Origin of the sequence: Paraburkholderia antibiotica (genome assembly GCF_012927125.1) — a bacterium.
GTDB classification, from domain to species: domain Bacteria; phylum Pseudomonadota; class Gammaproteobacteria; order Burkholderiales; family Burkholderiaceae; genus Paraburkholderia; species Paraburkholderia antibiotica.
Window position 1 is genome coordinate 1 of sequence record NZ_JABBFZ010000029.1, and the last position, 57,086, is coordinate 57,086.

A 57,086-nucleotide genomic window follows, 5' to 3' on the forward strand; every position below is an offset into this window, starting at 1 on the left:
TTCGGCAAACGCACCTTCCTACGGTTCGAACAGAACGGTGATCGAGGTCCCGGCGTCTTCGCCGCCACTACAACGCGGGCAGCAAACTGCGCGATGCGCAGGAAGCGGGTTGTGCAGACCTTCCTTAATGGTTTTTCAGGCGACGAGTTGAAAATTAGCCATCGGAGCAGTCACGGTCAAACACTTTAAATCGGGATAGTCTGGCTTTGACAACTATTTACATAGGCATCCGATTATTCGAAGTGCGTAGTGATTTTTCGCCTTGCTACTCACTCGTAACCCGTTGTCAGCGCATGCGGCAGTGCTGACAGATCTTCAGGTTTAGTGAGTCGCGAGCGACGCGTACTGGATCTGTACGGCATCGAAACCGTGGTTCGAATCGTTGAACAGGATTGACTCCTGCGTGGTGAGGCTCGTGTCGCGATGGCCGTATTGAAGGCGATTACGACTGCAAACGCGGCACGTGACCTCTCCCCACTCGCGCGAGTGGCCGATGAACAGGCCTTGAGCCGGACCCCGCATTGCACGGGATATGTCACTGGACGCAGCACGCCGCGAGTCATTTCCCGCCCGGCTCCTTGCGCTGCGATTCGCGCCCGCCGCCGCCCGGCGGCTCCGCGTGCTGGCCGGTGCCGAGCGGCACCTCGGCGGTCTGCCGCGGCCGCTCGTCCGAGCGCGGCGGATTGGTCTGCCGGTCGACGCCGGTCTGCTCGACCGGCTCGATACCGAGCGGACTCGGCTCGACATAGTGCGTACCGCTCGGCCTGTTGCGGGCTTTGACTGCGTCGGACGGCTCGGATGTAGCGCCTCGCTCGTGACGCGTCGGTTCGGTTTGATCCTGCATGACGTGCTCCTCGTGGTTGGGCGGGAGTTGCGGGAGTGCGGAAGTTGCCGTTCCCCTGCTGCATTCGAGTGGGGCAGCAACAATCGCGCCTTGTCGCTCACGCGTCCATGCAATGGCGATGAGCGTGACTGTTGAAAAATGAGGTTGCAGGTTCGACGACGGCAACACCGCGCGATCACTTTGTAAAAAGGAAACCCTGCGGGGCGCAATCCGAAGCGGAAAACAGCAGAAATTCCGGGGGATAAAGTCATGGGCATGACGACCGTCTCACGCCGCGACACAAACAGCCGCTTAACAGAGGCGCTTAACAGCCGCTCAACTCTCGGGCGCCGCGCGATCCGCCGCGACGATCTCGCGGCCATACGCGATCGCCGCGCGCCGTGCTTCGTCGGCGGTCGCGAACGGGCCGATCTCCGGCGCGCCGTCGAACGGAAACAGAATCTTCCGATCAGCTTTCCTGACCACTTTCAGGCCGCCGATATAGCGACCGTCGCCTGTCCCGTGATAGCTCGCGAAAATTTCGAAGTCGTCGTCAGCCAGATCGGCCTTGTGTCGCGCCATGTGCATTCCTCGTCCGGTGCTCTCGCGGTGGCAGGTTCAATCGATGCGCGCGTAGCAGGTATCAGACAAGGCATCGCGCAAAGGGCACCGAGCAATCGACGTTCCACGCATTGCGCGCGTGCGTCGTCACGGCATGCGGGTTGCGCACGACGATAGCGATGACTAGAGATGACAACCGCAGGAATAGCAACGGCGGCACAGACCTTCAGGAGAGCACGATGCTTTTACCGCACCCGATGATCCGGGAGATTCGCCGCGCTGCCGGCTTCGCGGCGCATGGATGGGCGCCGCTGGATGGTGCGGCGCTCGACCTGCATGTGCCAACGCCCCCCGAGGCCGATCCGGACGTCGACCCGCGCATCGATCCGGATGCGCCGCCACCGGACATCGATCCCGATCCGTTTCCCGACGATCCCGCCAATCTTCCCGGTGATCCCACCGAGCCGCCCGCAGGCGATCCGCCCTCCAATCCACCGCCGATGCGGACCGAGTGCGGTCATTGAACTCCGCCGCTCATCCGGCGCGCCGAGTCCGCTCGCGCATTGCGCGCCAGCGCGAGTCGTGGGTCCAGCGAAATCGATCCCGATGGCGCCCGACAAGCTGCACGCGGCGGATTCTGCCGCCGCGGCAGCCGCGCACACTTAGAACTGATGCATCATCCCGACGTACGCGCCGGTCTGCGATTCGCCGACGAGCGGGCTCGTGCCGCTGCTCGAATCACGCGGCGCGGCCTGCAGCGAGAAGTTCGAGTTGCTGCCGTTGCGCACGTAGCCGACGGTCCCGTACACGAAGGTGCGCTTCGACAGGTTGTAGGTCGTGCCGAGCACGTACATCATCGCGTGACCGGACGGGTCGTGCGCGACGTCGCCCGTGCCGTCGCCGACGTGGATGTAGTAGCCGCCCGCCGTCACCGCCCAGCGCGATTCCGGGGTGTAGGTGGCGCCGAGCCAGTAGTGGTCGGCTTTATCCGCGACGCCGACCGGCGAGTCCGGCGCCGAGTAATGCGTATATGCGCCCTGGATCTTCACGTCGTGCAGATGCACCTTCGCGCCGACGAAGTACTCGCGCGACGCCTGGAAAATGTTGCTGAAGCGGCCGTTCGAATCGCGCAGTTCGTCATAGATGCCGCGCATGTCGAAAAGCGGCGAATGGTAGCTCAGCATGATGCCGTTCGAGCGGCCGAATTCGCCCGGCGCGCCGCTGTTGAACGCGCCCGGCTGATTGCCGAATGCGTATTGCCCCTGCACGTCGAAGCCCCAGAACACCGGGCTCTTGTATTCGATATTGTTGCTGGTCTGCTGCCAGTTGCGCCCGCGCACCAGCGACGCCGACGAAAACGCCTGCTGCACGAACGGATCGAATTCCCACACGCCGTCGCTATCGATAAACAGATTACGACCGGCTTGCACGGTGCCCCACTGCTCGCTCTTCACGCCCACGAACGCGCGCCGCGACCACAGGCGTCCGCCGCTCGTCGTGCCGTCCATGATCTGCAGACCGGTTTCAAGGTTGAAGATCGCGCTGAGGCCGCCGCCGAGATCCTCGCTGCCCTTCAGGCCGAGCATGCTGGTACCCCAGTCGCCGCCTTCCGCGCGCCAGCGGCTCGAGCTGCCGCCCGCGCCGTTGTCGATGTGGTTCATATATTCGATGCCGCCGTCGAGGCGGCCATACAGCGTCACACTGGTTTGCGCATAGGCCGGGGAAACGGCCGCCAGCGCGCTCGCGGCGACGAGCAGTGCGTTGATTCTGATCGGTGATTTCATTGTTTTTCGTGAGTCGGTGCGTAGCAATGCATAGGAGAGAGAAAGCTACCCACGCTAAGATACCAGGCAATCAGGCTGTCTCCAAATATGAAACGCATTGTTTGATCAATCTTTGGATGTTCTTCCATGAGTGCGCCCGATCCGATCGAAGCCGAAGACGCAAGCCACGACGCCGACCTCGGCGTCTATCGACGCGCGACAGCAGGCGACCCGGAGTGGTGGCGCGTGAGCATCGGCGAGCGTCCCGAAACGTATCGGCTCGAACATGGCGTCGATGCCGATCCCGCCAGCCATGGCGCGGCCACGGTCGATATCGATCTGGTCGTCGATGCGGAAAACCTGCGCGCGAAGCTGAAAAAATGGCGCCGTGAAGGCTTCGTGCTGGAGCGCGACGTGGCGGCGAGCGAGGCCGGCGCGCCGGCGCGCATCGCCTTCATGCCGGAATTGCAGCGCGCGCACATGCGGATGCTGGCGGCGAAGCTGCGCGATGCGCAGGCGGAAGACGCAGCTATCCAGCAGGCCCTCGATCAGACCGCAGGAAAAGCAGCGAACCGCCCGGCCATCGAGACCGTGCGCATCGGCAACCTCGACGTCCGCTGTGGCGCCGCGCATCCGCTCGTGCCGCGCGTGAACCCCGCTTATCTGTTTTCGCCGCGCTTTAACGACATCGTCGCGGACATTGTTGAAAATCGTCGCGTGATGCTGATCGGTCACACCGGCGCCGGCAAGACAAGTCTGATCGAACAGGTCGCCGCGCGTTCGCGCCACGGCGTGCTGCGCTCGAACATGAACGGCCAGACGACGGTCGGCGATTTCGTCGGCTTCTGGACCGTCAAGGGCGGCGAGACGCTGTGGGTCGACGGCGTGCTGCCCACGGCGATGCGCGAAGGCTTGTGGCTGATCGTCGATGAAATCGACTTCGCCGAACCGTCGATCCTCGCCGCGCTCACGGCCGTGCTCGAACCGCAGGGCCGTCTGGTGCTGAAGGAAAAAGGCAATGAGATCGTCGCGCCGCATCCGGCGTTTCGCCTGTTCGCAACCGCCAACGCGGTCGGCGCGATGAGCCAGTTCCGCCATCTGTATCAGGGCGCGAATCTGATGAACGAGGCGTTTCTCGATCGCTGGCGCGTGTATCTGCTCGACTATCTGACGCCCGCCGAGGAAACCGACGTGCTGCTGCGCACGCTCGCGCCCTATCTGACGCAGCCGCTCGCCAGCACGCTCGCCGCGATCGCCGCCGACTGCCGTGCGGCGTTCGCGCGCGAGGATCTGTCGAGCGCGTTCTCGACGCGGCGGCTACTCGACTGGGCCGAGCTGATGCTGCGCACTGGCGACCCCGAACGCGCGGCGGGCCCGGCGATTTACGCGAAGGTCAGCCCCGAGGACGCGGCGACGATTCGCGGCATCGTCCGTCATCACATCGCGCCCGTGGGCTGAACGACCGCGACGGGCGCCAGTCTCTGACCTCGACCTCTCGACGACCGCAACGATGACCGCACGGCAGCCGCCCCATCTGCAACGCGACACGCAAGGCTTCGCGTTCGAGTCGACGCTCGGCAAGATCGCGCGCGTGCTGACCGGGCAATACGGGGTGACGGTCGTGTTCAGCCCGGACGGGCCGCGCGTCGAACCGGGCCGGATCGTGATTCCCGATGACGACGCGCATGGCGAGCTCGGGCGCGACGTGCTGATCGGCTATCTGGACCTGCTGGTCGCGCGCGCGAAACATGCGTCGCTGGCGCAACTCGATGCGCTGCCGGCGGGCATTGCCGCGAAGCTCGCGCAGGTGATCGACGATCGCCGCGTGTGCGCGCAACTGCTCGACGAATATCCGGGCGCGCGCTGGTTCATCGGCGCGTTGCGCGCGCATGCGGCCGAACGCGTGCGGCAACGCTGGCCGACGCTGCATTGGCGCGACCGGCTCGCATGGCTTGTCGAGCGCGCGCTGTGGGACGAGCCGCCCGGCCGCGACGAGGCGAGCCCGTCGCTGCTGGCCGCGCTGCATGCAGCGCAGGACCTGCTGCAGGAGGCACGCGCGAGCGGCTCGACCGCGCGCAGTATCGCGCTCGCGCACGAGCTGGTGGCACGTGTCAGGTCGCTGTCGGCGGGCGACGCGAACAACATGATGTTCACTGCCGCGGCTGCCGAGGACATCGATACGCAAACCGCTACGGCGTCCGAATCGTTCGGCGACGACGCGGCCGCCCCGCCCTCGTCGTCCGAACGCGGCGACTCTGGCACACAAGCCGACGACGCCGTCGGCATGGGGCAAACGCCCGGCGACGCGCACTCACCGTCCACGCGTAACGGAACCGACACCGCCGACGCTGCCGTCCCGAGACACGCAGACGCGCAACCCACACGTCAGCGGCTATCGATCCCCCTCGCCACCGAATTCGACGTGATCGCCGACCTCACCGGCCAGGGCGACAGCGCCGCATGGCGTGCGTTGCGTGCGCGGGCTCGCGCGGACACTGCCCCGCTGAAAGAAAAGCTCGAACGCGCGCTGTGCGCCGACGAGCGCGTGCGCTGGCGCCGCGAGCAGGAGCGCGGCGAGATCGACCGTGGTGCGCTCGCGAAGCTGGCGACCACGCCCGGTTATCGCACGCCATTTCGCACGCGCCGCGCCGCCGCCGGACGCGACGTCGCGGTGACACTGCTGATCGACCGCAGCGGCTCGATGGCAGGCCGCAAGATCGAACTCGCGCGGCTGTGCGCGAGCGCGCTGTGCGATGCGCTCACGCAGCTATCGTTCGATTGCGAAGTGCTCGGCTACTGCTCGCTCGAATCGGCGCGCATGAAACAGCTGTACGAGCGACAGCGCGCGGCCGGCGCGGACCTGCGGCGCTACAACCGCTTCGTCGAGCGGCTCGACCTGAAGGTGTACAAACGTTTCGGCGCGACCGACCTGAGCGGCATCGCCGACATCGATTGCGGGCACGAGAACCCGGATGGCGAGGCGCTCGCGTGGGCCGCGACGCGGCTCGCCGGTCATCCGGCCGCGCGCCGCATCCTGATGGTGTTCTCCGACGGCTATCCGTCGACTGGCGACGGCGACCCGCAGGTGCTGCGCAGCGACCTGCGCGAGCGCATCGCCGCGATCGGCCAGCGCGGCATCGAACTGGTGGGAATCGGCGTGCTGACCGACGCGGTCGAGGATTTTTATCCGCGCAACGTGGTGGTGAGCCGCCTGGCCGAATTACCGTCGACGGTATTTTCGGTGTTGAGCGCGATGCTGCTCACGCGTTGAGCCGGCGGCGCAACGCGCGTCAACGCATTAACGCTTCAAAGCATCAACGCGCCACCGGCGGCATCGTCGCGATCGGGATCAGGAATTCGGACACGCCGGTGAGGATAATCTGCACGCCGATGCACAGCAGCAGGAACGCCGACACCCGCAACGCGACCTTGGTGCCCTCGACGCCGAGATAGCGCGCAAACACCGTTGCGCGGCTATAGACGAGATACACGGTGAACGCCACCGCGAACGTGATCGCCACCGACGCGATGCTCGACATCACGAACGCCGACAGCTTGTGCGTGCGATTCGCGGTCAGCGCGATCGCGGTCGCGATCGAACCGGGGCCGGTGGTCAGCGGCACCGTCAGCGGGAAGAACGCCTTGGAGGTCGCGCTCTCGGCGTCGACGCGCTTCACGCCCTGCGGCTCGGCCGCTGGCGTATCCGGCGCGTTGAGCATCTGCCAGCCGCCCACCGCCAGCGCGAGGCCGCCGCCGATCCGCAGCGCCTCCATCGAGATACCGAAGAAATGCAGCACCGGCGTGCCGATGAAAAACGCCACCAGCAGCACGCAGGATGCGTTGATCGCGATCTTGCGGGCGAGCGCGGTGCGCTCGTCGCTGGTCAGCGACGCGGTCCGGTCGAGGAACACGAACGCGCCGCCGATCGGATTGATGATGCTGATCAGGCCGGTGAAGCCAAACAGAATGTCCGAGATCAGACTTTCGACCATGTACTTGTCCGTGATGCCCGAGTAAGCGCCAGGCCGGTCCGCCGGCCGCGCGATGTTGACGAAGCCGGAACGCGCGACGCGGTCCGGCAAATGCTGCACTGCTGGCAGATGATATCGCGCCGCGCCCGGCGGACTACAAAAAACCGCCACGCACGCAGCGCCCGACGAGCCCCCGACGACCCGCCGCACGCCGCGCCGCGTCTTGCAGCGCAGCAATCCGGCCGGAAAGATGCATGCGCAACTTTCACCCTGCTCACATTTATTTTGATCGACTTTACGCAACCCGAGTATCCGGCATACAGTCGTCAGCGAAGCACGCCTTTCAACGACATTTATTACTAGTTCGAGGAGCTGCCCTCATGTTGCTTCGAGTACTCGCCGCACTGCCGTTCGTCGGCATTCTGGTCGGCATTACGTTTGTCAACCGTGTCGAGCCGCTGGTGCTCGGCATGCCGTTCGTGCTGGCCTGGATCGTCATGTGGGTGGTCCTGAGTTCGATCATCATGGCGATCGTCTATCGCCTCGATCCGGCCAACCGTCAGCTCGCCGCCGATACCGCGGAGGTCCGCCCATGAGCGCACTCGTCATCATCGCGATCGCCACGCTGGGCGCACTCTTTCTCGGCGTGCGCGCAAGGCGCGGCCATGACATGAGCCTCGAACAATGGAGCGTCGGCGGCCGCAGCTTCGGCACCGCGTTCGTGTTCCTGCTGATGGCCGGCGAAATCTATACGACCTTCACGTTCCTTGGCGGCAGCGGCTTCGCGTACGGCAAAGGCGCGCCGGTCTACTACATCCTCGCGTACGGCACCCTCGCCTACATCCTGTCGTACTGGATGCTGCCGCCGATCTGGCGTTACGCGAAAACGCACCGCCTCGTGTCGCAACCGCACTTCTTCTCGCGCAAGTACGAGAGCCCGGCGCTCGGCACGCTGGTCGCGCTGGTCGGCGTGGCCGCGCTGATTCCTTATCTGGTGCTGCAACTGAAGGGGCTCGGCATCATCGTCGCGACCGCGTCGTATGGCGCGATTTCGTCGACGGCGGCGATCTGGATCGGCGCGATCGTCGTGACCGCCTACGTGATCGTGTCGGGCGTGCGCGGCTCGGCGTGGAACTCGGTGGTCAAGGATCTGCTGATTCTGGCGATCGTGCTGTTCCTCGGTATCTATCTGCCGCTGCACTACTACGGCGGCGTCGGCGAGATGTTCCGCGCGATCGACGCGGCCAAGCCCGGCTTCCTGACCTTCCCGGCGCACGGCTCGAGCGTGGTGTGGTTCCAGTCGACGGTGCTCCTGACCGCGCTCGGCTTCTTCATGTGGCCGCATACGTTCGGCTCGATCTTCACCGCGAAGGACGAACGCATCTTCCGCCGCAACGCCGCGGTGCTGCCGCTCTATCAGTTGATCCTGCTGTTCGTGTTCTTCGTCGGCTTCGCGGCGACGCTGCGCGTGCCGGGCCTGAAGGGCGCCGACATCGACCTGTCGCTGTTCCGCCTGTCGCTGCAGACCTTCGACCCGTGGTTCGTCGGCGTGATCGGCGCGGCCGGCATTCTGACCGCGCTGGTGCCGGGCTCGATGATCCTGACCTCGGCGTCGACGCTGCTCGCCAACGACGTCTATCGCGGCATGATCAATCGCAACGCGTCGGATGCGAGCATCGCGACCATCGCGCGCATGCTGGTGCCGCTCGTCGCGCTGGTCGCGGTCGGCTTCACGCTGAACGGCGGCGAGACCATCGTCGCGCTGCTGCTGATGGGCTACAACTTCGTCACGCAACTGTTCCCGGCGGTGATCTGCAGCCTGTTCCCGCGCAACCGCGCGACCAAACAGGGCGCGTTCTGCGGGATTCTGGCGGGCGTCGCGGTGGTTGCGCTGACCACCACGCTGCACTGGAGCGTCGGTCAGCTGATGCCGTTCCTGCCGGAGCCGCTGAAGGACGTCAATATCGGCTTTCTCGCGCTGGCCGTGAACGTGATCGTGTTCGTGATCGTCAGCGCGGTCACGCAACCGCGTCCGGCCGATCAGAAGACGCATGCGTCGGTGCATTGAGTTTTTTTGCGGTGCGGTGGGTGCCCGGTTGAACGTATCGAAGAGCATCGCATCGCTCGACGAAACCCCGCTTCTGACGCACATCGATACCCATCGTCACGCGTTCACGTGATACGTTGCAGGGGCTGTCCGCTTTGGCGGCAGCCCCTTTTTACGTTCTGCCCGCGGAGTTCTCTGCATGTCCTACGTTCTGTACTACTCGCCCGGCGCGGCCAGCATGCCGGTGCACTGGATGCTGCTCGAAATGGGCGTGCCGTTCGACGCGCGCCTCGTCGACATCGACGCGGGCCAGCAGCGCGACCCCGAGTATCTGCGGCTCAATCCGGCCGGCCGGGTGCCGACGCTGGTGGTCGACGGCGTCGCGCGGCACGAGTCGGCCGCGCTGCTGATGCTGCTCGCCGAGCGACATCCGGAGGCCGGCCTCGCGCCCGCGCCGGGCTCGGCGGCGCGCGCCGGCTGGCTCGAATGGATGGTTTATCTGGCGAATACGCTGCTGCCGGCGATGCGCGACTGGTTCTACGCGGCCAGCGACGGCGATCCGGCCGGCGCCGAGGCGGTACGCACACTCGCGCGGCGCCGCATCGAAGAAGCCTGCGCGCGGCTCGACGCGCATTGCGCGGCCGGCCACGACTACCTCGCCGGCGACCGGCTCAGCACCGCCGATCTGCTCGCGCTGGTGCTGCTGCGCTGGACCCGCAACATGCCTCGCCCCGCGACGGACTGGCCGCATCTGACCGGCTATATCCAGCGACTGCGCGCGCTGCCGTCGTTCATCGAGGTGAGCGCGCGCGAGCAGTTGACGGAGTGGCGCAACGACGCTTGACGCCTGACGGGGGCGGGCAGGCCGACGGGCGGGCCGACGTGGCGGCGGATCGATATGCGTGAGAAAGCGGCCGCTGGCAGATGTGTGCGACCTCGCCGGCGAGGTACGGCGTGCCGTCTGCTGCATCGCAGCCGCGCGTTGCAGCCACCTCGCGCCGACGCACGATCTGCCGCATGCGACTGCGCCCAGGCGGCCTTCGGACCACTGCCGCCCGACGCTCTCCCCACGCCCGCCACAACCTCACACCGGCGCCGCCTTCCCGGTCTGCGCCGCGAACGCATAGCCGTTCTTGCCGTCGCGTTTGACCTGGTACATCGCGAGATCGGCGGCGGCGAGCAGACGATGATGATCGTCGACATCGTCGGGAAAGCTCGCGATGCCGATGCTCGCGCGCACGAGACCGAGGCCCAGTTGCGCGTCGGTGTCGGTCACGCAGGCGATCAGCCGGCGCGCGATCTCGGCCAGTTCCGCTTCGTTCGAAAACGCCCGCACCAGCACCGCGAATTCGTCGCCGCCGATGCGGGCGACCAGGTCGGTCCGGCGCACCGACGCGCGAAAGCGCGCCGACACCGCGGCGAGAAATTCGTCGCCGGCGCGATGGCCAAAGCTGTCGTTGACCTGCTTGAAGCCGTCGAGATCGATGTACAGCACGGCAATGCGGCGCGGTTCCCAGCCGGTGCTCGCATGGCCGGCGGCTTCGTCGAGCGCGGTCAGCAGCTTGCGACGATTCGGCAGGCCGGTCAGCGGATCGTGCAGCGACGCATGCTCGAACTCGTGCGACTGCCCGGCCAGTTGCCGGTTGCGTTTCGCGTACATGCCGAGCGCGGTGATCAGCATGCAGAACAGCAGCGCGGCGAGCGCGATCAGCGTGTGCGCGACGTGCGTCACCCGCAGCCGCAGGTCGGCGCTCGCCGCATCGCGTTGCCCGCGCCAGTACTCGGAGACGCTGCCTAGCAGCGCGGCGGAATCGTCATTGATACCGGGGCTGAGGTCGGAGCCTGGGTTGGGACTCGCCCCCGCCTTTGACGTGACACCCGGGGCAACCGCCCCGCCCTGCGCGGCCTGCGCCACTAACGCGGGCGGCAGAGGCGGCGCCGGCATCGGGCTTGCGTCGACGAGCGCAGCAAGCGACGCAACGCGCCTCGCGAACTCGGCGCGCGTCTGCGCGTAGCCCTGCGCGAACGCCGCATCGTGACTCGCCAACGCGCCGGGCACGCGTTGCCACACGGCCAGTTGCTCACGCGCGCCGTCCGCGCGCTCGGCCGCCTCCAGCACGAGGCCCGCGTACTCCTGCTTCAACTGATCGGAAAAGACCGCGCGGACCTGCATCGCCAGATACAGCAGGCCGATCAGCAGACACAGCAGCGCGGCCACCGCGATGCTCGCGGGACCGGGCCCGAAACGCCCCACCAGCCCGCGCGCGTCGCCGACGCGCTCACGGATGCGAGTAGGGGTCCTGTTGCTGGCGTCCACTGTCGTGCTGGCGATAGCTCACGCGTCGGAAGAACTGGCTCACGCGCGCAAACAGATTGCTTCGGTGCTTCGCGTTCGATGCCGTCGCGCGCCGCTCCTGCGCAAGGTGTGCCTCCCGTGCGGGGCGTGCGCTCACAGTTTGTTGCGCCGCGGGCGTGGCCGGATTCGCGGCGGCTTGCTGCGTGGAGCGGAAAGCTGGGGAAGGATCGGTGGGAGCGGCTGAGGAGGAGGAAGGGTCGGCCGGGATGTCGGCCAGCGTGACGGGGGGAGTCGCGACAGACGGACTCTGTCGGACCTGCCCGGCCCAGACGGCCTGCTCGGTACCCTCCTCGCCCGGCGTCGTCTGGGCGACGGCGTCGTGATCGGCTGGCGGGGTTGGGGTTGGTGTCGCTATCGCTGCCGCTGCTGTGGCGACGGGTGGTACGTCCAACGGCACGGCGGCACCGGGACTAGCCAGCGTCGCCAGTTGCGCGGGGGCCGCAGCAGCAGCCGTCGCCGCGGCCGCAGCCGTCTGCGCCCCGCCGCCGCCCGACGACCCCAGCGCCTCGCGCGCACCCGCGATCGCCTCGGCATACGCCTGTTGATCGTGATTGAACCAGACGCTGTAGGCGACCGTGCCCATCACGCCGGAGGCCAGCGCCGCGGCTGCCGCGACGCACAACGCGAGGCGGCCGAAACGCGGCGGCGAGCGGCCCGGGGCCGGAGGTTCGTCGAAGCCGGAACCGAAACCGGCATCGGCATCCGGACTGTCGGCAGGGTAATGGCGCAAATCGGTATCGTCGGTATGGGTAGCCATGGCAATACGCTCCGGAATCCGTGCTACATCTGGCTGACACGCCGCAGGCGCGCCGCGCTCGCGCGCTGACATGCCCACGTGGGCGCTGTTCGACGAATGTAACCCTCTCGCCGACCCGCGACAACGCAAAACCCGACAGCGTTGCGTTTCAAACGCAAGCCCATGACGTGACGCCAGATACGCTAAAAAAACGGGCAAAACAGGTAAAAGCTGCAACGTGGGGCGTCGCGATAAACGCCGCCGTCAAACGCTACGTTCGATGCGACGCGGGTTCCGCGAAATGCGCCAACGGGCTTGCCCTGTGTGAGCAACAATTACGCCTATAGGACGGTTTGCACCAGACTTCAAGCCGGCCCCAATTGAAACGGCTGTTGGCATCGAGAGAGTCGCCGCGCGGATTCCCGAAATCGTCGGCGGCTAGTGGTAAGGTCTCGTCCGCGCGCATCGCGAAGCCGGGCCGCTCCGGCCAGAACGCGCGCTTCGGTGCCCATGTCGGATTTCACGTCATCGTCAGCATAAACATCATGTCCAACGTGTATCAGCACAAACCGCTCACGCCGTTTCGCCGCTCGCTCGCGCGTTTTTCGCTTTCCGAGACCGCCAAGTACGCCAAGCTGACGCTCGGTTTGTGGATCGGTTTCGGCATCCCCTCCCTGCTCGGCTATCCCGACGCGGCCGTGCCGCTGGCCGGTTCGACGATGCTGACGCTCGCGCTCGGCAGCTCGATTTCGGCGGCCCGCAGCTACTTCTACAAGCGGGTGTTTTCCAACGTGGTGGCGATGCCGATCGGCACGCTGCTGATCTGGCTGACCGCGCCGCATCTGTGGCTCGGCGCGGCGCTGCTGCCGGTGGTGATCTTCAGCATCGTCGCGCTGCGGCCGTCGCTGTTCCAGATGACCAGCATCACGGTGCCGATCACGCTGGTGCTCTATACCGGCGAGCACATTCCGCTGCTCGAACAGCGCCTGATCGGCGTCGTGCTCGGCATGTTTCTCGGCTTCATCCTCCAGCAGATCGCGTTTCCGCCCGATCACGGCTACTGGGCCAATACGCTCGTCAACGACGGTAACGATCAGGCCACGGACATCGTCGCGCAACTGGCCGACGGCAAACTGGACAAGGCGCAGATCAAGCCCGCCACCGCGAAGCTGCGCGCGCTCAGCACGAATCTGAAGCAGGCGCACCTGCTGCTGAAAAACGATCTCGATCAGGCATGGGTGTCGCCGCACCTCGCGCGCAATCGCGTACGGCTGCCCGTGTTCGCCGCCTATCAGGAGACCTTCGACTCGCTGGTCAACTTCCTCGAAACGATGGACACCTTTCACGACCAGTTCGCCGCGCTCGATGCCGCGTGGCGCGAAGCGTTTCTCGCACGGCTCAGGACGCTCGTGAACACGCACCGGCAACTCGCCGAAGCGGCCGACCTGCGGGTCGAGCGCGAACCGCTCACCACACCGCCTCTGCAGATGGAAGATCTGCGTCAGCTGACCGGGGACCTGCCGGCGTCGAACGTGTTTACCAGCGTGTACCTCGGGCATCTGACCGGCTATGGGATTCTGCTGTGCCGGCTGAGCGACATGCATACCGCGTGAGCGGCGGGCGTTGCATTGCCCATTGAATCGCTCATTGCACGGTGATGGTCGCCTTCATGTTCGGATGGATGCCGCAGAAAATCCGGTACACGCCAGGCTTGTCGAACTTGAACTGATACGTGTCGTTCTGATCGAGCGCGGCCGAGCGGAACATGCCCGCGTCGTTGACGACCGTGTGCGGCTCGCCGTCGAGATTCTTCCAGGTCACCGTCGAGCCGACCTTGACGGTCAGCGCCATCGGCATGAACATGAAGTTCTTGATGACGATCGCGTTGGGCGTTTGCGCGACGGTCTGTTTTTGCATGGGCATCGGCATGGGCATCGTCGATTGCGCGAAGCCGAGCCCCGCCGACACCGCCAGAATCGCCAGGCTGCCGAGCACAACCAGCAGCGCGCGGCCCATCAGATTGATTTGCATCGCTGATCTCCAGAGCATTGAGAAAGGCACGCGCCATCAGGCGAGCGTCGTGTCGTCGAGCGTCGCCTTCAGCGGATGACGCGCAATGCTGACGCTCGTCACGCCCAGCATCTTCGGCAACTGGTCGCTCGCGACTTTCAGCGGCCCCGGGCCTTCGCCCTGCCCCGCGCCCGGTTGCGGATAGGCAGTCGAGCGCGCGGTATGGAACGTGATGTTGCCCTCCACCTTCGACACGATCTGATGGATGTGGCCGTTCAATACCGTCACCGAGCCGAAGCGCTTCAGATAACTCATGGCCTGGCCGGCGTCGCCAGTGCCCCAACCCCACGGCTCGTAGATCGTCCACATCGGCATGTGCGCGAACACCACGACCGGCGTGCTCGACGAGCGCCCTTTCAGATCGTTTTCGAGCCACGCCAGCTGTTCGTCGCCGAGACCGCCGAGGCCGTTCGGCTTGAAGTGCATCACGTTGACGAGACCGACGAAGTGCACGCCCTGGTGATCGAAGCTGTAGTAGCCGCGGTTATCCGAGGCCTTGCCGAAGCGGTTGAAGTACTCGGTGCCGGGGCCGTCGGTGACGTCGTGCTCGCCGGGCACCGTGTGCAGCTCGGGGATTTTCAGGCCCGACATCAGTTGCGCGGCCAGATCGAACTCCGAGGCCTTCGACAGATGGGTGATGTCACCGGTGTGGATCGCGAGCGGCGGGCGCGCCGGCATCGCGTTGACGAAGTCGATCGTCTGTTTCAGCGTGCCCGCGACGTCGGGATTCGCTTCCTTGTTGAAACCGATATGCGTGTCGCTGATCTGCAGGAACAGCGGCACGCCGGCCGCAGGCGCGGTTTTGGCGTCGGCGGCAAGCGCCAGTTCGACCGGCGTCAGCACGCCGCCCGACAGCATGAACACGGTGCCGAGGCCACCGAATGCCAGGCATTTCAGCGCGCCGCGTCGCGCCGGATCGAAGGAAGAATGGGACGACATGATGACCTCACGATGAAGATTCGCAGAACCGGCCACCGGACCGGGTTCGTGAGGCAAGACTGGTGTCGCGCGGGTTTTATTCCCGCGCGGCGGGTGATTTTTCGGGTGGGGCGGCTCAGTGCTGCACTTCGCTCTCTTCGCCGTAGCGCATGCCGTGCGCCGCGATCAGCCGGTACAGCGTCGCGCGTGAAATGCCGAGCTCGCGCGCGGCGTCGCTCGACCGTCCGCGGTGACGCAGCAGCGCCATTTCGATCGCCTGGCGCTCGGCGGCTTCGCGCGCCTGGGCCAGCGTCGCGGTAGACGTCGTCGCATACGCGGACAGTTCGAGATCCTCGGCGGTGATCGTGCGCCCTTCCGACATCACGATCGCGCGCCGCACGCGGTTGAGCAGCTCGCGCACGTTGCCGGGCCAGTCGTAGCCGTGCATCGCCATGATCGCGTCGGGCGAGAAACCGTACAGCCGCCGGCTCGCGTCCTTGCGATAGCGCTCGAGTACGTACAGCGCGAGCAGTTCGATGTCCTTGCCGCGCGCGCGCAGCGGCGGCTCGTCGATACGCAGCACGCACAGCCGGTGATACAGGTCCGAGCGGAAGCGCCCCGCTTCGATCGCGGCTTCCATATCGACGTGGGTCGCGCAGATGATGCGCACGTCGACATTGATCGACGACTCGCCGCCGAGCCGGTCGATCGTATTTTCCTGCAGGAAGCGCAGCAGACTCGCCTGGCTCTCGTAAGGCAGATCACCGATTTCGTCGAGAAACAGCGTGCCGCCGTTAGCCGCCTCGACGCGGCCGATACGCCGCTGATTCGCGCCGGTAAACGCGCCGCGCTCGTGGCCGAACAGCTCCGACTGCAACAGCGAGGGCGGAATCGCGCCGCAATTGATCGCGACGAACGGCGCGTTGCGGCGCGCCGAGCGCGCGTGAATCGCCGCGGCCGTCAACTCCTTGCCGGTGCCCGATTCGCCGGAGATGAACACCGGCGCATCGGTCACCGCGACCTTGCGGACCGAACGGAACAGCGCGAGCATCGCCTCGCAGGTGCCGATCATTTCGCCTTCGGCGCTCGACGTATCGAGAAACGCGGGCTCGCCGAGCGAGATCATGCCGCACGCGTGGCCGACGGTATCGACGATCCGCGTATTGGCCGCGGGCAACGTCACGTAATCGAAGCAGTAGTCGCGCACGAGGCGGCGCGTGGTGGGGTCATCGAGTTGCGGGGTTTCGGCCATCGCGACCCAGCCGACGTTCGGCAGCGCGAGGCAGGTCTGCAGCGCGCTCGCGTCGTGCAATTCGAGCACGCTGGCGAGATCGACAAGACCGCCCGCTGGCGCGCCGTCCTGCACGGCGCTGCGCACGCTGTGCACGGAGTCGATCACCTCGACTTCCCAATCGCGTTTCTGGATATCCGCCAGCAATTGCGGTGCGGGATCGCGCGTGAAATAGATCACGCGCCTCGGGTAGGCTTTAACTTTCTGCATTGCTCTGGTTCTCCTGCTGCGGCTTTACTGACGCCCGCCTTGACAGGTACTGCGCCGGAGCCTCTTGCCCGCCGGGTATCGCGGGTCCCAATGGCACGCCAGCTCGCCTCGAGGGAGGAGGAATTGGCGGGGAGGGGCTATTTTTTGGGCGGCGCACAGGCTGTCAGCAGCCCGATACGTTATGAATGATGAATCGATCATACGTGTCGATGCCGCGCTTTCCACTCGACCTGACGATATTTAATAATTGGTTCCACGTCTAAGGCGCGAAGTCCTTATCTGGCAGGGTTGTGGTGATTTTCTAGTGCGCGATGAATTGACATTTGCATCGATTTGTAACAATTGCGGCTACAGATTTGAGTGTACTTGTTGTGCGTTTTTTGCACATGCCGCGCTGCTATGTGTCGCTGCTAGCGACCGCTTGTGCGGCCCCCGCACTCGGTCCGCACTCAACCCCCTTTTGCCCGCAACGGCCTGAAGAACTTGCGGATTTCGGCCGCCAGCAACGCGGGCTGTTCCATCGCCGCGAAGTGGCCGCCCTCGGGCATGTCGCTCCATTGCACGACGTTGAAAGTCCGTTCGAGCCAACTGCGCGGCGGATGATTGATCTCCTTCGGAAATCGCGCGAAGCCGAGCGGCGTGTCGACGCGCTGGCCGTCGGCGAAACGCATCGGCTGCAGACGATTCTCCCAATACATCTGCATTGCCGGGCCGATGCACTGCGTGAACCAGTAGAGCGAGATATTGGTGAGCAACTCGTCCTGCGAAAACACCCGCTCGATGTCGCCGCCGCAATCGCTCCACGCGCGAAACTTCTCGCCGATCCACGCGGCGAGCCCGAGCGGCGAATCGTTCAGCGACGCCGCCACGGTCAATGGTTTGGTGCCGTGCAGATGCGCATAGCCGCCTTCGAGCGCGGCCCAGTCGTTCTTTTCACGCAGATAGTCCTGCTCGTCGGGCGTCAGCGGCTGCCGGTCCGCATCGGTCGCGGGCTCGTACGAACTCGGCAGGAAGTTCAGATGGATGCCGTCGACCGCGTGCGGATGACGCACGGCCAGCGCGATCGATACGCCCGCGCCGAGATCGCCGCCCTGCGCGCCGAAGTGCTCGTAACCGAGGCCGCGCATCAGCGTTGCCCACCGGTCCGCGACCTGAAACGCCGACATGCCTGCCTGCGCGGGCGCCGGCGAAAACGCGAAGCCGGGCAGCGACGGCGTGACGACGTCGAACGCATCGGCGGGATCGGCGCCGAACGCGGCCGGGTCGCATAGCTGATCGAGCAGCGCGTGAAACTCGAAGAACGAGCCGGGCCAGCCGTGCGTGATCACGAGCGGATAAGGCTTGAAGCCGGGCGCGTGGCCGGCGCCGCGCCGATGCACGAAGTGCACGGTCTGGCCGTTCACGTCGGCGAGAAATTGCGGCAGGCGGTTCAGCTTGCGTTCGGCCGCGCGCCAGTCGAACTGCCCCGCCCAGTAGCTCGCCAGTTCGCGCAACCACGCGGAGTCGGCGCCCTGCTGCCAGGCGGGCGCGGGCGTGGCCGGCGCCCAGCGGGTCGCGCGCAGACGATGGCGTAGATCGTCGAGTTCGTGATCAGCGATGGCAATCTCAAACGGCTCTATCTGCATGGTGGTCGGTCCGGCTCGGAGGCGCAAAGGTGAAGCGTCCCTGCCATCGTACCCGCGTCGGACGAAAGCCGGATAATGGGCGTCCCTATTCATATTCCACACTAGAGGAAATTGACGCGATGTCCGCCTACGAATCCAAGTTGCCGCGTGTGCTGTTGACCAACGACGACGGCATCGACGCGCCCGGGCTCGCCGTGCTCGAAGCGGTCGCCGCGGAACTCGCGCACGAAGTCTGGGTGGTCGCGCCCGAACACGACCAGAGCGGTACCTCGCATTCGATCAGCCTGCATTCGCCGCTGCGCGTGAGCCGTCAGGGCGAGCGCCGCTTCGGCGTGAGCGGCACGCCCGGCGATTGCGTGGTGATGGGCGTGCGCCATCTGATGCGTGAGACGCCGCCGTCGCTGGTGCTGTCGGGCGTCAATCGCGGTGCCAATCTCGGCATCGAAACGATGTTTTCGGGCACCGTCGGCGCGGCGATGACGGGTCTGCTGCTCGGGCTGCCGTCGTTCGCGCTGAGCCAGACCTTCCGCGATCGCGAACGCGTGCGCTGGGACACCGCGCGCACGCTCGCGCCCGGCGTGATCCGTCAGTTGCTCGCGATCGAGCATGCGGCGCCGACCTGCCTGAACATCAACTTCCCCGACGTCGACGCCGCCGACGCCCGTCCGCTGACGCTCACGCGCCAGGGCGTCGGACTCGTCGAGGGGATCGATGTGCAGGCGGAGATGGACCCGCGCGGGATCCCCTATCACTGGCTGCGTTTTCAGCGCGGCGCACACGCCAACGATCCCGACAGCGAGACGGCGGCCATCGCGGCGGGACGCGTATCGGTCACGCCGCTCGCGTTCGATCGCACCGACGACGCGACCTTCAAGCGGCTCGCCGCGTCGTTGCGCTGAGGTGCTCGGGGGCTTGGGGGGCGCCTGGCTGGTACTCAGGTGGAACCCAAGTCAGGAGGGACTCAGGCGAGACTCAGACGGCACTCGGCTAGCACTTACGCAGCCTCAGGCCACCTACGGGCGTTCCGCGAAACGCTGATTCGGCGCGCCCGCCGGCCCCATCGGATTGGGATTGCCGAACGCCGGCATGCTGCCGTCCTCGCGGGCGCGGGCCAGTTCCGCGCGGACCTGCGCGCGGGTTTTCGGCGCGTTGCCGGCTTCGACGGAGTGCAGCCCGCGACTGTTCAGCAGCCACGCACGGTCCACGCCGAAGATCGATCCCGAGCTGGATCCCGATGTGCCCCCTGACGTTCCCCCTGAAACCGCCCCCACCGTTTGCGCCGATCGCGGCTTCTTCGCGAGGACAGCCGCGCTTCTCACCTGCGCGCGCAGCACCGCGCGGCTCTCGCGCGAATGCGCGCTCTTCGCCGTTTGGGTTCGCTTCGGTTTTGTCGTCGGCGGCGACGGCTGGCTCGTCGTCTGCGGCGCCGGCCGTGCATCGCCCGGCTGTATCTGAGGAAGCCGGGTATCGACGCCTTCACCCGGCTGCAGCGGGCTGATCGCGTTCAGGTCGTTGCGCAGCGCGCTCCTGCGCAGCGCCTGGTCGTCCGGCATCGTTTCATCGAGACTGCCGATCCGTCCTGACGCTGCGTTCGCCCGGATGCTCGCGGCCTCGATGCGGCTGATTTCGTCGGCCGACAACCAACCGCCTTCCGACTGCGACACATACGCCCCAAGCGCCACCGCGCCGACGACAAGACCCGTGCACACCGCCATGATGGGTTCGTTGTACAAGACTGGCTCCCTCTGTTCTTTTGAGCCGACGTACGAAGTCGACGCGCGATTCCACCGCTGCCCAGCCGCCCGGATGCATGAAAGCGCCGCTCGCGCCGCCGCGTCGAATGCCACCGTCACGGCCGCTCGCGAAGTCGACCGACTCATCACGGAGTGTGAGCGAATCCGCAGCCGCGAGTCTTCGCTTTCCGCGTATCACACGACGAATCGGCGGATCTGGCCGTGGGTGTGTCCGAAATGGCCGGTCGTGTTGCCCTCCATCCCGGTCGCGCCCAGCGCGGCTTAACGGTTACACCAGCGGCCCCTCTTCCGGCTTGCCGCGCATCGCCACCACGATAGAACTGCCGACAATCAGCGCGATCCCGAACAATGACAGCCCGCCGATCGTTTCGCCCCACACCAGATAGCCGAATAGCGCCGCCCAGACAATGCTCGTGTAGTTGTAGGGCGCGAGCGCGCCCGCGTCGGCTTGGCGGAAAGCCATCGTCATCAGTAGCTGGCCGGCGGTCGCGAACACGCCGAGCATGGCCATGATCGCGAGCGCCTCGAACGACGGCGTGCGCCACGCAAACAGCAGCGACACGCTCATCACCAGCGTGCCGACCATCGTGAAATACAGTACGGTCACGCCCGAATCGTCGCTGGCCTTGATGCGCTTGATCTGGATGATCGACAGCGCACCGCATAACGCGCTCGCGATCAGCAACGCCGGCCCCAGCCAGCTCGAATGCGAGCCGTCGGGGCGCACTACGAACAGCACACCGGCGAAGCCAATCGCGGCCGCCAGCGCATCGCGCGGCTTCAGCGTTTCCTTCAGCAGCAGCGGCGCCAGCACGATCACCAGCAAGGTCTCCGAATAGACGATCGCGACCGCCTCGCTAAGCGGCATATACGGCAACCCCGCGAAGAACAGTCCCGACGCCCCGAGTAGCGTCAGCGCGCGCAGGGTCTGGCCGCGCACGTCCAGTTGCCGCAGACGCTCGGCGAGCGGCTCGCCGCGCAAACACATCGCCACTGCGGGGAACAGCCCGAACAGCATACGAAAAAACGTGACTTCATTGGCCGGGTAAGCCAGCGCAAGCGACTTCGCCAATGCATCGACGAGCGCGAAGCAGAACATCGACACAAGGATCAGCGCGACGCTGCGCAACGGCACGACGCTTGAGCGGACGGCGGCAACAGGCGGCATGGTGGTGTTCGGGTGGGGGCGGTGAGGAACGTCGATTATGCCCGTACCTTTTCCGTTACCTGCCTGGCTTTCCCAGGTCGCACGTCGATTTATTCATTGGACATGATCCGCCGCCGCATACGCCCCCACCGACCCCGCCGCCGCCTTTCCTGACAATGCCGGGTATTCACCGATACAGCCCGCCGAAACTAATAATATTATTCATATCGATTTCTACCTGATCGCAGAATCCCGCTCTGCGAGTCTGGCCGTAGGTGTTTTTAATAATAATTATGACCATCAACTAAACGGGGACCTCAGGAGATAGAAGGTGCGCAATTACATGGTGCTGGCGACGCTCGCGATGCTGAGCGCATGCGGTGGCAACGACGGTTCGTCGAATCCGGCGACGAGCGCGGACAAGCAGGTCAATGCGATCGACGCGACCGCGGCCTCATCCGCCTCGACCGCTTCTGCCGCCTCCGCGGCGCAGGTCGACGCGTCCGACGTACAGAAAGAGTTCAAGGCCGCGAAGGCGATCCCGGTCGGCATGAAGACGACCACCCCGCCGCTCGTGATCGCCGATCCGACGCTGAACCTGGCGCCCTACACGCCCCCCGCGGCGCCCTCGCCGGTGTCGACTACGACGCTGTCGTTCGGCGACTTCACCAGCTATCTCGCGCCGGGCTCGGCGAGCACGTGGCACCCGGGCAGCAACGCATCGACGATCGTGATCGACGCGCCGCCCGCCAATGGCACCGGCGCCGGCGACAAGGCCGTGGCACTCGCCGGCACCTACGCGACCGCGTCGTACGAAGCGGACCTGACCGTCAGCGCGCCAGTCGGCACGGGCGCCGCCAACGCGGGCTTCATCGTGCGCACGACCAACCCGACCGCCGGCGGCCCGGACAGCCTGACTGGCTACTACGTCGGCCTCGACACCGGCACGCACACGGTCGTGGTGGGCCGCCAGAACAACAACTGGACCAACTTCATCCAGTACCCGGTCGCCTCGGTGGTCGGCGGCAGCACGCATCATCTGAAGGTAACGACGAGCGGCAACGCGATCCTCGTCGACCTCGACGGCCAGCGCGTGATCAGCGTCAACGACGCGACCAACGCGCTGCCCGCGACATTCCAGAAAGGCAGCTTCGGGCTGCGGCGCTTCGGCGTCGGCGCGTCGTTCAGCAACATCACGATCCATACCTATCCGACCGTGACTTCGCCCGCCTACGACTTCTCGAAGGTGGTCGGTGCGGTCTACACGCCGTCCAACGCGGTCAACGCGATCGACTTCTGGGAGAACTACGATCCCGAGATCGTCAACCGCGAGCTCACCTATGCGCAGACCTACGGCATGAACACGATCGCCGTGTATTTGCACTATCTCGTGTGGGCCAACGATCGCGTCGCATTCCTGAGCAAATTCGAGAACCTGCTGAAGATCGCCGCGCGTCACGGCATCAAGGTCTCGCCGATCTTCTACGACGACTGCTGGGACGCGAATCCGCAGTACGGCCCGCAGGCCGCGCCGGTCTGGGGCGTGCATAACAGCCGCTGGGTGCAGTCGCCGGGCACGCCGGTCGAGCAGGCGTATTTCCAGCCGAGCGCCGCGAACTCGTCGATCACCTACAAGCAGAGCCTCGCGAGCTATATCACCGACTTCGTCGCGCCGCATCGCAACGACCCGCGCATCATCTTCTGGGAGACGATGAACGAGCCCGGCTGCAGCGGTAACGGCTCATTGCAGAACACCCGCGCGGTGCTGATGAACGATGCGCGCATCGCGATCCTCAACGCGGGCGCGACGCAGCCGATCAACGCGCCGCAGGTGCAGGAAGACGAAGGCAGCTATTTTTCCGATTTCTACGCGTTCCATCCGTATGGCAATCCGTACACGGGTCCGGTGAACGGCAGCAGCATCAGCGCGCTGAACTCGGAGACGCTGCAACGCGGCTTCGAAGGCACCGCGGGTCAAACGATGCCGGGCATCGTCGCGAACTACGGCGGCAGCACGGGCTTTATCGTGTGGGAGCTGATGATCGGCCGCACCAATACGCGCTTCCACTGGGGCCAGGTGCCGGACGCGCCCGCGACGGTCGAACCGGCGACGCCGTTCCAGGGGACCATCTACCCGGACGGCCATCCGTGGCAAACCTCGGAGACCCAGGCGCTGACGGGCGGCTTCGACGTCAAGCTGCCGGTGCTGCAGGTCGCGTACTACAACGACCCGACCTTCGCCGCGGCGCCGGTGAAAACGTCGATTACACCGCTGATCGATTTCGATCTGAACACCGAACGCGGCACCGACTCGCCTGACGCGTCGGCCGGCATCAACGCGACCAACTACGGCGTGCGCTGGACCGGTGCGATCAAGGCGACGCAGGAAGGCAACTACACGTTCTCGATCGATAGCGACAACGTCGCGCGTCTGTGGATCAACGGCACCAGGGTGATCGACAAGACGAGCACCGCGCAAGGCACGGCGAGCGGCAAGGTGCATCTCGCAGCGAACCAGCGCGCGTCGATCAAGGTCGAGTACGTGCACGGCAGCGGCGCGGCCAGCATGCACCTGCTGTGGTCGAACCCGGCCGCGAAGAGCCCGGACACGCTGAAGATCGTGCCGTCCGATTCGCTGGTGACATCAAGCTGATAGAACCGGCGGCCTAAAAAAAACGCGGCGCACCGCTTAATCGGTGCGCCGCGTTTTTCATTCAACGTACGGTTCGCGAGTGACGCGCATCGATTGCGCGTCGCACGCTTTAGTACCGTTTTAGTACCGCTTAGACGGCATAAATTTCCGGATTTTCCGCGAGCGGCAAAAAGTTACCTGTCTTGCCGTCGAGCGCGAGCATCTCGCCGCTTTCGATGTTGAAGATCCAGCCATGCAGACGCAGCGTCTTGTTCGCAAGCCCGACCGCCACCGACGGATGCGTGCGGATATTGCCGAGCTGCGCGATCACGTTGTCCTTGACCAGCGCGGCGAGACGCTCGGCATCCGAGCAGTAGTGGCGCGATGCGTTGATCGCCTTGGCCGCATCCGCGTGACGCAACCAGCTCGCAACTGCCGGCATGTGTTCGAGATTCGTGCAGCTCGAAATCGCGGTCATCGCGCCACAGTTCGAGTGACCGCAGATCACGATGTCCCGCACGCCGAGCACCGCCACCGCGTATTCGACAGTGGCCGACACGCCGCCCGGCTCGGGTCCGTACGACGGCACGATATTGCCCGCATTGCGGATCACGAACAGCGAGCCCGGCTCGGTCTGCGTGAGCAGTTCCGGCACCACGCGGCTATCCGAACAGGTCACGAACAGCGTGCTAGGGCTCTGTGCGGTCGACAAACGCTTGAACAGCGCACTCTGCTGAGGAAAGACCTCGCGTTGAAAGCGGATCAAACCTTCGATGATTTCCTGCACGATATTCTCCAGAGAAGCGAAGAGACGATTTATTGGTTGCCGCGACTATACCGCAGCCGTCCGATCGTCGCGCGAATCGTCGTGCTAATCGTGGCGCGCAAAGGCACCGCGACATCCATCGACGTACGCGCATGAACGTGCATAAAACGTGCATAAAAAAAACCCCGGCTGCTGCCAGCCGGGGCCAACTCTCTCGCTCACACCGGAGACGATGCGGGCATTGCTACTGTAGCGGTGGGGGTGAAGCGGATATAGACGCTAGCGTGGAAGAGTCCTTTCCAGCGCTGCCCGCAGCACGAATCATCGCCGGCTCACTGCCCATGGATTCGCAACCGACTCGCCGTGCAACGAACGATCTCAGCGCGCGGGTGCCGCAGCCGGTTGACCGCCTTGCGATGCCGCCGGTGCCGCGCCGCCGTACGCGTTCGCAGCGGCGCTTTTTGCAGCGGCGTTCTGCGCGGCCACGCGCGCTTCGGCCTGCTGGATCGCTTCGGGATAATGCGCTTCGTCGCCGTCGCCGACGTGATAGCCGTTGCGCTCGAGCTGGATCAGTTCCGCGCGCACCTGTGCACGCGTGAGGGGGGCATTCGATTGGGGGACATTCGATTGCGCGAAAACCGCGGCCGAAGCAGCGATGGACATACCGATGACGGCGGCCTTGAACAAACACTTCATGATGAAACAAGCTCCAGTAATTGAGGATCCGCGGCACTACGCTTTGTCGTGCTACACGTGCTGCACCGCTGGTGTCACTCAATATAGGCGCTACCTTACGGACGAATAACGGCTGCGCATCGAACGGATTGTTGTCGATTCTGGAGAAGTGGCGAACGCATGCGCACCGTCACGGCACACGTTCGCGCCACCGCGTCGACTAGTCGAAGTCGCGCGTTTCGAGTTCCACGGACTGCCCTCCGTTGCGTTCGAGCACGCGTCGCGTAGCATTTTCAATGCGCGCGCGATTCGCCTCGAAGGTCCCCACCAGATCGTGAGCCGACGGACTGCCATTGCCGAAATGATCGTTGAGCGCGTCGAGCGACACGCTGCACCATACGCCCGCCCCGTCCACATTGGCCTCGAAGGCGACGCGCGCGGCTGCCACCACTTCCCGGCGTCCGGTGAATTCGATCCTCATAATGGTCCTCCATGTATCAAAGGGAATCCTGACTACGCAACCGTCGTGCCAAACCGGCCGCATCCGCGCGACCGATCGGACCTCACTCGCGCAGGCTCCGCTGCGTACCGACTTCATCGCAGCCGCCACGCGCGGCCCTGTCGATGCGGTGCGGCAACGCTTCCTCGGAGCAGCCGTCGAACGCGCTCGACACGTCGATACTACGCCCTTCATGAGTGGTGGCCGCCGATCTTCATCGGCGGATTGTTGATCGTTGCGGTGAGGACGTTGGTGGTTTTGGTAGCTTCGATTGCGAGGATCGCGATTGAAGCGGTGATCGCTATCGTGCTGTGCGTGGTCGGATTGCTCGCGCTGGCGTCGATGCTCAGACCCGGTGGCGAAGATAAGAAAGTGCCGCTCGACGTGCTATCGCCGCTAGCAGATCGAACCACGTAACGCAGAAGGAAAAAGCTGCGAGCGCGTGGTCCGCGCGCCCGCTCATCGCTCGTCAACGACGGCACGCAAACGCGTCGCCGCTACGCACCCGCCGCCAATGTCGTCGCGAAGAAATCGCGGACCTGTACCGCGGTTTGCGCATGCACCGCATCACGATCGACACCCGGACCGTCCCGGCAGATGGTCGCGAGCCGCTCGATGACCGCCGCTTCGCACACGTCCATGAACGTGTAGTGCGAGGCGCCCGGCACCATCGTCACCGAGGCCCGCGGCATGAAGCCCGCGATGCGATGAATGTTCGTATTCACCGGCGCGGTCACGTCGGCCTCGCCCGCGAGCAGCGCGACCGGAATCGTCACCTCCGCGAAGGCGTTCGGATCAAATGCCTCGCCGAGCGCGGGCGCGATCGCGAACACGGCCTTGATGCGCGGGTCGCGATACGAATCGCCCGAACGCGCGCGCGAGGCCTTCGTTGCCGGCGATAGCGCATCGAGCGTGAGCGCGGACGCGCCCGGCGCGTGCGGAAGTTTCGCCGCTTCGGGCGGCGTGCAGATCGCGTCGGCGGCCGGCGACGTGCAGAAGCGCTCGAATGCGGCGACATCGGTGCGCGCGCCCGCAAGTTCGAGCACCGTATAGCCGCCGAGCGAAAAGCCCAGCGCGCCGATCCGCGTCGCGTCGACATGCGGGCCGAGTCGCGGGTCCGCGAGCATGCCGTCGAGCACTTCGCTGACGTCGGTCGCGCGCTCCCACCACAGCATGAAGCCGTCGCGCGTAAGCGGCTCCAGCGCATTGTTGCCCGGATGATTGACGCCCGCGACGATGTACCCCTGCGCGGCCAGCGACGCCGCCAGCCAGTCGAGACTGTCCGCGCTGCCGCCGGTGCCATGCGATAACAGCAGCAACGGGTACTTCGCGTGGGCGGCGGACAGCGGCGCATCGTCGGCGGCCGCATGGCCGAGGAAGATCGGATGGCCGGGCGCGCCGATCTCGTGCGCGGTCTCGGGCTGCGTAGCGTCGGCCGGATACCAGATGCGCGTGACCAGCGCCTCGGTTTGCGCGCCACGCCAATGACGCGACGCGCTCGGATGGAACACGCGGACCGTTTCGCCGACGTGCCAACCGGACGGCGCGGCTTCGGCATTCGCGCGTGCGGACAGCGCCAGCGACGCCGATACCGGCAACAACATCGACATCGACAACCATGCCGCCGACGGCGCAATCGACAACGACAAGGCCAACGCGCACGACAGCGCGCTACGGCTTCGACGCAACATGATTAGTCCTCCCGAATGGGAATCAGCAGATCGGTGATGCAGGTGGGTTGCGCGCCGGGATCGGGCGAACTGCGATACAGCTCGAGCGCCGGCCGCCGATCGCGCCGGTAACCGCTGCGTGGCAGCCAACCGCTGTTGAGCGCGCGGAAGGTCGGCGAGATCAGCGCATAGGGGCCGATCAGCCGATGCACCGCATACAGGCCGCCTTCGAGCCGCAATGGCTCGATGTGTTCCGGTGATTCGACGCGCGCCGTTTCGTCGCCCCATCCCGCGACGACACCCGCGCGATAGCGAAAGCCGCCGGTCGCCGCATCGCGCGCGCAGATGCCGATCCGCTGCGGCGCCAGCGGAGTCTGCTCGCAGCGCAGTGTCGTCATCAGCGTGCGAAAAGTCTGGCCGATCGTCGCGACCGGGCCATCGTGATGCAGGCACAGCACGTCGAGCGGCGGCAATTCGACGACTTCGACGCATGACGCTGCGGTAGCGGCGGTTTCATCGACGTTGGGACGCGAATCGCTCGCGCTACCCTCGCCTGTTCCTTCGTATTGCGTCGCCCCGTTCATCCGCACCGCCTGCCGCCGCGCGGCATCGCAAGCAGCCGAACCTGCCGAGCCCGCCGTCGGAGACCGCACCGACGCCGCCCCGACCAGCGGATGCCCAACCAGCAACCGCTGCCGCGCCCGGAACTCGCTCGGCGACACGCCGGTGAAATCGCGAAACGCACGCGCGAAAGCCTGCGGACTGTCGTAGCCGGCATCGTGCGCGACGGCGGTCACCTGCGCAGCATCGGTCAGACGCTGCGCCGCCTGCGCGAGCCGCAGCCGCTTGACCGTCTCGACGACGCTCTCGCCCATCAGCGCGCGATAAATCCGGTGGAAGTGATACGGCGACAGATGCGCGACGGCGGCGAGGCTGTCGAGCGTATGCGGCGCGCCGGGATCGACCAGAATGGCCTCGATTACGCGAGCGATCCGTCGACGGTAATCACGTTCGGTGCTGGGCTTCATGATGACGCCACGATAGCGGCGTTCGCGCCGCGCTGCAGTGCAGAACTTGCGGAATTTGGGAATTTCGCGCGCTGTATCGCATCGGATTATGCGCGACAGGTCGCCACAATTCCTTTCACTTGAAATAAACAGCCGCCCGAATCAGAATGGCGCCACGCCTACGAGGGCAAGAAAAACACTAGTACAAGAACAACACAAACAACACAACGAGAGAAGGCGATCACATGGATCGTGTCGAACCTGGCTTCGGAGCGTCGGATCGCGCTGCTGGGCTGCCCCCTTACGCCACTAGCGTCTCCGAGGCCGCGGTCGGACACGCGGACCGCGCCCCGGTATTCAGCGTGCGTTATGCGGTCAGGCCACGCCGGCCGGGCCGCACCGCCACGCTTCGCCATGGATTCGGCATCAAAGGCACGCTGTCGATCAACGGCGACTTCGTCACGTTATGCCGATCGAATGGCAGCGAGCCGCGCAGCTTTTATCGCAGCGATATTTTCGACATCGAGTTTCACGGGCGGCGGATCGGCTTCGACCTGCACGTGACGCCGCAGGACGTGCAACGCGTCACGCTGAAAACCCGCCACGTCGACGACGTTCGGCGCATCGTCGAACGATTGCCCGCGCAGATGACGCCCGCGTTCGCCGCCGAGCGCGTCGCGCTCAACACGTTCCCGCAGCGGCTCGTCGAGCTGACGCCGCTGCCGTGAGTCACCTATGCGCTGATCGCGCTGAACTTCGCGATCTTCATCGCGATGTGCGCGACGGGCGCGAATGCGTTGCGGCCGGATCCCGCCGCGCTGGTCGCGTGGGGTTCGAACTTCGCGCCGTATACGCTCGACGGCGAGCCCTGGCGTCTGCTGACCGGCGCGTTCGTGCACATCGGCTTCCCGCATCTGTTGTCGAACATGGTCGTGTTATTGCTGCTCGGACGCACGACCGAGCGGCTCTACGGCAACCTGCGCTTTCTCGCGCTTTACCTGTTCGCCGCCGTCAGCGGCGGCATCGTCAGCATCCTGATGCATCCGGGCGTCAACAGCGCGGGCGCGTCCGGCGCGATCTTCGGCGTGGCCGGCGCGTTGCTCGCCTTCGTGCTGCGTTATCGCAAGGAACTGCCCGCAGAGCTCGCGGCGCGTAACCGTCGCGCGATGCTCGTATTCATTCTGTACAGCCTGTATCGCGGCTTAGTGCAACACGGCGTCGATAATGCCGCGCACTTCGGCGGCCTCGTCGGCGGCGTGCTGATCGGCGCGCTGCTCGCGCGGCCGCTCACCGAAGAGGCGCGCGAACGCAGTTCGCGTCCGAGCGCGATCGCGGCCACGACGGCTGCGGTGCTGTTCCTCGCCGCGCTGAGCTGGCCGCTCACGCATCTGAACCCCGACCGGCTTCAGGAAGCCAGCTTCGACAGACTGCTGATCGAACTGCAGCCCGCGCAGAAGAAGACCCTCGCCGACGTGATCGCGTGGAGCCACTCGCGGATCGCCTCGCAGATCGAACGCGACGCGGCGTCGAACCGGATCATCACGCAACTGCTGCCGGAGTGGGACGCGATGTATGCGAAGGTGGAAAGCGCGCCGTTGCCGCCCGGTTCGCGCTACGTGCCGCTACGCGCGACGATGCTGCGCTACCTCGACGACAACCGGCGGATGTATCGGCTCGCGGCCGTGTTGCTCGCGCATCCGCAGGAGCTGGATGCGGCGGCGTTCGCGCCGATCCGCGCGCTGGCGAAGGACGCGCACGCGCAGATCGACGAGATCAAGCGGCTCGCGCCTCAACTGCGGGGAAATCCGGCGCGGCGTTAGTCAGGAATCAACCCGGCATCAGCCAGAAATCACCCAGGCTCTAACACGCGCGCGGCAATAGGAAAGGATGTGGACCCGGCGCGTCAGAAGCGATGCCGGATCCCGACGCGAAACGCCAACTGGTCGTTCGCGCCCACGCCCGAAGGGCCGAAGAAAACCGGCGTGGAGCCGATCTGCGCCTGCACGTCCTGGGTGCCGTTGCGCCCCGACGCGACCTGATAGACGCCGAGCGCGTACACGTCGGTGCGCCGGCTCAGCGAATAATCGACGCTCAGACTGCCCTGATTCCAATGGCCGCTGTGGGCGTCGCCCAGGTGCATGTACGTGTAGCCCGCGCCCACGGTCAGCGCCGACGTGAACGCGTATTTTGCGCCGGCGTCGTAGGCGGTGAAGGTCGTCGCCACATCCGTGACCGTTTCGAAACGCGTATTCGTGTAGAGCGCCCAGAACGTGGCCGCGCCGAGCGCATAGCGCGCGCCGGCGCCGAAGGTACGCAGGTCGCGCACGTTGCCCATCGATACATTGGCGATGGTCGTCGAAAACGCCGGTACGGCCTGGCTCGGATAGCGAATGTCGGTATAGGCGGTGCCGAGGCTCAACGGTCCGTTCGCATAGTTCGCACCGAAGCTGTACGTGCGCGACGAGCCCGCTTGCGGTGCCGCGCTGTTGCCGCCGGCCGGCGCGCCCGCGAATGCGCCCGCCTGGTTCGAGAAGCCATACAGCGCGCCGAACGTGAAGCCGGAAAAATTCGCGCTGCTGAACTTGATCGCATTGTTCACGCGGCTCGCCGTCAACTGATCGACGTCGTTGATCCGGTACGCGTAGTTGCCGGCCACGGTCTGGCTGCCGTTCGAATAGTTGGCGCCGAGCACGTCGGTCGACAGCGAGTACTGCCGGCCGAACGTCAGCGAACCGACACCTCTCTGCGACAGACCGACGAACGCCTGGCGGCCGAATATGCCGCCGAGCAGCATCGCGCCATTGCCGGTGTTGAAGCCGCTTTCCACCACGAACAGCGCCTTCAGGCCACCACCCAGATCTTCGGTTCCGCGCAGCCCCCAACGGTTGCCCGACGCGACGCCTTCGCCGTACTTGACGACGCTGCCATGGCCGGTGTCGGTGCGGGCATGGTTCACGTAGCTGATGCCGGCATCGATCAGGCCATACAGCGTGACGCTGCTCTGTGCATGGGCATCGAGCGCGAGGCCCCCGAGGATGGCGGCGGCAAGAACCGTTTTTTTCATGTTTCCTTTTTTCTTCTTTGAACTGCCGTGCCACGCGTAGTCGTCGACGCCACGCGAGGCCGGCCCGGCAAGCGACGCGAGCGGCATATCGACGCGCGTCCGACCGCTGCACGCGGTGGCACGGCAATGAGATCGGTGTCTGGAAGGTGCAACTGAACCGGGTCACGGCGACAACCGCGGTGTGCGCGGTAGCCGCCGATCGATGGCGGAAACGTCGGAACGTCGACGAGTCGGTCAGGCGCGTGGCCTGGGTGAGTGAAACGAAGCGTCTATTCCGTCGTGTGGCGCGGAATATAGCGACTCGTCATGAATTCGTAAACAAATGCAAAGGGAGTTGTCGTCTTTATGACACACGACTGTCATCGGGCATGATGTGCGTCAAGGAGCGTCGACATGCGCGCCCGGATCGCCATCCGGGCAAGGTCGTTCATTCTCAATAAAGTGAACGCTCAGCCGCGACGGCTTTTCCCGTGGAACGACCCCGCCGCATACTTCGGCTCGGGCATCTCGATCTGGATACTGCCCCGCTCGCCGCCCGGATCGGACGGCGCTTCGCTTTCTTCGTCGGCCTCCGCGCCGGTCCTGCAGGCGGGCAGCAGGAGCATGGCCATCAGCGAAGCCGCCGCGAGTGTCGAAAAGCGCTTTTCCACGTTCAGTATTTCCGTTGTGATGGGTCCGGGCGTTGGCACCGGACCGGCATCATCGTCGATATGTGGTCGGGCCGCAATAGCCTGCACGGGCGAAAATTGCCTCTCGTTGTTCCTGCTCTACCTCTGCACCAAAATTTGCAGTACGGCTAACGAGGCTGTCACGACGTGCGTCGATGCATCATCGCGCTTTCCACCTCGCTACGCAGATAGCCTTGCGCCCACTCGCAGCCAATGCGCCGCGCAATCTCCAGCCCTCCGCTATCTTCCATCCCTTCGATAATCACGGTGTGCGCGAGCCGACGCGCCAGAGTGGCGAGACTGTGGAGCCGCTCGACGCCGCGCGTGCTGTCCTTCGCTTCCCTCAAAAAGAAAGCGTCCAGCTTGACGATATCCGGCGCGCCGATCCGGATTGCGTTTTGCACGCCATAGTGCGAACCGAAATCGTCGATCGCTACCCGGCAGCCGAGCCCGTGCAGATAGCGCAGGAAATCGCGCGCGCCGGGCGGCACCACAGGCGCGGTTTCGGTGATTTCGATAATCAGCCGATGGGCGACCTCCGGCAGACGCCTCAGTCTGTCGAAGATGATCATCCACCACGGCGAGATCAATGCGCTCCCCGCCGAAATATTGCAACCCAGCACCAGCGTTTCATCGGCCACGAGTCGATCGATCACCGACGTCACGACGATCTGGTCGAACTCGTGCATCAGCTGCGCGTGTTCCACGCTGGGAATGAAACTGGCCGGCATCATCGCGCAATGGGCGTCCGGCAACAGCACGCGCGCGAGGCATTCGTCGTACAGCGAGCGGCCCTGTTCGTCGACGTTGAAAACGGGCTGACGCGCCAGCGCCAGATGCCCCTGAGCCATCGCATCCAGCACCTGCCTCGCATGCGCGATATGCATGCTCGCTTCCGACGCGGGAATTCTGATCACCTTCGTATGGGGGCCGCCGTCTCGACGCTCGACGGTAATCTCCATCGCCGCGAGCGAGAGCACGCCTTTGGACGCGGCAATATGTTTGAGCAGAATTTCGACGCAGGCACTCGTCTTCGACAGGCTCATGCCGTCGCTCAACATATTCGTGACCCGCACGTAGCCGCGGCTCAACTGGAAGACCGCCGACGGATCGTCGACCACCTCGCGGATACGCTCGACGAATGCGCTGGTGATCGCGCGAACCACCTCTCTCGGATATCGCCGCTCGACTTCGTCGATATTCGTTATTTTCGCGACCATATCCAGCCATCTGTCACCACAGTCACGCGTCGGCGACGTATTGGAGTCAGAGTTAATCAAGATCCTCTCCGATCGAAATGTATTGGCCGGCCGCGGGATACTCGTCGCGAGCGCGGACGCGTCGATCGGCAAGCCGGCGAGAGCGATCGCCCAGATCGTCAGGAAGCCAAAGCACGATGGAACAGCGCGCGTAACGGGTCTTTTCTGCTGATGCACGCGCTGGCGCAAGAACGTCCGGGCGCGTGAGTTTCATGCTTATCCTCTTCGATAAATACTGCCGTGCTTAAGATCGTGTACCGGGTTCCGCAATGACGCGGCACGCAATCCGACCGCCTGGGGCTGATTATCGAGATAGAGTCGAAAACAAACCGTTAAGTAATGTTAATGCCAACAGGATTGATTGATAAATTCTGTTAAATGCAGAAAAATCAGAGTGATAGACTTGGAAAAATGCGAATTGGATACGATTGGGAGACGGTTGGGAGACGGTTTTTTTCGCTATTCCGGCCGAATTCCGGTTCGTCCGGGTCGCCGCAGTGGAGTCGGTGGAAGCGCTGAGCGGTGTGAAGCGCCGTGCTCCGTGGGATGAAAAACGGCGCGGGGAAATGGCAAAAGCCGGCGCGGCGCGCCGCGCGCTTCCCGAGGGCGCGCAAACGGGATTTTCCATTGGCCCGGCAGCCGCGCGCGGCGACTCATCCAGCCCGGTTGAATACTCTCAAGGCCCCTTCCCATACAACGTCGAGTCCGCGAAACCCTCGGCCGCCAGCACCCGTCCGACCAGAATCAACGCAGTCCGCTCGATCGCACTGCCCTGCACCTTCGCGACGATATCGTCGAGCGTGCCGGTGATTTTCTCCTCGTCGGGCCAGCTCGCCCGATAAATCACCGCGATCGGACAGTCGCCGCCGTAATGTGGCCGCAATTCGTCGACGATGCGCGCGAGATGCCGCACGCCGAGGTGAATCGCCATCGATGCGCGATGCCGCGCCAGATCGCCCAGTTGCTCGCCCTCCGGCATCGACGTCCTGGTCGCATAGCGCGTCAGAATCAGCGTCTGCGACACGTCGGGCAGCGTCAGCTCGCAGCCGAGCGCCGCCGCGCAGGCCGCGGTCGCGGTCACGCCGGGCACGATCTCGTACGGAATATTCAGCTCGCGCAGCCGGCGGATCTGCTCGCCGATCGCGCCATACAGCGACGGATCGCCCGAATGCACGCGCGCAACGTGCTGGCCCTTCGCATGCGCGGCCGCGAGCAAAGCAACGATCTGGTCGAGATCGAGTTCCGCGGTATTGATCACCTGTTCCGCGCGATGCCCTTCGAGCACAGCGGCCGGCACGAGCGAACCCGCATACAGGATCACCGGGCAACTGCGCACGAGGCGCTGCCCCTTCACCGTGATCAGCTCCGGGTCGCCCGGACCCGCGCCGATAAAAAACACCGTCATTCAGGACTCCAATTATTCAGGTTCCGCGTCGCGCGAATACTCGTGCAACGCGTTCAGCAACTCGGCGACGCTAACGAATTCACGCTCGACTTCCGGCAACGTCGGCCGGCGCAGCATCACGACCGGCAGCCCACGTTCGTGCGCGACCTCGAGCTTCGCCTCGGTCGCGCCGCCGCCGCTGTTCTTGCTGACCACGACGTCGAACGCCTGCAGCGCGAACAGCGCGCGCTCGCCATCGAGCGTGAAAGGCCCACGCGCGGCCAGCGTTCGCGAGCGCGCGGTGTCCGGGTGCGCATCGAGCACCCGCACGGTCCAGAACTGATGCGGCGGAATCTCGTCGAGATGCGCGAGCGGTTCGCGCCCGAGCGTCAACAGCGGCCGACGGAACGGCGCCAGCGCATCGACCAGTTCGTTCCAGGTGTCGACCATGCGCCAGTCGTCGCCGGTTCGCGGCTGCCATGCCGGCCGGCGCAGCGCCCAGCACGGCACGCCGGCCGCGCGGCTCGCGTGCGCGGCGTTGGCGCTGATCCGCGCGGCGTACGGATGCGTCGCGTCGATCACGAGGCCGATCCGTTCGCTGTCGATGTATCGCGCGAGCCCGTCGCTACCGCCGAAACCGCCGACGCGGACCGCGCAGCGCAAATCGTCGGGCACCTTGCCGAGGCCGGCGAGACTGTACACGTGCGTGGGGCCGAGTTGCCGCGCGATCTTCAGTGCGTCGCCGGTGCCGCCGAGCAGCAGGATGCGCGTCATCGCGCGACTCCGACCAGCTTGCCCTGGCGGTCGATCGCGAACATCTCGACGCTCACCTGCGCCGGCACGATGTCGCGCGCGACCGCCAACGCACGCTGACAGACGCTATCGCCGAGCGGCACCTGCTGCGCGTGCGCCAGCGCGAGCGCCTGCTGGCTCGTGTTGGCTGCGCGCATCGCGGCCTGCAATGCGTCGTCGGCGCCCTGCGCGGCGGCCCACGTGGCGAGCTGTTCGAGATCGATGCTGGAATTGCGGCTGTGCAGATCGAGATGACCGCCAGCGAGCTTGCTGAGCTTGCCGAAACCGCCGCAAATACTCAAACGTTCGACCGGCGCGCGTTTCATGTGCTTCAGCACCGCGCCGACGAAGTCGCCCATTTCGATCAGCGCAATATCGGGCAGACCGTAATGCGCGCGCATCGCGTCTTCGCTCGCGTTGCCGGTGCAGGCGGCCAGATGCGTGTAGCCGTTCGCGCGCGCGACGTCGATGCCCTGATGGATCGACGCGATGTACGCCGAGCACGAAAACGGCCGCACGATGCCGGTGGTGCCGAGTATCGACAGCCCGCCGAGAATCCCGAGGCGCGGGTTCATCGTTTTCAGCGCGAGCGCTTCGCCGCCCTCGATGCCGATCGTCACCTCGAAGCCGCCGCGATACGCGTGTTGCGCGGCCAGTTCGTCGAGATGCCGCGTCATCATCTGGCGCGGCACCGGATTGATGGCCGGCTCGCCGACCGGCAGCGTGAGCCCCGCGCGTGTGACCGTGCCGACGCCGGGCCCCGCGCGAAACCGCACGCCCGGCTCGGCCACGAGGCGCACGCGCGCGAACACGAGCGCGCCGTGCGTCACGTCGGGGTCGTCGCCGGCATCCTTGAGCGTGCCCGCTTCGGCGATCCGGCCGGTCTGAGCGTGTGCTTCCCCGGCCTCGGCTTCGGTTTCGGCTTCAACTTCGGTTTCGGCGACAAACCGGCAGAACGTGAGTCGCATCGGCACCCGCTGGCCCTTCGGCAACACGATCTCCGCGACTTCGCTGACCACGCCCGCGAGCAGCAATCGCGCGGCCGCGAGCGAGGTCGCCGTCGCGCAGCTGCCGGTCGTGTAGCCGCTGCGCAGCGGCGCCGGCTGTTCGGGCGTCTCGTCGCGCATCACGTTGCGGCGCGCGCGGTTGCCGGCTTGGTCACGTCGAGCAATGTGATCGGCAACGCCTGACGCCATGTATCGAAACCGCCGAGCGGCTGCGCCTGCGCGAGCGCGATGCGCGTCAGCGTGCCGCCATGCTGCTCGCGCCACGCGTTCAACACCGCTTCGCCTTGCAGCGTGACCGCGTTCGCGACGAGCCGGCCGCCGTCGCGCAAGCGCGCCCAGCACGTGTCGAGCACGCCGGGCGCAGTCACACCACCGCCGATAAACACCGCGTGCGGCGCCGGCAATCCTTCCAGCGCGGCGGGCGCGCGGCCGGCCACCAGTTGCAGGCCGGGCACGCCCAACGCGTCGCGATTCTGTTCGATGAAGCGTTGCCGCGCGTCGTGCGCTTCGATCGCGATCGCGCGACAGGTCGGATGCGCGCGCATCCATTCGATGCCGATCGAACCGCTGCCCGCACCGACGTCCCACAGCAATTCGCCAGGCGCGGGCGCGAGTCGCGCGAGCGTGATCGCGCGTACGTCGCGTTTGGTCAGCTGGCCGTCGTGGATAAAGGCGTCGTCGGGCAAACCGCAGGTCAGCGGTAAACGCGGCGCCTGCGCCGATGCGCGGCAGTCGAGCGCGATCAGATTGAGCGCGGCCGTCTCGCCGGCCGGCCATTGATCCGCGCGACCGTCGATGCGCCGCTCCTGCTCGCCGCCCAGATGTTCGAGCACGCTCATGCGGGTCCCCCCGAAGCCGCGTGCGGAGAGTGACTCGGCCAGCGCCGCGGGCGTGCGGCCGTCCGCGCTCAGGATGAAGAGCCGCGCGCCGTCGTGCAGATGTGCGTTTAGCGTGGCCAGCGGCCGTCCGACCAGCGACACCGTCACGACATCCTGCAACGGCCAGCCGAGTCGCGCGGCCGCGAGCGACAGCGACGACGGCGCGGGCAGCACCCGCAGTTCATCGGCCGGCAGTTGCCGCGCGAGCGTCGCGCCGACGCCGAACAGCATCGGGTCGCCGCTTGCGAGCACGCACACCGCGTGCGGACGCTCGGCCAGCAGCGGCGCGAGATCGAATGGTCGCGGCCAGGCAGCGCGGCGCGCGGCGAGCCGCGCGGGCAGCATCGCCAGATGACGTTCGCCGCCGTACACCACCGACGCGCCCAGCAATGCACGCCGCGCGGACCGCCCCAAACCGGCGAAGCCGTCGTCGCCTATGCCCACCACGGTCAGCCATGCCGGCATGCATTCATCCTCATTCGTGTCGTCGACTCTTTGCAGCGGATGCGCCGCGCCACCGCAAGCCTGTAGCCTTGCGCGCGCGTCCCCGTGCTTTGAAAGCACGCATGATACCGCCGCGACGCGGCTGGCGGGGTGCCGCACAGGCTATCGCGCATTACGACTTGCGCTATCGCAGCGAGTTTGCCGTTATTTACAAACTCTCCATCTAATAATCGTTATCCTCATGAAATCGTCGCCAACGCAAAATTAAATCAATCCCGGTAAAATACCTGATCAACATATGAATCCAATTTAATCAGAAAGAAAAAGCTGGCATGGATTCTTATTAATCAGATATTCGCGTTTCCAGTCGTAAAATATGTAAAAATTAGTAAATATCATTAACTCCGGTACTTATTAATTCGAACATCAATTCATCGGATGATTGCTCTAATATATTTAGGATGGCTTTATCATGCGCTTCTTTATTCACGAACGTGGTTGACACCCCGCTCCATGCCTCGCGCATGGAGCGGCGGAGAGAGCTGCGTCTATGACGCAATGAATGAAAATGCACAGAGCAAGATAATCGGTTCGAGTGAGGTGATGCTCGCGCTATTCCGGATGATCCATAAGGTCGCGACCGTCGACGCGCCGATTCTTATTGTCGGAGAAACCGGAACCGGCAAAGAACTGACGGCGCTGGCCATTCACGAACTCTCGCCGCGTCGCGATGCGCCATTCGTCGCCGTGAATTGCGGCGCCATTCCGGCTCAATTACTTCAATCCGAACTTTTCGGTTACGAACGCGGTGCTTTTACGGGCGCCAGTCATCGCAAGATCGGACGTGTCGAAGCCGCCATCGGGGGCACGCTGTTTCTCGACGAAATCGGCGACATGCCATTGGAAAGCCAGGCCAGTCTGCTGCGCTTTCTCCAGGAAGGCCAGATCGAACGGCTCGGCGGCAACGCCGCGATCGACGTCGACGTACGGGTGATCTCGGCCACTCACGTCGACCTGCCGGCGGCGATCGCCGCCAACCGCTTTCGCGCGGACCTGTATCACCGGCTTTGCGTGCTGCAGATCGAGGAGCCGCCGCTGCGCGCGCGCGGCAAGGACATCGAGCTGCTCGCCGGACATTTCTTCGAGCGCTTCAAACATGACGCCGGCCGCAAGTTGTGCGGTTTTTCGCACGACGCGATCGCCGCGCTCTACGACTACGACTGGCCGGGCAACGTGCGCGAACTGAACAACCGCGTGCGCCGCGCGATCGTGATGTCGGAAGGCCGCATGCTGACCGCGCGCGATCTCGGCCTGCCGGCGCAGATCGAAGTCCCGCCGGCGACGCTCGCCCAGGCGCGCAAGGCGGCCGAACGTCAGGTGATCGAGCACGCGCTGCTGCGCAATCACGGCAAGCTCGGCGATACCGCGCAGCAGTTGGGGGTCTCGCGCGTCACGCTGTATCGGCTGCTGAGCGCACACGGCATGCGCCACGGCAACAACGACGCCGCCGACAACTGGCACGGCGGCATGCCTATCGAAGCGTCCGCGTAAGCGCCGGCACAGCCGCGCTCCAGCCGCGGGCCACGCCGATAAACAGGCGCTGCGGCCGGACCGTAAAGATATAATGGCCGCTTTGATTGCCCACGGTTAGCCCGAAGCGCTTTGCGGCCGCATGGTTCACGCCGGTCCCCATCGGGCGGCATGTAGCGATGCGGCAGCCCTGCCCGTCGCGCGACGCTAAACCCGGTGTCCTCTTGAATCGAGCTTCGCCCTCCAACGTTTTGCCCCACGCGCTCGCCACGTCGCGGTCCTCCGCATGTCCGGGACTCGTGCGCATCGTCGCCGCGCGCGATGGCGGCATCTGCCGCATCAAGCTGCCCGGTGGCGTGCTGAGCGCCGCGCAGGTCCACGCGATCGCCGATGCCGCCACGCGTCACGCGCACGGCGTGATCGAACTGACCAATCGCGCGAATCTGCAATTGCGCGGCGTGCGCGATGGACATGAAGCGGCTTTGAGCGCGGCGCTGCTTCGCGCGGGGCTCGGGCCGGCTTCGGCATTCGCGTCGGTCACGTGCGTCGCGTCTGCGGCCGCTTCTGCCGCTTCCTCTGCTTCCTCTGCTTCCGCCGAAGTCTCCGCTGTCGCATCGCCGTCAGCATCGCCCTACGCCGCGGCGAACGACGCCGACTCGCCCGACACCGCCGCGCTCAGTGCCGCCGACGACGTGCGCAACGTGATGATCAGCCCCGCCGCCGGCCGCGATCCGCATGCGCTGATCGACACGACACCGCTCTGCGCCGAACTGCTCGCGCTGCTGCAAGGCGACCCGCGCTTCGCGGCGTTGTCGCCGAAATTCGCGCTGCTGCTCGACGGCGGCGAACGGCTCGCGCGGCTCGATCATCCGCACGACGTGTGGCTCGCGGCATCGATCGGCGAAGAAGGCGTGCGTTTCGTGTTCGGTTTCGCGGGATGTCCGGGGCCGGCGACTGCCAATACGGCCGCCAACAATGCATCCGCCCACGCGAGCACCGAGGCAAGCACCAACGCCAATCACAACGCCAGCGGAAACGCGAACGAAAACGCGAACGGCACCGGCGCGCTCGGCACCGTGCTGCCGTCGCGCGTACCGGCGCTCGTGCACGCGTTGCTGCACACCTTCCTCGATCTCGCCGCCGCCGACGCGGCCCGCATGCGCGACCTGCTCGCCACGCACAGCGCCGACGCGGTACTGCGGCACGCGCAGCGCTACGTCGATTTCCCGCTCGCGCGCGACGCGTCGCTCAGCCACTGGCAACGCCCACGCGCGGCCGACGCGCTGCTGCGCCTCGGCGCGCACGCGCAGCACCACGCGGGACTCTGGCACGTCGGCGGTCAGCCGCCGCTCGGCCGGCTCGATGCGAGCACGTTGCGCCGTCTCGCGGCGCTCTCGCAGCGGTACGGCAACGGCATGCTGCACGCGACGCCCTGGCAAAGCGTGCTGCTGCCCGATATCGCGACGTCGGCCGTGCCCGCCGTGCTCATCAGGCTGATCGCGCTCGGCCTCGCGTGCGACCCCGCGCAGACCATCGCGCACGTGATCGCGTGCGCCGGTTCGAGCGGCTGCGCGAAAGGCCTCGCCGACACCAAGGCCGACGCGCTGCAACTCGCCGCGCAATTGCCCGCCGGCGTCGACGTGCATCTGAGCGGCTGCCCACGTTCCTGCGCGGCCGCGCATTGCGCGCCGTACACGCTGCTTGCGGCCGCGCCCGGCCGCTACGACATTTATCAACGCGACGGCAGCGCCGGCTTCGGCCGCTGCATCGCCAATCAACAGACGATCGACGAGGCTGCCGCGCTACTCGCGCGCCTCGCCCGGAGTAACCCCCATGCTTGACTACATTCGCGACGGTCAGGAGATCTATCGCCAATCGTTCGCGACGATCCGCGCGGAAGCCGACCTCGCGCGCATCCCCGCCGACCTGGAAAAACTCGCGGTGCGCGTGATCCACGCGTGCGGCATGGTCGACGTGATCGACGACCTCGCCTTCTCCGACGGCGCCGGCCACGCGGGCCGCACCGCGCTCGCGCAAGGCGCGCCGATCCTGTGCGACGCGGGCATGGTCGCGCAGGGCATCACGCGCGCTCGGCTGCCCGCCGACAACGACGTGATCTGCACGCTCACCGATCCGAACGTGCCGGCGCTCGCGCGCGAACTCGGCAATACGCGCTCGGCCGCCGCGCTCGAATTGTGGCGTCCGCGTCTTGCCGGCAGCGTCGTCGTGATCGGCAATGCGCCGACCGCGCTGTTTCATCTGCTCGATCTGCTCGACGCTGGTGCGCCGAAGCCCGCGCTGATTCTCGGCTTTCCGGTCGGCTTCGTCGGCGCGGCGGAATCGAAGGCGGCGCTCGCCGACAACAGCCGCGGCGTGCCCTATGTGGTCGTGCACGGCCGACGCGGCGGCAGCGCGATGGCCGCCGCCGCGGTCAACGCGCTCGCGACGGAGGTTGAATAAATGACGGCTTCCGTGGCGACGATGGAAACCGCGGCGAAGACTCGCGGCACGCTGTTCGGCATCGGCGTCGGTCCCGGCGACCCGGAGCTGCTCACGCTGAAGGCACTGCGTTTGCTGCAGGCCGCGCCGGTGGTCGCGTATTTCGTCGCGAAGGGCAAGAAAGGCAACGCGTTCGGAATCGTCGAGGCGCATCTGCACGACGCGCAACAGCATCTGCCGCTCGTCTATCCGGTGACGACCGAAGCGCTCGAGCCGCCGCTGTCGTACGAGGCGATCATCGCCGACTTCTACGACACCGCCGCTGAGATCGTCGCGGGTCATCTCGACGCGGGCCGCGATGTCGCGGTGATCTGCGAGGGCGATCCGTTTTTCTACGGCTCGTACATGTATCTGCACGACCGGCTCGCGGCGCGCTACGACAGCGAGGTCGTGCCCGGCGTGTGCTCGATGCTCGGCGGCGCGGCGGTGCTCGGCGCACCGCTCGTGTATCGCAACCAGAGTCTGTCGGTGCTGTCCGGCGTGCTGCCGGAAGACGAATTGCGCCGCCGTCTCGCGGATGCGGATGCAGCGGTCGTGATGAAGCTCGGCCGCAATTTCGACAAGGTGCGACGCGTGCTCGACGAACTCGGCCTCGCCGGACGCGCGCTGTACGTCGAACGCGCGACGATGGCCAATCAGCGCATCGTGCCGCTCGCCGACGTCGATCCGATGGCGTCGCCGTATTTTTCGTTGCTGGTCGTGCCGGGGCAGAAATGGCAAGGCTGAGCGCACCCGCCATCGTGATTCTCGGCGCCGGAGCGCTCGCAACCGCGCGGCGGATTCAGGCGCTGTATGCCGGAGGGGGGGCGTCCCGCGCGGCCGATGCCGCTGATGCCGCCGCTCAAGGCATTCACGCCGCGCCGCGCATTGCTACGGATTGCCAGGTACATGCGCTGCAAGGCCGTGTCGATGCCGACGTGTCGTACGTTGAACTCGGCGCGCATCTGCGTGACCTGTACGCGCGCGGCACGCCGATCGTCGCGTTGTGCGCGGCCGGCATCGTGATCCGTTGCCTCGCGCCGCTGCTGTCGAACAAGGGCGCCGAGCCGCCGGTGCTCGCGGTCGCCGAGGATGGCAGCGCGGTCGTGCCGCTGCTCGGCGGTCTCGCGGGCGTCAACGTGATGGCGCGCGAGATCGCCGCCGCTTTCGCCGTGCAACCGGCGATTACGACGACCGGCGAGCTGCGCTTCGGCACCTGCGTGCTCAATCCGCCCGACGGCTACGCGCTCGCCGATCTCGGCCAGGGCAAGCGCTTCGTGTCGGATCTGCTGGCGGGCGAAAGCACCCGCATCGAAGGCGACGCGCCGTGGCTCGACGACGCGCAACTGCCGCGCTCCGCCTCCGCGCGTCTCGCGATTCGCGTGACGCCGCGCGCATGGGATGGGCGGGATGACGAGCTGGTGATTCATCCGCGCAGTGTCGTGGCGGCGGTGGCGCCTGTGGGAGTGACCTTGGGCGGTGACGGGTGGCGTGAGCGGGATGCTAGCGTTAGCGGCGGCACGACTGCGGAGGCGGATGCCCGTCATCTCGCGCGCGCTAAAACTGGAACGGATGCTGATGCCGCTTTCGGCACTGGTGCCAATGCCGCTTTCGACGCCAACGCAGAAGCCGATACCAGCGCCAGTAGCAGCCCCGCCCAGGCAATCGCAACACGCGTACACGCCGCCCTCAGCGCGCACGGCCTCTCACCGCTATCGCTCGCGGCGTTGCTCGCCCCCGCGGCCGACATGGCCGACCCGGCGCTCGCCGAAGCCGCCCAGCTTCTGAACGTGCCACTACGCTTCGCTTCGACCAGCTCCGAAGAGGCCCCCCCCAAGGCAACCGCACTGCTACACGCGGCCCTACGCGTCCCTCACGACACGCTGCACGACCCCGCACAGCCCGGCGTCGCGCTCGCCGTCTCCGCCCTCGCAATCGATCCCGCGACGCTCGGCCGTCCGCGCGGCCGCCTGACCGTGATCGGCCTCGGCCCCGGCCGCGCCGACCTGATGGTCCCGGCCGCGCGCACCGCGTTGAACGAGGCGACCGACATCCTCGGCTACGACACCTACGTGAAAATGGCCGGCCCGCTGCGCGCCGATCAGCGCGTGCACGGCACCGACAATCGCGAGGAAATGCAGCGCGCGCGGCACGCGTTCGAACTCGCGAGCAACGGGCGCTCGGTCGTGATGGTGTCGTCGGGCGATCCGGGCGTGTTCGCGATGGCGGCGGCCGTGCTCGAAGCGCTCGAAGCGTCGCGGAACGACGCGTGGGCCGCGGTCGAACTCGCGATCGTGCCGGGCGTGTCGGCGGCACTCGCGACCGCCGCTCAGGCCGGCGCGCCGCTTGGCCACGACTTCTGCATGCTGTCGCTGTCCGACAACCTGAAGCCGTGGACGATCATCGAACAGCGCCTGCGTCACGCGGCGCAAGCCGATCTCGTGATGGCGTTCTACAACCCGATCTCGCGCGCACGCCCATGGCAACTGGACAAGGCGCTCGACATCGTGCGGGAATATCGCGCGGCATCGACCGAGGTCGTGCTTGGACGCGACATCGGCCGACCGGGCGGCACGCTGCGCACGCTGACGCTCGGCGAGTTGCGTTCAACCGACGTGGACATGCGCACGATGGTGATCGTCGGTTCGTCGCTGACGCGCAGGTTTACTGCTGGCGGCGAGCACGGCGCCGAGTGGGTCTATACGCCGCGCTGGTACGAGTGAGATACCCGCAGGAGAGGCATGAGTGAGACACCTGAGCGGGCCCCCACCCGCTCAAACTCATGCTCAAGCTCGCCGCTCACGCATCCATCCCCTCGCTCTCCAGCCACGAACGAAACAGCGCGACCCGTTCATCACCCGACTTCGCGTCCGCCACGTAGGTGCAATAGCTGCGCGACGCCAGACGCGGACCGGTGAACGGCGTCACCAGGCGGCCGGCGGCGAGATCGTCGGCGACCAGCGCGGTCGGTCCCATCGCGATGCCGATACCGTCGACAGCGGCCTGCAAGCTCAGATAGAAATGATCGAAGGTCAGGCTGGCGGCGGGCCTCAGCGCCGGCATCCGCACGCTCGCCAGCCAGTCGGGCCAAAGCCGCGGCAAACTCGACGTGTGTAGCAGCGTGTGATGTCGCAAGTCACCGGGCGCTCGCAGCGGCACGCGCTCCAGCAGCGCCGGACTGCAGACCGGCAGCCGCTCCTCGGACAGGAACGGCCGCATCGCGTAGCCATAGAACGTGTCCGGACCGCCGCGAATGATCACGTCGTAGTTCTCTTTCAGACTCTCCAGCGGTCCGTTCGACGTCTCCACGTTGACCTCCACGTCGGGATGCCCGGCGCGGAATTTCGCCAGCCTCGGTACCAGCCAGCGCAGCGTGAACGTGGCGGGGGCATTCACGGACAGCGTGCGCGACAGCGCTTCGGGCACGCCGTACTGCGCGGTGGCCTGCGCGAGTTGTTCGAACAACGGGCCGATCTGCTCCAGATAGGCGCGCGCCGCCGGCGTCAGCGTCACGCGCCGGTTGTGCCGTTCAAACAGCGACGCGCCCAGCCACGCTTCGAGCAGACGCACGTGCTGGCTCACCGCGCCGTGCGTGACGTGCAGTGCGGCGGCGGCCTCCTTGAAGCTGCCGAGTCGCCCCGCGGCCTCGAAGGCGCGCAAAGCATTGAGCGGCGGCAAGATCCGTTTCATTCGCAAGAGTTTTTCTAACGCGATCAGCCAATTTATCTGGTTTGCCGCGCGTGAACAAGATAGATATCCTTTCTATCGCCTCACTGACAGCACCTCCGCTTTCTTCCAACACCAAATCCGACACCGAACTCGCATGCTCAGCTATACCGGTGGCATCGTGCTTTTTGCCGCGCTGCTCCACGCGAGCTGGAACGCGCTGCTGCACGGCAACCGCGACCGTTTTCTGTCGATGACATGGATGAGCATCGCCATCGCGGCGGTCGCCACGCTCGTCGCCGCGCTCAATCCGGCGCCGCCCCGCGCGTCGTGGCCTTATCTCGTCGCGTCGGGGCTCGTGCACATCTTCTACAACGTGAGTCTCGTGCGCTCGTATCGCCGCAACGATCTGGCGCTCGCGTATCCGATCGCGCGAGGCTCGTCGCCGCTGCTCGTCACGCTCGGCGCGGTACTGGTCGCGCACGAGGCGATCGGGCCGCTGCACGCGCTCGGTATCGCGATGATCTCGGGCGGCATCATCGCGATTGCGCTGCAGGGACGGCACGTATCGCGCGCGGGCGCGCGGGCCGCGCTGACGACCGGCGCGACGATCGCGCTCTATACCGTGATCGACGGCATCGGCGTGAGGTTGTCCGACGGCCAGGCGCTCGCCTACACCGCGTGGATGTTCCTGTTCTACTGGTTGATGCCGCTGCTGTTCGTCGCTCAGCGCGGGGTCGCGCCGTTGTGGACGCCAGTACGCGACGAGCCGCTGTCGGTCGCCTCGTCGCTCGGCGGCGGGATGGTGTCGATCGCCGCCTACGGCATCGTGATCTGGGCGCTGCAGTCGGGCGCGATGGGCACGGTCTCGGCGTTGCGCGAGACCAGCGTGGTGTTCGCGGTGCTGATCGGGCGGGTGTTTCTGCGCGAGACGGTCAGCGGGCCGCGCTGGTTCGCCTGCGTGGTGGTCGCGGCGGGCGCGGCGTGTCTCGGCGCCTGACAGGCCGCGCTCCCGTTATCTCGTCACGCCACCTTCAGATCCGCCACCGCCCGCTGCCTGACCCCGAGGTCGTCCCACAACTCCGGATGACAGGTGAACACCAGAATCTGATGCCGCGTTGCCGCGTCGAGCAACGCACGTTTGAGCGCGTCGCGTCGCGCGGCATCGGTATGCACGGCGGCATCGTCGAGCATCAGCAGGGTCGGTCGGCCCGAGGCCTGCAGCAGGTCCGCGTACGCGAACCGCGTCAGGATGCCGAGCTGCTCGCGAGTGCCGAAGCTCAGCGCGTCGAGCAACTCGGCGCGGCCGTCGCGATCGAGCATCGCCGGGCTCAGATCGTCGCCGAGCGCGAGGCTCGACTGCGGAAAAATCCGCTTCAGATAGTGCCCGAGCCGTTCGGTCAGCGGCGCGCGCAATTGCGCGAGCGCCGCGTCGCGTTCGTCGACCAGCACTTCGTCGAGCAGACTCAATGCGCTCGCGCGCAGGCTCAGTTCGTCCTTGCGGCGCGTCGCCTGTTCGAGCTGCGCGTCGAGCGCGGCGAGCCGCTCGCCGAGACCGGATGCGCCCATCGTCTCCAGCTGGCTGCGCAATTGCGCGATCCGCAGCTGGCGTTCGTGCTGCTCGTTGCGCGCCAACTCCGCCGACGCGCGATAACGCTTCGCCTCCGCCGCCGGATCGTCGAGACGCGCGGCGTCGAGCTCACGCTCGCGCTCGCCGCGCTGGTTCTTCAACGCGTCGACCTTCACGCGCTGTTCGACGATATGCGCCTGCCACTGCGCGCGATTGCGACGGTACGCGTCGTCGCTCAACTGCGCCTCCTTGCGCTGCAGTTGCGCGGCCAGCGAATCGGCCTTCGCGACACCGGTGGATTGCGCAGCGGCCGCCTGCGCGAGCACCTTGCGCGCGGCCTCCAACGCGTCGCGCGCGAGGTCGGCATGACGGCGCGCTTCGTCGAGCGGTAGCGCATCCGACACGTCGGGCAGGCTCGCCAGCCGCGCGCTCGCCGCCTGCAAACGCGCGGCCGTCGAAGCCAGCGCGGCCCGCAATGCATCGATGCCCTGCGGCGCATGCACGGCGAGAATTTTCGCGTGGCTCTGCTGTTGCGCGACGAGCGTCTTCCACTGTTCGTGCCGCGCCTGCGCCGCGCCGGTCGAGGTCACGCCGAGCGCGCGCAACAGCTGCGCGTGTTGCGCTTCGAGCGCCGACAGCTCAGACAGTTGCGCGGACAGATCGGACACGCCCGGAATCACCCGCAATTCGCCCAGCGCGCCGAGACCGATGCGCTTTTCTTCGTCGATGCGCAGCACGCCCGCGCCGCTGATCGTCTGATCGCCGACGCTCAGCTCGCCGTTCAGGCGGTACTCGATGCGCGTCATCGCCGCCTCGGTACGCGCGCGCAGCACCGTCAGCTCGCCATCGAGCGCGACGAGCCGCTTCAGTTGCGCGCCGTCGATTTCGAGCGCGGCGGCGTCGCGCGCGGCCTGCAACACCGCCGCGTTCGCCTTCTCCGCGTCGCCGATCGACGCGTCGAGCCGCTCGCTGTCCGCGCGATAGATATCGAGCTGGCCGCGCAGATCGGCGGCGCTCACGGCCGCGTTCGCGAGTTCGAGCGCGCGGTTCGCGGCGGCCGACGCCTGCTCGAATTGAGTGACGCCGCGCTCGGCCTGCGCATGCGCGGACTGCGCGGCAGCGAGTTCGGCGCGCGCCGCGTCGAGCTGTTCGCGTTCGCGCGCCACCGCGGCTTCGAGTTCGAGCGCGCCCTGCTCCTGCTGCACCGACACCGCCAGCTCGGCCTCGCCGACCCGCAGCGACTGCGCGAGCCCCTGCAGGCCGCGCTCCAGTTCGACCACCGCCGCCGCGCGCTGCTGCGCAAGCGTCGCCTTCTGATCGTGCAGCTCCCACGGACGCCGGCGCTCGGCGTCGTCGAACGCTTCCTGCTGCTCGGTGAGGCGCCTGATGTTGTCGTCGAACTGCTGGCGCTGCTGCTGCAACTCGTCGCGGCTCGCGCTCAGCGCGGCGAGCTTCTGCTCGGCCTCGGCGAGCGGTCCGGTCGATTTCTGCGTGCGCGCGGTCAGCAGTTGCCGCAATTCGCGCTGCACGGCCGCGATCAACGCATCCTCGCCGGCCGATTCACGGCCGCCCGACAATTGCGTCAGCGCGTCACGCAGATATTGCGCGGCGTGACCGGTCGAGTCGCGCAGTTCCTGGGTGCCACCCTGCTGCACCCACAACAGACCGGGCACGCCGGCATTCTCGGCCTTCATCGGCCCGCGTGCGGCGCGCGAAAAACCGAGCAGCGCGGCGAGCTTGTCCTCGGCTTCGTCTTCGGTGAATACCGACTGGCCGATCCGCAACTCGCAGCGCTGGCGCGACACGAACTGCTTTGACAGACGGCACGCGAGGCCGTCGAGTTCGAAGCTCACGTCGACCGACGGTTGCCCGCTCGCGAGCCCCCACGGCAACAGATCCTTCAGATGCGAGGCCTTGTAGCGCTCGAGAAACACCGCGCGCACCGCCTCGGCGATCGTGCTCTTGCCGGCCTCGTTCGGCCCGATGAACAGGTTGAGGCCCGGTTGCAGATCGTCGATCACGAGCTGCCCACCGAACTGCCTGAATTCGCGGATCGCGATACGTTGCAGCTTCATACGGACCTCGCTTCGCGCGATTGCGCCGCTTGGGTCGATTGTGCCGATTGTGCCGATTGCACTGCCTGTTGCGCCGGCTGCTGTTCACGCTGAAAACGCGCGAGCAGCAGCAACGCTTCGGCCGCGCGCCGGGCCTGCTGCGGATCGGCTTGCGCGTCTTCCTGCAGGCCGATCAGCCGCGCGACCACCTTCGCCAGATAACCGCCCTGCGCGCCGAGTTCGGCGAGATCGTCGGCGGTGGGCAGCACCTGCAGCCCGCTCAGATCCGCACGCAGCGCGCGCACGCGGGCGCGGCTCTCTTCGACCGCGACGTGCAGCGCCTCGGCATCGGCCAGCGTGGCGCTGCCGTCGACCGCGATCCGCAGCACGTCGTGCTGACCGAGCGCGGCGAGACGGCCCTTGAGCGCATCGACGTCAGTCGCGACCGCAATCGTCTCGTCCCAGCGATGCCACCGATATTGACCGACCCGCACCGCCTCGACGCGCGGCACCGCACCCGGCTCGCTCACCGCGACGTCGAGCACGAAGCCCGGCTCGTTGGCGCGAAAGCGGTCCTGCTCGTGCGTGCCCGCGTACCACGTTCGATCGTCGACACGCAGATGACCGTGCCAGTCGCCGAGCGCGAGATAGTCGAGCCGCGCGCTCGCCGCGCGGGTCGGCGCAATCGGATTCGACGAATCGATGCTCTCCTGCAGGATGCCGCCGACGCTGCCGTGCGCGAGTCCGATGCGGTGATAACCGGGCGGCGTATCGGTGGCATCGAAGAAGGCGGTGGTGTCGTCGTAGGTGATGCGCTGCGTGAGCGGCGCGCACAGCAGCGCGCAGCGACACGCGTCGAGCAGTACGACGCCGGGTTCGAGCACCACGCGCACGTTCGGCGCGATGCAATTGAGGCGTTGCGCGCGGGTCCACACGCTTTCGACCAGCGCCGCGTCGTGATTGCCCGGCAGCATGATCCACGGACCCGCATACGGTTGCAGCGCGGCGAACAGACGCCGGATCACGGTGTCCGACACGGTCTGCAGGTCGAATACGTCGCCCGCCACCAGCACCGCGTCGACGTTGCGCGCGCTCGCCTCTTCGGCGATGCGGCGCACCGTATCGAAGCGCGCCTGCGCGAGATGCGCGGCCTCGTCCGGTTCGAACTGGCCGAACTGCGTGCCGATCTGCCAGTCCGCGGTGTGCAGAAACCTGATCACTGTGCCTCCATTGCGATTGTGTTGCGTCGTGCGTGGTGTCGTGTGTTGCTTCGGGTTGCGTTGGTTCGCGGGCAAGGGTTGCGTGCCTGATGTGGCGTGCCCGATGTAGCTTGCCTCAGGTGGCTTGCCCCAGGTGGCTTGTCTCATGTGCCGCGCATCATCGCGCGTGCTTCATGATGCGTGCCCGAGGTTGCGCCGGCGTGTTGAGGACGGTGTCCTAACGGCAAGCTATCGCCACAGCCACACAGCCCAAGCCCAACCGCGCATGTTACCTTGCCGGGGCCGTCGCGCGTAGGCAGGCTGGACGCGCGCGCCGCGCTTATCGCATCATGGCAGGCGACGCGGCCACGCCGCCGCCCGACAGGATCACCGCACCGATGGACATGAGCACCGACAGGAACGCCGACAAAAGCATCGAACTGAAGAAGGCCCGGCGCACGCCGCTGCTGCTGCTCGTCGCGGCCGCCTGCGTGTTCGTCGTCACCGCGTTCCTGCCGCGCGGAGTCTGGGTCGACGGCATCAAGGCAGTCGCCGAAGCCGCGATGGTCGGCGCGCTCGCCGACTGGTTCGCGGTCGCCGCGCTGTTCCGGCGTGTGCCGATTCCGCTCGTGTCCGCGCACACCGCGATCATCCCGCGCCACAAGCACAAGATCGCCGACAACCTCGCGCGCTTCGTGCAGGACAAGTTTCTCGACGCGCCGTCGCTGGTCGGCCTGATCCGCCGCCACGATCCGGCGCAGAGCGTCACCGCGTGGCTGACCGAGCCGGCCAACACCGCGCGTCTCGGCGACTACGTGGTGCGTCTGACCGGCGGTATTCTCGACGTCGCCGACGACGCACGCATCCAGAGCTTCATCCGCGACGCGCTGCGCGACGTGCTCGCGAAGGTCGATCTGTCGCAATCGCTCGGCGCGATTCTCGACACCCTGACGCGCGACGGCCGCCATCAGCAGCTACTCGACACCGCGATCGATCAGGTGATCGCGCTGTTGCGCGAAGAGCCGTCGCGCGAGTTCATCGCCGCGCGCATCGTCGACTGGGTCAAGAGCGAGTATCCGAAGATGGAGAAGCTCCTGCCGTCCGCGTGGCTGGGCGACAAAGGCGCCGACGCGATCGCGAGCGCCGCGAACCGGATGCTCGAACAGATCGCCGAGAACCCGACCCACGAGTTGCGCGAGCGCTTCGACGAAGCGACGCGCAAACTGATCGCAAAGCTGAAGACCGATCCCGCGTTCATCGAACAGGGCGAGGCGCTCAAGCACTATCTCGTCGAGGGCGAGGCCTTCAGCGCGTATGTGAAGGACATGTGGGGCGATCTGCGCGCGTGGCTCAAGCGCGATCTGCGCAGCGCCGACTCGGTGCTACATGCGCGCGTCGCCGCGATGGGCCAGTGGATCGGCCATGAGCTCGCGCACGATCCGGCGCTGCGGCAATCGTTGAACGATCACCTCGAAGAGGCCGCGCGCGCGATGGCGCCGGACTTCGCGCAATTCCTCACCCGCCATATCAGCGATACGGTGAAGAACTGGGATGCGCGCGAGATGTCCCGGCAGATCGAGCTGAATATTGGCAAGGATCTGCAATACATCCGCATCAACGGGACGCTGGTCGGCGGCTTTATCGGGCTGCTGCTGTACGTGAGCTCGCAGTTGCTGGAGATGCTGCGCGTGCATCTCGGCTGAACACGGCCGGCACGCGGGTGCGGGTCATGTGGGCGGTCGCGCGGCCAGCGCTTGCCTTGCGCCATTCGCCCTCGTCATTCGCCTTGACCATTCGCTCCCGACGCTCGTCCCCCGCGTGGCCAAACCGCCTACAATTCGGGCATACGTCTTGCTGACGACCGATGCTCCTCCCGGCCGTCAATGCGTCCCAACCGGAAACTCTAATCACATGAAAATTTCGCTCCCGCCACCGCATGGGCGGCCGAACCGCGTCTACCCGCCGGGCACGCCGGGGCTGCATGGGCTCGTGTCGCTGATCACCGGCGTGGTGGTCGTCTGCGGGCTGTACTTCGGCCGGGAGGTGCTGATTCCGATCACGCTGTCGGTGCTGCTGAGCTTCCTGCTCGCGCCGCTCGTGCAGATGCTGCGGCGCCTGCACATGGGACAGCTGCCGTCGATCTTCATCGCCGTGCTGTTCGCGCTCGCGTCGCTGCTGGCGGTCGGCGCGCTGATCGGCGCGCAGCTCGTGCAGCTCGCGGGCGACCTGCCGCAGTATCAGGAAGCGATCGAGCGGAAGATCGAAACCGTGCAGGAAAAAACCGTCGGCCGCGCCGATTCGCTGATGAGCAGCGCTGCCGGCGCGCTGCAACGGATGGCACCGTCGCGCCCCGCGCCGCCGCGTCCGACCGGCCGCGCCGCGCGCAACGCGCCCGCGGTGCCGCAACCGGTCGAGGTGCACGAACCCGCGCCGACGCCGATCCAGCTCGCACAGCGCGCGCTGTCGCCGGCCATCGCGCCGATCGAGACGACCTTCATCGTGCTGGTCGTGACGATCTTCATCCTGCTGCAGCGCGAGGATCTGCGCGACCGGCTGATCAGCCTGTTCGGCTCGCGCGATCTGCACCGCACCACCACCGCGATCAACGACGCGGCCGGCCGCCTGTCGCGCTACTTCGTCGCGCAGCTCGGCGTGAATCTGAGCGCGGGCGGCGCGATCGCGATCGGACTCGCGATCATCGGCGTGCCGGGCGCGCTGCTGTTCGGCGTGATCGCCGCGCTGCTGCGCTTCGTGCCGTATATCGGCATCTGGATCGCCGCGATCCTCGCGTTCTTTCTCGCCACCGCGATCCAGCCGCAATGGACGATGGCGGTCTATACGCTGATCCTGTTCATCGTCGTCGATGTGGTGGCCGGGCAGATCGCCGAGCCGCTGCTGTATGGCCATCGCTCGGGGCTGTCGCCGCTCGCGGTGGTGGTCGCGGCGATTTTCTGGAGCTGGCTGTGGGGGCCGATCGGCCTCGTGCTGTCGACGCCGCTCACGCTGTGCGTCGTCACGCTCGGCCGTTACGCGGATCGCCTCAACTTCCTGACCGTGCTGCTCGGCGACCAGCCGGCACTCACGCCCGCACAGAACTTCTACCAGCGCCTGCTCGCCGACGATCCGCACGAAGCGATCGTGCAGGCCGAGCGGCTGCTGCGCGAGATGTCGCTGATCGACTACTACGACAAGGTCGCGCTCGAAGGACTGCGGCTCGCGCGCAACGACGCGCTGCGCGGCGTGCTGATGCCGGACCAGTTGCAGCGGATCAACGAGGCACTCGTCGATATCGTCGAGAACCTCGAAATCGCCGACGGCCTGCCGGACCCGCTCGCGCGCGTCGAACCGGCCGAGCCCGGCAACGCGCTACTCGCTGCCGACATGGCGACGGATGCCGCGGACGGTCACGCCAGTCACGACAGCCACGTGCTGGCGCACGCGCGGCAAGCGCCCGACGCCGGCAAGACCGCGGTGCTGTGCGTGCCCGGCCGCGGCGCGTTCGACGAAGTCACGACCGCGATCGCCGTGCAACTGCTGAACCGCCAGGGCTTCGCGCCGCTGATGGCGACGCACTCCGGCTATCGCAGCGCGCGCGCCGACGAGCCGAGCTTCCGGGACACGCCGATCATCTGCATCGTGTCGCTCGACGCGCCCGACGCGCCGCCGTATCTGCGCAACATGCTGCGGCGCACGCGCGAATGGCGGCCGGAAGCGACGCTGGTGATCGGCGTCGGTGTCGGCGACGAGCCGGACAGCGCCGCCGAACTCGACACGAACGGCGAGTTACAGGCAGCGCCAACGTTTCGCTCGATGCTGGAGGAATGCCGCGCGGTCACGGAGGCGACGGCGCTGCGGCAGCCGTCGCAGACCGCCTGAGCGGGTTGGAGCCGGCGCGGGTTTCACTCAGGGCAAAGGCAAAGTCATTGACGACGAACCGCGAGGATGCGCAAGCGCCTTGCGGTTTTTTTACGCCCGCCTGATACCCGCCTGATACCCGCCTGATACCCGCCTGATACCCGCGCGCCGCGTCGTACCCAAAATGAGGACAGCGGCGGATTGGCGCTGCTGCATACTGCGTCGAACCGCAGACATAAAAGCAGCACCGCAAATCGGAGACACGCATGACTCGCCCGTTCAAACCCTACCCGTTCGAGCCGCGCCATTATCCGGCCGAGGTGCCGCCGCTCGTCGACGGCCGCGACCCGGTTGAGCGGCCGGTGGCGATCGTCGGCGGCGGACCGGTCGGCATGACGCTCGCGCTCGCGCTGGCGCGCCAGGGCGTGCGCTCGGTGCTGATCGAAGCCGACGACAGCGTCTGCACCGGCAGCCGCGCAATCTGCATCTCGCGACGCAGCCTCGAAATCTTCAAGCGGCTGGGCATAGTCGACGGCTTTCTGCAGAAAGGCCTAGCGTGGACCGGCGGACGCAGCTTCTATCGCGACGCCGAGGTGTTCCGCTTCGCGATGCATCAGGACGACGAACAATCGCTGCCGCCGATGATCAACATCGCGCAGTATCAGATCGAACAACTGCTGCTCGACGAGATCGAACGGCACGCGGCATTGATCGACGTGCGCTGGCAGACGCGTGTGACGGCTATCGAGCAACGGCCCGAAGGCGGCGCGACGCTGACGTTGCGCAGCGGCACGCCGGCCGATCCGTCATGCGCGGACTGGCAGATGGACGCCGCGTGGGTGGTCGCCTGCGACGGCGGCCGCAGCACGATCCGCGATCTGCTCGGCCTGAAGCTCGCCGGCACCAGCTACGAAGGCCGTTATGTGATCGTCGATATCGAACTCGACAGCACGCGCGCGACCGAGCGGCTCGCCTACTTCGACCCACCGTCGAATCCCGGCTCGACCGTGCTGGTCCACAAGCAGCCCGACAACGTGTGGCGCATCGATTATCAACTGCGCGACGACGAAGACCCCGACGCCGCCGTGCTGCCCGAGAACGTGATGCCGCGCGTGCAAAGCGTGCTCGATTCGATGGGCGAAACCGGCGCGTGGTCGCCGATCTGGATCACGATCTACAAGGCCAACGCGCTGACGCTCGAACGCTATCGACACGGCTGCGTGCTGTTCGCCGGCGACGCCGCGCACCTGGTGCCGATCTTCGGCGTGCGCGGTGCAAATTCCGGTATCGACGACGCCGACAATCTCGGCTGGAAGCTCGGCTGCGTGGTCAACGGCATCGCGTCGCCGGCGCTGCTCGACAGCTATAGCGACGAGCGCGTGTACGCCGCGCACGAGAATCTGGGCTACGGAATGAAGAGCACCGAATTCATGGCGCCGCCGAGCTTTGCGTTCGATCTGATGCGCACCGCAGTGCTCGGTCTCGCCGAGCGACATGCGGCGGTGCGGCCGCTGATCAACCCGCGGCAGACGCATGCGATTGCGTATCGGCAGTCGCCGCTCAACCTGGCGAGCAATGAAACCGACGTGTTCGCGCGCGGCCCCGCGCCGGGGGCGGTGTTGCCCGAATGCCGGCTGCTCGGGTTAAACGGCGATGGCGCGCGCGTCGACATTCATTTGACTGATCTGCTCGGGCCGTGCTTTACGGCGTTGCGGTTTGGCAGGCAGCCAAATCCGGATAACAAGGCCAGCGACGACGCGTGGCGGCAACTGCAAAGCACGCTCGCCGGTAATGGGGTGCCGTTCAGGTTGATCAGGATCGGCGTGGCCGATGCACGAGATTCGTCGTCGACCGATGCCAATGTTGATGCCGATGCCTTCGATCCGACAGGCCGCGTTCACGAGATGTTCGACGCGCAGCCCGGCACCGTCTATCTGATTCGCCCCGATGGTCATGTGCTCGCGCGCTGGCGCGACGGCATGCCGGCGGCCGTGCGGCAGGCGCTCAATGCGACGCTGGCCAACCTGAACTGACAGGCAAGGACCTTTAAGATCATGACCGATAGCGATCTCGACCTCGTCTATACGAAGCTGTGCAAGACGCTGACTCAGGAGGGTGAAGCGCAAGCGTCGTTGTATCTGGCGCGACTGGCGTTGCTGTGTCTGACTGAGCTTGATGACCCGGGACGGGCGTTGGAGTTGATTGAGGCTGCGAAGTTGGAGGAGGCGTCAACGGTGCCGGCAACTGCGGTTTAAGAGGTTCTCGCACATTTCCGCAGGCGATGCGTCGACGCGTGGCGGGCATCGGCCATTTCCGGACGGTTAAAATTTGGCCGCTCCACGGGGCTTCGGATTCTGATCGGCCCCTTCCCTCTCTGGTCACCTTGCTTCCGCTATGACCGGCGGCAATTCAGGGGCGTCGAGCCCCGCGAACGGATCCCGCCAGGCCGGTATCTCCATGAGCCGCCTATGCCAGGCATCGACCTGCGGAAACCTGGCGAGCGGCAGGCCGGCAAGTTCGGCGAACGGAAGCACGCAGGCAACGCGAAAATCGGCGTAGGTGACCTCGTTGCCGACGAGCCAGTCCCTATCCGGGAGATGCTGCTCCAGAATCGCGGCCGACGATGCGAATTCATTCAGGCCCGCTTCGACGACCTCATGCCTGATCGGACCCAAGCCATAACGCTGCTTGGTCACCCGTTCGAAATGAACCTGATC

At 66.2% G+C, this 57,086-nt stretch carries 50 protein-coding genes and 1 pseudogene (1 of these 51 running past the window's edge); 22 read left to right on the top strand and 29 right to left on the bottom strand.

Features of this window, described 5'->3' with window-relative positions; translation table 11 throughout:
• A partial coding sequence (locus HHL14_RS32950; RefSeq protein WP_206002591.1) for a hypothetical protein occupies positions 1 to 189 on the top strand: 189 nt, incomplete at its 5' end.
• A 370-nt stretch (positions 190 to 559) separates the two neighbouring features.
• On the opposite strand, the gene HHL14_RS29915 is transcribed toward HHL14_RS32950, so the two are convergent.
• Positions 560 to 844: a hypothetical protein gene (locus HHL14_RS29915; protein ID WP_169501217.1), complete on the bottom strand. Its 285-nt coding sequence runs from the start codon at positions 842 to 844 to the stop codon at positions 560 to 562.
• A 315-nt stretch (positions 845 to 1,159) separates the two neighbouring features.
• Positions 1,160 to 1,405, bottom strand: coding sequence for a DUF6723 family protein (locus HHL14_RS29920; RefSeq protein WP_169501218.1), 246 nt, complete (start codon positions 1,403 to 1,405; stop codon positions 1,160 to 1,162).
• Positions 1,406 to 1,623: 218 nt separating this feature from the next.
• On the opposite strand from HHL14_RS29920, the gene HHL14_RS29925 reads away from it, so the two are divergent.
• Positions 1,624 to 1,908: a hypothetical protein gene (locus HHL14_RS29925; protein WP_230413270.1), complete on the top strand. Its 285-nt coding sequence runs from the start codon at positions 1,624 to 1,626 to the stop codon at positions 1,906 to 1,908.
• Between the two features lie 138 nt (positions 1,909 to 2,046).
• Here HHL14_RS29925 and HHL14_RS29930 read toward each other — a convergent pair whose 3' ends face one another.
• A complete protein-coding gene (locus HHL14_RS29930; protein WP_169501219.1) occupies positions 2,047 to 3,168 on the bottom strand; it encodes a porin in 1,122 nt (373 codons plus the stop codon).
• A 126-nt stretch (positions 3,169 to 3,294) separates the two neighbouring features.
• Between HHL14_RS29930 and HHL14_RS29935 the strand changes: the two genes are divergently transcribed.
• Positions 3,295 to 4,605 carry an AAA family ATPase gene (locus tag HHL14_RS29935; protein WP_169501220.1) on the top strand — a complete coding sequence of 437 codons (1,311 nt, stop codon included), beginning with the start codon at positions 3,295 to 3,297 and terminating at the stop codon, positions 4,603 to 4,605.
• 52 nt (positions 4,606 to 4,657) lie between these two features.
• A complete protein-coding gene (locus HHL14_RS29940) occupies positions 4,658 to 6,418 on the top strand; it encodes a cobaltochelatase CobT-related protein (protein WP_169501221.1) in 1,761 nt (586 codons plus the stop codon).
• Positions 6,419 to 6,461: 43 nt separating this feature from the next.
• Here HHL14_RS29940 and HHL14_RS29945 read toward each other — a convergent pair whose 3' ends face one another.
• A complete protein-coding gene (locus tag HHL14_RS29945; RefSeq protein ID WP_169501267.1) occupies positions 6,462 to 7,139 on the bottom strand; it encodes a MarC family protein in 678 nt (225 codons plus the stop codon).
• 359 nt (positions 7,140 to 7,498) lie between these two features.
• On the opposite strand from HHL14_RS29945, the gene HHL14_RS29950 reads away from it, so the two are divergent.
• From HHL14_RS29950 to HHL14_RS29960, 3 genes are all read left to right on the top strand, one after another.
• Positions 7,499 to 7,714: a DUF3311 domain-containing protein gene (locus HHL14_RS29950; RefSeq protein WP_169501222.1), complete on the top strand. Its 216-nt coding sequence runs from the start codon at positions 7,499 to 7,501 to the stop codon at positions 7,712 to 7,714.
• Positions 7,711 to 9,186 carry a sodium:solute symporter family protein gene (locus HHL14_RS29955; RefSeq protein WP_169501223.1) on the top strand — a complete coding sequence of 492 codons (1,476 nt, stop codon included), beginning with the start codon at positions 7,711 to 7,713 and terminating at the stop codon, positions 9,184 to 9,186. Before HHL14_RS29950 ends, HHL14_RS29955 begins: the two co-directional genes overlap by 4 nt.
• Positions 9,187 to 9,364: 178 nt before the next feature.
• Complete coding sequence (locus HHL14_RS29960) at positions 9,365 to 10,009, top strand: glutathione S-transferase family protein (protein ID WP_169501224.1); 645 nt, start codon at positions 9,365 to 9,367, stop codon at positions 10,007 to 10,009.
• Between the two features lie 240 nt (positions 10,010 to 10,249).
• Here HHL14_RS29960 and HHL14_RS29965 read toward each other — a convergent pair whose 3' ends face one another.
• Both HHL14_RS29965 and HHL14_RS29970 read right to left on the bottom strand, forming a co-directional pair.
• Entirely contained in the window at positions 10,250 to 11,419 is a 1,170-nt protein-coding gene (locus HHL14_RS29965) for a GGDEF domain-containing protein (protein ID WP_329601758.1), read from the bottom strand.
• Positions 11,420 to 11,444: 25 nt separating this feature from the next.
• Positions 11,445 to 12,278: a hypothetical protein gene (locus tag HHL14_RS29970; protein ID WP_169501225.1), complete on the bottom strand. Its 834-nt coding sequence runs from the start codon at positions 12,276 to 12,278 to the stop codon at positions 11,445 to 11,447.
• A gap of 524 nt (positions 12,279 to 12,802) precedes the next feature.
• Here HHL14_RS29970 and HHL14_RS29975 point away from each other — a divergent pair.
• Entirely contained in the window at positions 12,803 to 13,870 is a 1,068-nt protein-coding gene (locus tag HHL14_RS29975; RefSeq protein WP_169501226.1) for an aromatic acid exporter family protein, read from the top strand.
• A gap of 31 nt (positions 13,871 to 13,901) precedes the next feature.
• Here HHL14_RS29975 and HHL14_RS29980 read toward each other — a convergent pair whose 3' ends face one another.
• The 4 genes from HHL14_RS29980 to HHL14_RS29995 form a co-directional block, all read right to left on the bottom strand.
• Positions 13,902 to 14,288, bottom strand: a complete 387-nt coding sequence (locus HHL14_RS29980; protein ID WP_169501227.1) for a cupredoxin domain-containing protein — start codon at positions 14,286 to 14,288, stop codon at positions 13,902 to 13,904.
• Between the two features lie 36 nt (positions 14,289 to 14,324).
• Positions 14,325 to 15,266, bottom strand: coding sequence for a metallophosphoesterase family protein (locus HHL14_RS29985; protein ID WP_169501228.1), 942 nt, complete (start codon positions 15,264 to 15,266; stop codon positions 14,325 to 14,327).
• A 115-nt stretch (positions 15,267 to 15,381) separates the two neighbouring features.
• Positions 15,382 to 16,746, bottom strand: a complete 1,365-nt coding sequence (locus HHL14_RS29990) for a sigma-54 dependent transcriptional regulator (RefSeq protein WP_169501229.1) — start codon at positions 16,744 to 16,746, stop codon at positions 15,382 to 15,384.
• A gap of 449 nt (positions 16,747 to 17,195) precedes the next feature.
• Positions 17,196 to 18,371, bottom strand: a complete 1,176-nt coding sequence (locus HHL14_RS29995; RefSeq protein ID WP_169501230.1) for an epoxide hydrolase family protein — start codon at positions 18,369 to 18,371, stop codon at positions 17,196 to 17,198.
• A gap of 119 nt (positions 18,372 to 18,490) precedes the next feature.
• On the opposite strand from HHL14_RS29995, the gene surE reads away from it, so the two are divergent.
• Positions 18,491 to 19,270, top strand: a complete 780-nt coding sequence (gene surE, locus HHL14_RS30000) for a 5'/3'-nucleotidase SurE (protein WP_169501231.1) — start codon at positions 18,491 to 18,493, stop codon at positions 19,268 to 19,270.
• Between the two features lie 114 nt (positions 19,271 to 19,384).
• Here surE and HHL14_RS30005 read toward each other — a convergent pair whose 3' ends face one another.
• Together HHL14_RS30005 and HHL14_RS30010 are read right to left on the bottom strand one after the other, a co-directional pair.
• Positions 19,385 to 20,086, bottom strand: coding sequence for a DUF4148 domain-containing protein (locus HHL14_RS30005; RefSeq protein WP_169501232.1), 702 nt, complete (start codon positions 20,084 to 20,086; stop codon positions 19,385 to 19,387).
• A gap of 307 nt (positions 20,087 to 20,393) precedes the next feature.
• The gene (locus HHL14_RS30010; protein ID WP_169501233.1) at positions 20,394 to 21,293 is read right to left on the bottom strand and encodes a DMT family transporter; all 900 of its coding nucleotides are present in this window, start codon (positions 21,291 to 21,293) and stop codon (positions 20,394 to 20,396) included.
• Positions 21,294 to 21,603: 310 nt separating this feature from the next.
• Here HHL14_RS30010 and HHL14_RS30015 point away from each other — a divergent pair, with 310 nt between their 5' ends.
• Positions 21,604 to 23,925, top strand: a complete 2,322-nt coding sequence (locus tag HHL14_RS30015) for a PA14 domain-containing protein (protein WP_329601755.1) — start codon at positions 21,604 to 21,606, stop codon at positions 23,923 to 23,925.
• A gap of 130 nt (positions 23,926 to 24,055) precedes the next feature.
• On the opposite strand, the gene HHL14_RS30020 is transcribed toward HHL14_RS30015, so the two are convergent.
• From HHL14_RS30020 to HHL14_RS30045, 6 genes are all read right to left on the bottom strand, one after another.
• Positions 24,056 to 24,691: a carbonic anhydrase gene (locus tag HHL14_RS30020; RefSeq protein WP_169501234.1), complete on the bottom strand. Its 636-nt coding sequence runs from the start codon at positions 24,689 to 24,691 to the stop codon at positions 24,056 to 24,058.
• 357 nt (positions 24,692 to 25,048) lie between these two features.
• Positions 25,049 to 25,366: a DUF4148 domain-containing protein gene (locus HHL14_RS30025; protein ID WP_169501235.1), complete on the bottom strand. Its 318-nt coding sequence runs from the start codon at positions 25,364 to 25,366 to the stop codon at positions 25,049 to 25,051.
• Between the two features lie 199 nt (positions 25,367 to 25,565).
• Positions 25,566 to 25,826 carry a DUF1488 family protein gene (locus HHL14_RS30030; protein ID WP_169501236.1) on the bottom strand — a complete coding sequence of 87 codons (261 nt, stop codon included), beginning with the start codon at positions 25,824 to 25,826 and terminating at the stop codon, positions 25,566 to 25,568.
• 209 nt (positions 25,827 to 26,035) lie between these two features.
• A complete protein-coding gene (locus HHL14_RS30035) occupies positions 26,036 to 26,326 on the bottom strand; it encodes a hypothetical protein (RefSeq protein WP_169501237.1) in 291 nt (96 codons plus the stop codon).
• Positions 26,327 to 26,341: 15 nt separating this feature from the next.
• Positions 26,342 to 27,535, bottom strand: coding sequence for an alpha/beta hydrolase family protein (locus tag HHL14_RS30040; RefSeq protein ID WP_169501238.1), 1,194 nt, complete (start codon positions 27,533 to 27,535; stop codon positions 26,342 to 26,344).
• A gap of 2 nt (positions 27,536 to 27,537) precedes the next feature.
• Positions 27,538 to 28,542, bottom strand: coding sequence for an AraC family transcriptional regulator (locus HHL14_RS30045; RefSeq protein WP_169501239.1), 1,005 nt, complete (start codon positions 28,540 to 28,542; stop codon positions 27,538 to 27,540).
• Positions 28,543 to 28,766: 224 nt separating this feature from the next.
• Between HHL14_RS30045 and HHL14_RS30050 the strand changes: the two genes are divergently transcribed.
• Complete coding sequence (locus HHL14_RS30050) at positions 28,767 to 29,249, top strand: hypothetical protein (RefSeq protein WP_169501240.1); 483 nt, start codon at positions 28,767 to 28,769, stop codon at positions 29,247 to 29,249.
• Positions 29,250 to 29,294: 45 nt separating this feature from the next.
• A complete protein-coding gene (locus HHL14_RS30055) occupies positions 29,295 to 30,341 on the top strand; it encodes a rhomboid family intramembrane serine protease (RefSeq protein ID WP_169501241.1) in 1,047 nt (348 codons plus the stop codon).
• Between the two features lie 83 nt (positions 30,342 to 30,424).
• On the opposite strand, the gene HHL14_RS30060 is transcribed toward HHL14_RS30055, so the two are convergent.
• The 7 genes from HHL14_RS30060 to cbiE all read right to left on the bottom strand — a co-directional run bounded on the left by HHL14_RS30060 (position 30,425) and on the right by cbiE (position 38,038).
• Positions 30,425 to 31,585, bottom strand: coding sequence for a porin (locus HHL14_RS30060; protein WP_169501242.1), 1,161 nt, complete (start codon positions 31,583 to 31,585; stop codon positions 30,425 to 30,427).
• A gap of 449 nt (positions 31,586 to 32,034) precedes the next feature.
• Positions 32,035 to 32,235 carry a hypothetical protein gene (locus HHL14_RS30065; protein WP_169501243.1) on the bottom strand — a complete coding sequence of 67 codons (201 nt, stop codon included), beginning with the start codon at positions 32,233 to 32,235 and terminating at the stop codon, positions 32,035 to 32,037.
• Between the two features lie 158 nt (positions 32,236 to 32,393).
• The gene (locus tag HHL14_RS30070; RefSeq protein ID WP_169501244.1) at positions 32,394 to 33,473 is read right to left on the bottom strand and encodes an EAL domain-containing protein; all 1,080 of its coding nucleotides are present in this window, start codon (positions 33,471 to 33,473) and stop codon (positions 32,394 to 32,396) included.
• A 715-nt stretch (positions 33,474 to 34,188) separates the two neighbouring features.
• Complete coding sequence (gene cobM / locus HHL14_RS30080; protein ID WP_169501246.1) at positions 34,189 to 34,917, bottom strand: precorrin-4 C(11)-methyltransferase; 729 nt, start codon at positions 34,915 to 34,917, stop codon at positions 34,189 to 34,191.
• A 12-nt stretch (positions 34,918 to 34,929) separates the two neighbouring features.
• The gene (locus HHL14_RS30085; protein WP_169501247.1) at positions 34,930 to 35,670 is read right to left on the bottom strand and encodes a cobalt-precorrin-6A reductase; all 741 of its coding nucleotides are present in this window, start codon (positions 35,668 to 35,670) and stop codon (positions 34,930 to 34,932) included.
• Positions 35,667 to 36,815 (bottom strand): cobalt-precorrin-5B (C(1))-methyltransferase, encoded by a 1,149-nt coding sequence (locus HHL14_RS30090; RefSeq protein WP_169501248.1) that lies wholly within the window; start codon positions 36,813 to 36,815, stop codon positions 35,667 to 35,669. Before HHL14_RS30090 ends, HHL14_RS30085 begins: the two co-directional genes overlap by 4 nt.
• Entirely contained in the window at positions 36,815 to 38,038 is a 1,224-nt protein-coding gene (cbiE, locus tag HHL14_RS30095) for a precorrin-6y C5,15-methyltransferase (decarboxylating) subunit CbiE (RefSeq protein WP_169501249.1), read from the bottom strand. Before cbiE ends, HHL14_RS30090 begins: the two co-directional genes overlap by 1 nt.
• Positions 38,039 to 38,551: 513 nt before the next feature.
• On the opposite strand from cbiE, the pseudogene HHL14_RS30100 reads away from it, so the two are divergent.
• The 5 genes and pseudogenes from HHL14_RS30100 to cobJ all read left to right on the top strand — a co-directional run.
• A pseudogene (locus HHL14_RS30100) lies at positions 38,552 to 39,568 on the top strand (sigma-54 interaction domain-containing protein); the annotation flags it as partial.
• A 158-nt stretch (positions 39,569 to 39,726) separates the two neighbouring features.
• Positions 39,727 to 41,388, top strand: coding sequence for an oxidoreductase (locus HHL14_RS30105; RefSeq protein ID WP_169501251.1), 1,662 nt, complete (start codon positions 39,727 to 39,729; stop codon positions 41,386 to 41,388).
• Positions 41,381 to 42,007, top strand: a complete 627-nt coding sequence (locus tag HHL14_RS30110) for a precorrin-8X methylmutase (protein WP_169501252.1) — start codon at positions 41,381 to 41,383, stop codon at positions 42,005 to 42,007. The genes HHL14_RS30105 and HHL14_RS30110 overlap by 8 nt, the downstream gene beginning before the upstream one ends.
• 21 nt (positions 42,008 to 42,028) lie before the next feature.
• A complete protein-coding gene (locus HHL14_RS30115; protein ID WP_169501270.1) occupies positions 42,029 to 42,772 on the top strand; it encodes a precorrin-2 C(20)-methyltransferase in 744 nt (247 codons plus the stop codon).
• Positions 42,760 to 44,748, top strand: a complete 1,989-nt coding sequence (cobJ, locus tag HHL14_RS30120) for a precorrin-3B C(17)-methyltransferase (RefSeq protein WP_169501253.1) — start codon at positions 42,760 to 42,762, stop codon at positions 44,746 to 44,748. Before HHL14_RS30115 ends, cobJ begins: the two co-directional genes overlap by 13 nt.
• 76 nt (positions 44,749 to 44,824) lie before the next feature.
• On the opposite strand, the gene gcvA is transcribed toward cobJ, so the two are convergent.
• Positions 44,825 to 45,715: a transcriptional regulator GcvA gene (gene gcvA, locus HHL14_RS30125; protein ID WP_169501254.1), complete on the bottom strand. Its 891-nt coding sequence runs from the start codon at positions 45,713 to 45,715 to the stop codon at positions 44,825 to 44,827.
• 133 nt (positions 45,716 to 45,848) lie between these two features.
• Between gcvA and HHL14_RS30130 the strand changes: the two genes are divergently transcribed.
• Entirely contained in the window at positions 45,849 to 46,691 is an 843-nt protein-coding gene (locus HHL14_RS30130; RefSeq protein WP_169501255.1) for a DMT family transporter, read from the top strand.
• 23 nt (positions 46,692 to 46,714) lie between these two features.
• Here the strand turns inward: HHL14_RS30130 and HHL14_RS30135 are convergent, their stop codons facing one another.
• Entirely contained in the window at positions 46,715 to 49,336 is a 2,622-nt protein-coding gene (locus HHL14_RS30135; protein WP_169501256.1) for an AAA family ATPase, read from the bottom strand.
• Complete coding sequence (locus HHL14_RS30140; RefSeq protein ID WP_329601756.1) at positions 49,333 to 50,535, bottom strand: metallophosphoesterase family protein; 1,203 nt, start codon at positions 50,533 to 50,535, stop codon at positions 49,333 to 49,335. Before HHL14_RS30140 ends, HHL14_RS30135 begins: the two co-directional genes overlap by 4 nt.
• 383 nt (positions 50,536 to 50,918) lie before the next feature.
• Between HHL14_RS30140 and HHL14_RS30145 the strand changes: the two genes are divergently transcribed.
• From HHL14_RS30145 to HHL14_RS30160, 4 genes are all read left to right on the top strand, one after another.
• On the top strand, positions 50,919 to 52,217 hold the full coding sequence (locus tag HHL14_RS30145) for a DUF445 domain-containing protein (RefSeq protein ID WP_169501271.1): 1,299 nt from the start codon (positions 50,919 to 50,921) through the stop codon (positions 52,215 to 52,217).
• 208 nt (positions 52,218 to 52,425) lie between these two features.
• Positions 52,426 to 54,390, top strand: a complete 1,965-nt coding sequence (locus tag HHL14_RS30150; protein WP_169501257.1) for an AI-2E family transporter — start codon at positions 52,426 to 52,428, stop codon at positions 54,388 to 54,390.
• 245 nt (positions 54,391 to 54,635) lie between these two features.
• The gene (locus HHL14_RS30155; RefSeq protein WP_169501258.1) at positions 54,636 to 56,402 is read left to right on the top strand and encodes an FAD-dependent oxidoreductase; all 1,767 of its coding nucleotides are present in this window, start codon (positions 54,636 to 54,638) and stop codon (positions 56,400 to 56,402) included.
• 21 nt (positions 56,403 to 56,423) lie between these two features.
• Positions 56,424 to 56,624: a hypothetical protein gene (locus HHL14_RS30160; protein ID WP_169501259.1), complete on the top strand. Its 201-nt coding sequence runs from the start codon at positions 56,424 to 56,426 to the stop codon at positions 56,622 to 56,624.
• A gap of 123 nt (positions 56,625 to 56,747) precedes the next feature.
• Here HHL14_RS30160 and HHL14_RS30165 read toward each other — a convergent pair whose 3' ends face one another.
• Positions 56,748 to 57,086, bottom strand: the 3' portion of a protein-coding gene (locus tag HHL14_RS30165) for a glutathione S-transferase family protein (protein ID WP_169501260.1). 309 nt of this gene lie beyond the right edge of the window; 339 of the gene's 648 nt are visible here — the last part of the coding sequence; its start codon lies off the right edge, out of view; the stop codon is at positions 56,748 to 56,750.

What these genes read in the sequence shown, in the direction of transcription:
- HHL14_RS29915 (WP_169501217.1), bottom strand. Translation starts at nt 844, where the DNA reads ATGCAGGATCAAACCGAACCGACGCGTCACGAGCGAGGCGCTACATCC.
- HHL14_RS29920 (WP_169501218.1), bottom strand. Translation starts at nt 1,405, where the DNA reads ATGGCGCGACACAAGGCCGATCTGGCTGACGACGACTTCGAAATTTTC.
- HHL14_RS29925 (WP_230413270.1), top strand. Translation starts at nt 1,624, where the DNA reads ATGCTTTTACCGCACCCGATGATCCGGGAGATTCGCCGCGCTGCCGGC.
- HHL14_RS29930 (WP_169501219.1), bottom strand. Translation starts at nt 3,168, where the DNA reads ATGAAATCACCGATCAGAATCAACGCACTGCTCGTCGCCGCGAGCGCG.
- HHL14_RS29935 (WP_169501220.1), top strand. Translation starts at nt 3,295, where the DNA reads ATGAGTGCGCCCGATCCGATCGAAGCCGAAGACGCAAGCCACGACGCC.
- HHL14_RS29940 (WP_169501221.1), top strand. Translation starts at nt 4,658, where the DNA reads ATGACCGCACGGCAGCCGCCCCATCTGCAACGCGACACGCAAGGCTTC.
- HHL14_RS29945 (WP_169501267.1), bottom strand. Translation starts at nt 7,139, where the DNA reads ATGGTCGAAAGTCTGATCTCGGACATTCTGTTTGGCTTCACCGGCCTG.
- HHL14_RS29950 (WP_169501222.1), top strand. Translation starts at nt 7,499, where the DNA reads ATGTTGCTTCGAGTACTCGCCGCACTGCCGTTCGTCGGCATTCTGGTC.
- HHL14_RS29955 (WP_169501223.1), top strand. Translation starts at nt 7,711, where the DNA reads ATGAGCGCACTCGTCATCATCGCGATCGCCACGCTGGGCGCACTCTTT.
- HHL14_RS29960 (WP_169501224.1), top strand. Translation starts at nt 9,365, where the DNA reads ATGTCCTACGTTCTGTACTACTCGCCCGGCGCGGCCAGCATGCCGGTG.
- HHL14_RS29970 (WP_169501225.1), bottom strand. Translation starts at nt 12,278, where the DNA reads ATGGCTACCCATACCGACGATACCGATTTGCGCCATTACCCTGCCGAC.
- HHL14_RS29975 (WP_169501226.1), top strand. Translation starts at nt 12,803, where the DNA reads ATGTCCAACGTGTATCAGCACAAACCGCTCACGCCGTTTCGCCGCTCG.
- HHL14_RS29980 (WP_169501227.1), bottom strand. Translation starts at nt 14,288, where the DNA reads ATGCAAATCAATCTGATGGGCCGCGCGCTGCTGGTTGTGCTCGGCAGC.
- HHL14_RS29985 (WP_169501228.1), bottom strand. Translation starts at nt 15,266, where the DNA reads ATGTCGTCCCATTCTTCCTTCGATCCGGCGCGACGCGGCGCGCTGAAA.
- HHL14_RS29990 (WP_169501229.1), bottom strand. Translation starts at nt 16,746, where the DNA reads ATGCAGAAAGTTAAAGCCTACCCGAGGCGCGTGATCTATTTCACGCGC.
- HHL14_RS29995 (WP_169501230.1), bottom strand. Translation starts at nt 18,371, where the DNA reads ATGCAGATAGAGCCGTTTGAGATTGCCATCGCTGATCACGAACTCGAC.
- surE (WP_169501231.1), top strand. Translation starts at nt 18,491, where the DNA reads ATGTCCGCCTACGAATCCAAGTTGCCGCGTGTGCTGTTGACCAACGAC.
- HHL14_RS30005 (WP_169501232.1), bottom strand. Translation starts at nt 20,086, where the DNA reads ATGGCGGTGTGCACGGGTCTTGTCGTCGGCGCGGTGGCGCTTGGGGCG.
- HHL14_RS30010 (WP_169501233.1), bottom strand. Translation starts at nt 21,293, where the DNA reads ATGCCGCCTGTTGCCGCCGTCCGCTCAAGCGTCGTGCCGTTGCGCAGC.
- HHL14_RS30025 (WP_169501235.1), bottom strand. Translation starts at nt 25,366, where the DNA reads ATGAAGTGTTTGTTCAAGGCCGCCGTCATCGGTATGTCCATCGCTGCT.
- HHL14_RS30030 (WP_169501236.1), bottom strand. Translation starts at nt 25,826, where the DNA reads ATGAGGATCGAATTCACCGGACGCCGGGAAGTGGTGGCAGCCGCGCGC.
- HHL14_RS30040 (WP_169501238.1), bottom strand. Translation starts at nt 27,535, where the DNA reads ATGTTGCGTCGAAGCCGTAGCGCGCTGTCGTGCGCGTTGGCCTTGTCG.
- HHL14_RS30045 (WP_169501239.1), bottom strand. Translation starts at nt 28,542, where the DNA reads ATGAAGCCCAGCACCGAACGTGATTACCGTCGACGGATCGCTCGCGTA.
- HHL14_RS30050 (WP_169501240.1), top strand. Translation starts at nt 28,767, where the DNA reads ATGGATCGTGTCGAACCTGGCTTCGGAGCGTCGGATCGCGCTGCTGGG.
- HHL14_RS30055 (WP_169501241.1), top strand. Translation starts at nt 29,295, where the DNA reads ATGTGCGCGACGGGCGCGAATGCGTTGCGGCCGGATCCCGCCGCGCTG.
- HHL14_RS30060 (WP_169501242.1), bottom strand. Translation starts at nt 31,585, where the DNA reads ATGAAAAAAACGGTTCTTGCCGCCGCCATCCTCGGGGGCCTCGCGCTC.
- HHL14_RS30070 (WP_169501244.1), bottom strand. Translation starts at nt 33,473, where the DNA reads ATGGTCGCGAAAATAACGAATATCGACGAAGTCGAGCGGCGATATCCG.
- cobM (WP_169501246.1), bottom strand. Translation starts at nt 34,917, where the DNA reads ATGACGGTGTTTTTTATCGGCGCGGGTCCGGGCGACCCGGAGCTGATC.
- HHL14_RS30085 (WP_169501247.1), bottom strand. Translation starts at nt 35,670, where the DNA reads ATGACGCGCATCCTGCTGCTCGGCGGCACCGGCGACGCACTGAAGATC.
- HHL14_RS30090 (WP_169501248.1), bottom strand. Translation starts at nt 36,815, where the DNA reads ATGCGCGACGAGACGCCCGAACAGCCGGCGCCGCTGCGCAGCGGCTAC.
- cbiE (WP_169501249.1), bottom strand. Translation starts at nt 38,038, where the DNA reads ATGCCGGCATGGCTGACCGTGGTGGGCATAGGCGACGACGGCTTCGCC.
- HHL14_RS30105 (WP_169501251.1), top strand. Translation starts at nt 39,727, where the DNA reads ATGCGGCAGCCCTGCCCGTCGCGCGACGCTAAACCCGGTGTCCTCTTG.
- HHL14_RS30110 (WP_169501252.1), top strand. Translation starts at nt 41,381, where the DNA reads ATGCTTGACTACATTCGCGACGGTCAGGAGATCTATCGCCAATCGTTC.
- HHL14_RS30115 (WP_169501270.1), top strand. Translation starts at nt 42,029, where the DNA reads ATGGAAACCGCGGCGAAGACTCGCGGCACGCTGTTCGGCATCGGCGTC.
- cobJ (WP_169501253.1), top strand. Translation starts at nt 42,760, where the DNA reads ATGGCAAGGCTGAGCGCACCCGCCATCGTGATTCTCGGCGCCGGAGCG.
- gcvA (WP_169501254.1), bottom strand. Translation starts at nt 45,715, where the DNA reads ATGAAACGGATCTTGCCGCCGCTCAATGCTTTGCGCGCCTTCGAGGCC.
- HHL14_RS30130 (WP_169501255.1), top strand. Translation starts at nt 45,849, where the DNA reads ATGCTCAGCTATACCGGTGGCATCGTGCTTTTTGCCGCGCTGCTCCAC.
- HHL14_RS30135 (WP_169501256.1), bottom strand. Translation starts at nt 49,336, where the DNA reads ATGAAGCTGCAACGTATCGCGATCCGCGAATTCAGGCAGTTCGGTGGG.
- HHL14_RS30145 (WP_169501271.1), top strand. Translation starts at nt 50,919, where the DNA reads ATGAGCACCGACAGGAACGCCGACAAAAGCATCGAACTGAAGAAGGCC.
- HHL14_RS30150 (WP_169501257.1), top strand. Translation starts at nt 52,426, where the DNA reads ATGAAAATTTCGCTCCCGCCACCGCATGGGCGGCCGAACCGCGTCTAC.
- HHL14_RS30155 (WP_169501258.1), top strand. Translation starts at nt 54,636, where the DNA reads ATGACTCGCCCGTTCAAACCCTACCCGTTCGAGCCGCGCCATTATCCG.
- HHL14_RS30160 (WP_169501259.1), top strand. Translation starts at nt 56,424, where the DNA reads ATGACCGATAGCGATCTCGACCTCGTCTATACGAAGCTGTGCAAGACG.